The organism is Streptomyces sp. SID5469 (genome assembly GCF_009862865.1).
Taxonomy (GTDB): Bacteria; Actinomycetota; Actinomycetes; order Streptomycetales; family Streptomycetaceae; genus Streptomyces; species Streptomyces avermitilis.
Window position 1 is genome coordinate 2,455,436 of sequence record NZ_WWIN01000001.1, and the last position, 57,671, is coordinate 2,513,106.

At 71.1% G+C, this 57,671-nt stretch carries 46 protein-coding genes, 3 pseudogenes and 2 riboswitches (1 of these 51 cut by a window edge); of the genes and pseudogenes, 26 read left to right on the forward strand and 23 right to left on the reverse strand.

Annotated elements, in window-relative coordinates; all coding sequences use genetic code 11:
- On the forward strand, positions 1–384 hold the 3' portion of the coding sequence (locus GTY58_RS10610; protein WP_010983454.1) for an alpha-N-acetylglucosaminidase. Its footprint begins 1,803 nt before the window's first position; only the last 384 of its 2,187 coding nucleotides appear in the window; the start codon falls outside the window, past its left edge; it ends in the stop codon at positions 382–384.
- A 127-nt stretch (positions 385–511) separates the two neighbouring features.
- Positions 512–1,327 carry a chitosanase gene (locus GTY58_RS10615; RefSeq protein ID WP_010983455.1) on the forward strand — a complete coding sequence of 272 codons (816 nt, stop codon included), beginning with the start codon at positions 512–514 and terminating at the stop codon, positions 1,325–1,327.
- Positions 1,328–1,433: 106 nt separating this feature from the next.
- Here GTY58_RS10615 and GTY58_RS10620 read toward each other — a convergent pair whose 3' ends face one another.
- From GTY58_RS10620 to GTY58_RS10650, 7 genes are all read right to left on the reverse strand, one after another.
- A complete protein-coding gene (locus GTY58_RS10620) occupies positions 1,434–2,807 on the reverse strand; it encodes a nucleobase:cation symporter-2 family protein (RefSeq protein ID WP_042492921.1) in 1,374 nt (457 codons plus the stop codon).
- 284 nt (positions 2,808–3,091) lie between these two features.
- On the reverse strand, positions 3,092–4,471 hold the full coding sequence (locus tag GTY58_RS10625) for an 8-oxoguanine deaminase (RefSeq protein WP_010983457.1): 1,380 nt from the start codon (positions 4,469–4,471) through the stop codon (positions 3,092–3,094).
- A 134-nt stretch (positions 4,472–4,605) separates the two neighbouring features.
- Positions 4,606–5,553 carry a factor-independent urate hydroxylase gene (gene pucL / locus GTY58_RS10630; protein ID WP_010983458.1) on the reverse strand — a complete coding sequence of 316 codons (948 nt, stop codon included), beginning with the start codon at positions 5,551–5,553 and terminating at the stop codon, positions 4,606–4,608.
- A gap of 6 nt (positions 5,554–5,559) precedes the next feature.
- Positions 5,560–5,967 (reverse strand): hydroxyisourate hydrolase, encoded by a 408-nt coding sequence (gene uraH, locus GTY58_RS10635; protein WP_010983459.1) that lies wholly within the window; start codon positions 5,965–5,967, stop codon positions 5,560–5,562.
- A complete protein-coding gene (gene uraD, locus GTY58_RS10640; protein ID WP_010983460.1) occupies positions 5,964–6,482 on the reverse strand; it encodes a 2-oxo-4-hydroxy-4-carboxy-5-ureidoimidazoline decarboxylase in 519 nt (172 codons plus the stop codon). The genes uraH and uraD overlap by 4 nt, the downstream gene beginning before the upstream one ends.
- Positions 6,483–6,678: 196 nt before the next feature.
- On the reverse strand, positions 6,679–7,047 hold the full coding sequence (locus GTY58_RS10645; RefSeq protein WP_010983461.1) for a helix-turn-helix domain-containing protein: 369 nt from the start codon (positions 7,045–7,047) through the stop codon (positions 6,679–6,681).
- The gene (locus GTY58_RS10650; RefSeq protein ID WP_010983462.1) at positions 7,044–7,295 is read right to left on the reverse strand and encodes a hypothetical protein; all 252 of its coding nucleotides are present in this window, start codon (positions 7,293–7,295) and stop codon (positions 7,044–7,046) included. The genes GTY58_RS10645 and GTY58_RS10650 overlap by 4 nt, the downstream gene beginning before the upstream one ends.
- Positions 7,296–7,617: 322 nt before the next feature.
- On the opposite strand from GTY58_RS10650, the gene GTY58_RS10655 reads away from it, so the two are divergent.
- From GTY58_RS10655 to GTY58_RS10675, 5 genes are all read left to right on the forward strand, one after another.
- Positions 7,618–9,129, forward strand: a complete 1,512-nt coding sequence (locus tag GTY58_RS10655) for a subtype B tannase (RefSeq protein ID WP_010983463.1) — start codon at positions 7,618–7,620, stop codon at positions 9,127–9,129.
- Positions 9,130–9,325: 196 nt separating this feature from the next.
- Positions 9,326–10,183 carry a TIM barrel protein gene (locus GTY58_RS10660; protein WP_010983464.1) on the forward strand — a complete coding sequence of 286 codons (858 nt, stop codon included), beginning with the start codon at positions 9,326–9,328 and terminating at the stop codon, positions 10,181–10,183.
- Positions 10,184–10,302: 119 nt separating this feature from the next.
- On the forward strand, positions 10,303–11,220 hold the full coding sequence (locus tag GTY58_RS10665; protein WP_010983465.1) for a 2-hydroxy-3-oxopropionate reductase: 918 nt from the start codon (positions 10,303–10,305) through the stop codon (positions 11,218–11,220).
- A gap of 161 nt (positions 11,221–11,381) precedes the next feature.
- Positions 11,382–12,839: a catalase gene (locus tag GTY58_RS10670; protein ID WP_010983466.1), complete on the forward strand. Its 1,458-nt coding sequence runs from the start codon at positions 11,382–11,384 to the stop codon at positions 12,837–12,839.
- Positions 12,840–13,152: 313 nt separating this feature from the next.
- The gene (locus GTY58_RS10675; protein ID WP_010983467.1) at positions 13,153–13,389 is read left to right on the forward strand and encodes a hypothetical protein; all 237 of its coding nucleotides are present in this window, start codon (positions 13,153–13,155) and stop codon (positions 13,387–13,389) included.
- Between the two features lie 371 nt (positions 13,390–13,760).
- Here GTY58_RS10675 and gcl read toward each other — a convergent pair whose 3' ends face one another.
- The gene (gene gcl, locus GTY58_RS10680) at positions 13,761–15,545 is read right to left on the reverse strand and encodes a glyoxylate carboligase (protein WP_010983468.1); all 1,785 of its coding nucleotides are present in this window, start codon (positions 15,543–15,545) and stop codon (positions 13,761–13,763) included.
- Between the two features lie 296 nt (positions 15,546–15,841).
- On the opposite strand from gcl, the gene GTY58_RS10685 reads away from it, so the two are divergent.
- Positions 15,842–16,828, forward strand: a complete 987-nt coding sequence (locus GTY58_RS10685) for a hypothetical protein (RefSeq protein WP_171033201.1) — start codon at positions 15,842–15,844, stop codon at positions 16,826–16,828.
- A 19-nt stretch (positions 16,829–16,847) separates the two neighbouring features.
- On the opposite strand, the gene GTY58_RS10690 is transcribed toward GTY58_RS10685, so the two are convergent.
- On the reverse strand, positions 16,848–18,470 hold the full coding sequence (locus tag GTY58_RS10690; protein ID WP_010983470.1) for an AMP-binding protein: 1,623 nt from the start codon (positions 18,468–18,470) through the stop codon (positions 16,848–16,850).
- Complete coding sequence (locus tag GTY58_RS10695; protein WP_010983471.1) at positions 18,467–20,146, reverse strand: AMP-binding protein; 1,680 nt, start codon at positions 20,144–20,146, stop codon at positions 18,467–18,469. The genes GTY58_RS10690 and GTY58_RS10695 overlap by 4 nt, the downstream gene beginning before the upstream one ends.
- Before the next feature lie 102 nt (positions 20,147–20,248).
- On the opposite strand from GTY58_RS10695, the gene GTY58_RS10700 reads away from it, so the two are divergent.
- The 3 genes from GTY58_RS10700 (at position 20,249) to GTY58_RS10710 (ending at position 25,856) form a co-directional block, all read left to right on the forward strand.
- Entirely contained in the window at positions 20,249–21,088 is an 840-nt protein-coding gene (locus GTY58_RS10700; RefSeq protein ID WP_010983472.1) for a helix-turn-helix transcriptional regulator, read from the forward strand.
- 239 nt (positions 21,089–21,327) lie between these two features.
- Positions 21,328–24,132 (forward strand): LuxR family transcriptional regulator, encoded by a 2,805-nt coding sequence (locus GTY58_RS10705; RefSeq protein WP_037647478.1) that lies wholly within the window; start codon positions 21,328–21,330, stop codon positions 24,130–24,132.
- A 932-nt stretch (positions 24,133–25,064) separates the two neighbouring features.
- Positions 25,065–25,856, forward strand: a complete 792-nt coding sequence (locus GTY58_RS10710) for a serine protease (RefSeq protein ID WP_010983474.1) — start codon at positions 25,065–25,067, stop codon at positions 25,854–25,856.
- Positions 25,857–26,006: 150 nt separating this feature from the next.
- On the opposite strand, the gene GTY58_RS10715 is transcribed toward GTY58_RS10710, so the two are convergent.
- Positions 26,007–27,245, reverse strand: coding sequence for a winged helix DNA-binding domain-containing protein (locus GTY58_RS10715; protein ID WP_078936633.1), 1,239 nt, complete (start codon positions 27,243–27,245; stop codon positions 26,007–26,009).
- 147 nt (positions 27,246–27,392) lie between these two features.
- On the opposite strand from GTY58_RS10715, the gene GTY58_RS10720 reads away from it, so the two are divergent.
- The gene (locus GTY58_RS10720) at positions 27,393–28,553 is read left to right on the forward strand and encodes a magnesium and cobalt transport protein CorA (RefSeq protein ID WP_010983476.1); all 1,161 of its coding nucleotides are present in this window, start codon (positions 27,393–27,395) and stop codon (positions 28,551–28,553) included.
- Positions 28,554–28,610: 57 nt separating this feature from the next.
- Here GTY58_RS10720 and GTY58_RS39555 read toward each other — a convergent pair.
- Positions 28,611–29,042: pseudogene (locus GTY58_RS39555) on the reverse strand (multicopper oxidase domain-containing protein).
- A 109-nt stretch (positions 29,043–29,151) separates the two neighbouring features.
- Positions 29,152–29,427, reverse strand: a complete 276-nt coding sequence (locus tag GTY58_RS39560) for a hypothetical protein (RefSeq protein ID WP_010983478.1) — start codon at positions 29,425–29,427, stop codon at positions 29,152–29,154.
- Positions 29,428–29,694: 267 nt separating this feature from the next.
- On the opposite strand from GTY58_RS39560, the gene GTY58_RS10730 reads away from it, so the two are divergent.
- Genes GTY58_RS10730 through meaB form a run of 3 tightly spaced genes read left to right on the forward strand, consistent with a single transcriptional unit; the run spans position 29,695 to position 34,681 of the window.
- A complete protein-coding gene (locus GTY58_RS10730) occupies positions 29,695–31,506 on the forward strand; it encodes a methylmalonyl-CoA mutase subunit beta (RefSeq protein WP_010983479.1) in 1,812 nt (603 codons plus the stop codon).
- A complete protein-coding gene (scpA, locus tag GTY58_RS10735) occupies positions 31,506–33,680 on the forward strand; it encodes a methylmalonyl-CoA mutase (RefSeq protein ID WP_010983480.1) in 2,175 nt (724 codons plus the stop codon). The genes GTY58_RS10730 and scpA overlap by 1 nt, the downstream gene beginning before the upstream one ends.
- Before the next feature lie 14 nt (positions 33,681–33,694).
- Positions 33,695–34,681, forward strand: a complete 987-nt coding sequence (meaB, locus tag GTY58_RS10740; RefSeq protein WP_010983481.1) for a methylmalonyl Co-A mutase-associated GTPase MeaB — start codon at positions 33,695–33,697, stop codon at positions 34,679–34,681.
- Between the two features lie 82 nt (positions 34,682–34,763).
- Here the strand turns inward: meaB and GTY58_RS10745 are convergent, their stop codons facing one another.
- Positions 34,764–36,170: a short-chain fatty acyl-CoA regulator family protein gene (locus GTY58_RS10745; RefSeq protein ID WP_010983482.1), complete on the reverse strand. Its 1,407-nt coding sequence runs from the start codon at positions 36,168–36,170 to the stop codon at positions 34,764–34,766.
- 376 nt (positions 36,171–36,546) lie between these two features.
- On the opposite strand from GTY58_RS10745, the gene aceA reads away from it, so the two are divergent.
- The 5 genes from aceA (at position 36,547) to GTY58_RS10770 (ending at position 44,023) form a co-directional block, all read left to right on the forward strand.
- A complete protein-coding gene (aceA, locus tag GTY58_RS10750) occupies positions 36,547–37,830 on the forward strand; it encodes an isocitrate lyase (protein ID WP_010983483.1) in 1,284 nt (427 codons plus the stop codon).
- Between the two features lie 145 nt (positions 37,831–37,975).
- On the forward strand, positions 37,976–39,568 hold the full coding sequence (aceB, locus tag GTY58_RS10755; RefSeq protein ID WP_010983484.1) for a malate synthase A: 1,593 nt from the start codon (positions 37,976–37,978) through the stop codon (positions 39,566–39,568).
- Positions 39,565–40,434, forward strand: a complete 870-nt coding sequence (locus GTY58_RS10760; protein WP_010983485.1) for a 3-hydroxybutyryl-CoA dehydrogenase — start codon at positions 39,565–39,567, stop codon at positions 40,432–40,434. The genes aceB and GTY58_RS10760 overlap by 4 nt, the downstream gene beginning before the upstream one ends.
- A gap of 138 nt (positions 40,435–40,572) precedes the next feature.
- Positions 40,573–40,791: riboswitch (cobalamin riboswitch) on the forward strand.
- A 162-nt stretch (positions 40,792–40,953) separates the two neighbouring features.
- Positions 40,954–43,272, forward strand: coding sequence for a 5-methyltetrahydropteroyltriglutamate--homocysteine S-methyltransferase (gene metE, locus GTY58_RS10765; RefSeq protein ID WP_010983486.1), 2,319 nt, complete (start codon positions 40,954–40,956; stop codon positions 43,270–43,272).
- Positions 43,273–43,390: 118 nt separating this feature from the next.
- Positions 43,391–44,023: a histidine phosphatase family protein gene (locus GTY58_RS10770; protein ID WP_010983487.1), complete on the forward strand. Its 633-nt coding sequence runs from the start codon at positions 43,391–43,393 to the stop codon at positions 44,021–44,023.
- Between the two features lie 104 nt (positions 44,024–44,127).
- Here the strand turns inward: GTY58_RS10770 and GTY58_RS39565 are convergent, their stop codons facing one another.
- The 4 genes from GTY58_RS39565 to GTY58_RS10790 form a co-directional block, all read right to left on the reverse strand.
- Positions 44,128–44,562, reverse strand: coding sequence for a hypothetical protein (locus GTY58_RS39565; RefSeq protein ID WP_010983488.1), 435 nt, complete (start codon positions 44,560–44,562; stop codon positions 44,128–44,130).
- Between the two features lie 179 nt (positions 44,563–44,741).
- Positions 44,742–45,500, reverse strand: a complete 759-nt coding sequence (locus GTY58_RS10780; RefSeq protein WP_010983489.1) for a CbtA family protein — start codon at positions 45,498–45,500, stop codon at positions 44,742–44,744.
- A gap of 19 nt (positions 45,501–45,519) precedes the next feature.
- Positions 45,520–45,741: a CbtB-domain containing protein gene (locus tag GTY58_RS10785; RefSeq protein WP_010983490.1), complete on the reverse strand. Its 222-nt coding sequence runs from the start codon at positions 45,739–45,741 to the stop codon at positions 45,520–45,522.
- A gap of 60 nt (positions 45,742–45,801) precedes the next feature.
- Positions 45,802–45,885, reverse strand: a riboswitch (cobalamin riboswitch).
- Between the two features lies 1 nt (position 45,886).
- The gene (locus GTY58_RS10790) at positions 45,887–46,681 is read right to left on the reverse strand and encodes a serine hydrolase domain-containing protein (protein WP_338059017.1); all 795 of its coding nucleotides are present in this window, start codon (positions 46,679–46,681) and stop codon (positions 45,887–45,889) included.
- 188 nt (positions 46,682–46,869) lie between these two features.
- Here GTY58_RS10790 and GTY58_RS10795 point away from each other — a divergent pair.
- The 3 genes and pseudogenes from GTY58_RS10795 to GTY58_RS10805 form a co-directional block, all read left to right on the forward strand.
- Positions 46,870–47,316 (forward strand): annotated as a pseudogene (locus GTY58_RS10795) (GtrA family protein); the annotation flags it as partial.
- A gap of 636 nt (positions 47,317–47,952) precedes the next feature.
- Positions 47,953–48,459, forward strand: coding sequence for a methylated-DNA--[protein]-cysteine S-methyltransferase (locus GTY58_RS10800; protein ID WP_010983493.1), 507 nt, complete (start codon positions 47,953–47,955; stop codon positions 48,457–48,459).
- Positions 48,460–48,586: 127 nt separating this feature from the next.
- Positions 48,587–49,318 (forward strand): 2OG-Fe(II) oxygenase, encoded by a 732-nt coding sequence (locus GTY58_RS10805; protein ID WP_010983494.1) that lies wholly within the window; start codon positions 48,587–48,589, stop codon positions 49,316–49,318.
- A 230-nt stretch (positions 49,319–49,548) separates the two neighbouring features.
- Here the strand turns inward: GTY58_RS10805 and GTY58_RS10810 are convergent, their stop codons facing one another.
- Positions 49,549–50,553, reverse strand: a complete 1,005-nt coding sequence (locus tag GTY58_RS10810) for an NADP-dependent oxidoreductase (protein WP_010983495.1) — start codon at positions 50,551–50,553, stop codon at positions 49,549–49,551.
- A 229-nt stretch (positions 50,554–50,782) separates the two neighbouring features.
- Between GTY58_RS10810 and GTY58_RS10815 the strand changes: the two are divergent.
- Positions 50,783–51,186: pseudogene (locus GTY58_RS10815) on the forward strand (helix-turn-helix domain-containing protein).
- A 310-nt stretch (positions 51,187–51,496) separates the two neighbouring features.
- On the opposite strand, the gene GTY58_RS10820 reads toward GTY58_RS10815, so the two are convergent.
- The gene (locus tag GTY58_RS10820; RefSeq protein ID WP_010983497.1) at positions 51,497–51,826 is read right to left on the reverse strand and encodes a helix-turn-helix domain-containing protein; all 330 of its coding nucleotides are present in this window, start codon (positions 51,824–51,826) and stop codon (positions 51,497–51,499) included.
- A 130-nt stretch (positions 51,827–51,956) separates the two neighbouring features.
- Between GTY58_RS10820 and GTY58_RS10825 the strand changes: the two genes are divergently transcribed.
- Positions 51,957–52,742, forward strand: coding sequence for an ANTAR domain-containing protein (locus tag GTY58_RS10825; RefSeq protein WP_010983498.1), 786 nt, complete (start codon positions 51,957–51,959; stop codon positions 52,740–52,742).
- A gap of 74 nt (positions 52,743–52,816) precedes the next feature.
- Here GTY58_RS10825 and GTY58_RS10830 read toward each other — a convergent pair whose 3' ends face one another.
- Positions 52,817–54,115, reverse strand: a complete 1,299-nt coding sequence (locus GTY58_RS10830; protein WP_010983499.1) for a histidine kinase — start codon at positions 54,113–54,115, stop codon at positions 52,817–52,819.
- 291 nt (positions 54,116–54,406) lie between these two features.
- Here GTY58_RS10830 and GTY58_RS10835 point away from each other — a divergent pair, with 291 nt between their 5' ends.
- The gene (locus tag GTY58_RS10835; protein WP_062804689.1) at positions 54,407–55,192 is read left to right on the forward strand and encodes a polysaccharide deacetylase family protein; all 786 of its coding nucleotides are present in this window, start codon (positions 54,407–54,409) and stop codon (positions 55,190–55,192) included.
- A gap of 36 nt (positions 55,193–55,228) precedes the next feature.
- On the opposite strand, the gene GTY58_RS10840 is transcribed toward GTY58_RS10835, so the two are convergent.
- Complete coding sequence (locus GTY58_RS10840; RefSeq protein ID WP_010983501.1) at positions 55,229–56,455, reverse strand: cytochrome P450; 1,227 nt, start codon at positions 56,453–56,455, stop codon at positions 55,229–55,231.
- A gap of 109 nt (positions 56,456–56,564) precedes the next feature.
- Positions 56,565–57,572, reverse strand: coding sequence for a DUF2278 family protein (locus GTY58_RS10845; RefSeq protein WP_010983502.1), 1,008 nt, complete (start codon positions 57,570–57,572; stop codon positions 56,565–56,567).
- Positions 57,573–57,671 lie beyond the last annotated feature (99 nt).

Genomic DNA, 57,671 nt, shown 5'->3' on the forward strand with positions numbered 1-57,671 from the left:
ACCGACTCCCGTCATCTGCTGGGCCGTTGGGTGGCCGACGCGCGGGCGTGGGGTGCGAGCGCGGCGGAGCGGGACCGGCTCGCGTACGACGCCCTCTCGCTGCTGACCGTGTGGGGCACCCGCGCGGGTGCGGACGCCGGGCTGCGCGACTACGCCAACCGCGAGTGGGCGGGACTGGTCGGCGGGCTGTACCGGCTGCGCTGGTCGACGTACTTCGCGGAGCTGCGGTCGGCGTCGCGGGAGGGACGCACGCCGAAGAAGACCGACTGGTTCGCCCTGGAAGATCGCTGGACCCGGAATCCCGGGGGCCTGGCGACGCGGCCCACGGGTGACACGTACCAGGCCGCCGTCCGGGTGCACGAACGGCTGACCGCCGAGCGATAGCCGGGGCGGCCGGGGGCGGCACGGGAACCGACTCAGCTTTCTTGACGGGTATACGTCACCCTCGAACTCTGGTAGGAAACTTTCCTAACAGTACGCGGAACGACGAACTCCCCCTCTTGGAGGTACCGTGCACTCCCCCCACATACGCACCTCACGCCGCACCCTGCTCGCCCTGATCGGAGCCTCACTGGTGGCAGGCCCACTCGTCGCGAACCAGTCCGCGACCGCCGCACCCGTCGGCCTGGACGACCCGGCGAAGAAAGAGATCGCCATGAAGCTCGTGTCCAGCGCGGAGAACTCCTCGCTGGACTGGAAGGCCCAGTACAAGTACATCGAGGACATCGGCGACGGCCGCGGCTACACCGCCGGGATCATCGGCTTCTGCTCCGGCACCGGCGACATGCTCGACCTCGTCGAGCTCTACACCCAGCGCAAGCCGGGGAACGTCCTGGCCACGTATCTGCCCGCCCTGCGCAACGTCAACGGCGGCGACTCGCACCAGGGCCTGGACCCGGGCTTCCCCGGCGACTGGCGCCGCGCGGCCCAGGACTCGGCGTTCCAGCAGGCCCAGAACGACGAACGCGACCGCGTCTACTTCGACCCGGCCGTCCGGCAGGGGAAGGCGGACGGTATCGGCGTACTCGGACAGTTCACGTACTACGACGCCATCGTCATGCACGGGGACGGCGGTGACAGCACCAGCTTCAGCAGCATCCGCGGGCGCGCCCTGGCCAAGGCCGAGCCGCCGGCGCAGGGCGGCAACGAGGTGACGTACCTGAACGCCTTCCTCGACGCCCGGGTCTGGGCGATGCGGCAGGAGGAGGCCCACTCGGACACCAGCCGGGTCGACACCGCCCAGCGGGTCTTCCTGACGAAGGGCAACCTGAACCTGGATCCGCCACTGGACTGGAAGGTGTACGGGGACAGCTACCACATCGGCTGACCCCCGCGCGAGGCCGCGGCCGAGGCGCACGGCCGGGACGCCGCGGCTCCGTGCCGGACACGGAGCCGCGCGCGAGCCCGGACACGCAAGGCGCCTGCGAGCCGGGTCAGTGTGCCGTCACCGCGGAAGGCCCCGCGGCCGGGGAGCCGGCCCCGCCCCGCTGCCCGGCGATCTCCTCGCCCGGCTCCATCGGCGCCGTCACCTCGTCGTCCCCCTGGCGCCTGCCCAGATGGTTGAAGAGGAGGTTCAGCACCACGGCCGCCACGCACCCGGTCGAGATCCCCGAGTCCAGGACGATCTTCGCCGTCTGCGGGAACGCGTGGTAGAACTCCGGCGCGGTGATCGGGATGATGCCGACCGCCAGTGACACCGCCACGATCAGGACGTTGTTGTCCTTCTCCAGGCCGGCCCGGACCAGGGTCTGGATGCCGCTGGCCGCGACCGAGCCGAACAGGACGACGCCCGCGCCGCCGAGGACGGGCCGGGGCACGACCGCGATCAGCGAGGCGGCCACGGGACACAGGCCCATCAGGACCAGGAAGCCGCCGCCGGTGGCGACGACGTACCGGCTGCGGATCCTCGTCATCGCGACCAGGCCGATGTTCTGCGCGAAGGCGCTGCACATGAACCCGTTGAAGAGGGGGCTGAGGGCCGAGCCGAGGGTGTCGGCGCGCAGACCGGCGGCGATGGTCCGCTCGTCGGCGGGGCGTCCGACGATCTCCCCCAGCGCCAGCATGTCCGCCGTCGACTCGGTCATCGAGACCACCATGACCACGCTGAGGGAGAGGATCGCGGCGAGCTGGAACCGCGGTGCGCCGAAGTGGAACGGCGTCGGGAAGCCGATCAGGTCCGCTCCGGCCACCGGGCCGAAGTCCGTGACGCCGAGGGGTATCGCGAGCAGCGTGCCGATGACCAGGCCGAGCAGGACGGCGATCTGCTTGACGAAGCCGTGGGTGAAGCGGCGAAGGAGCAGCACGATCACGAGAGTCGCGGCGGCGAGCCCCAGGTAGGTCGTCGAACCGTAGGAGTCCGCCGTGGGGTCGGGGCCCTGGGCCCAGCCGAAGGCGACGGGCAGCAGGGACACGCCGATGAGGGTGATCACGGTGCCGGTGACGACCGGCGGGAAGAAGCGGACGGCCTTGCTGAAGAAGGGGGCCGCGACGAAGCCGAGGGCGCCGGCGACGATCACCGCGCCGAAGATGATCGGGAGGGCGTCGGACCTGTCCTTGGTGGAGGCGACGATCGCGGTCATGGGGGCGACGCCGGCGAAGGTGACGCCGTTGACGAACGGAAGCCGGGCACCGATCTTCCAGAAGCCGAGGGTCTGGAGGAAGGTGGCGAGGCCCGCGGTGAACAGGCAGGCGCCGGTGAGGAAGGTCAGCTCGGTGCCGGAGAGGCCCGCGGCCGCGCCGACGATCAGGGGTGGGGCGACGACGCCGGCGTACATGGCGGCCACGTGCTGGAGGCCGCTGGTCGTCATCTTCAGAAGCGGGAGCTTCTCGTCAACTGGATGCCGGGGCTGGTCGGTTGGGACTGCATCGGTGCTGGGCGATGGCTGGGCGGCCACGGCGGCTCCTCCGGTCGGGTGCACGTCGTCGTCGACGTGGGTTTCAGGGAGGTGATGCGCGGTCGTGCGGGACCGGGACGGACACCGTTCCGGGGCGCGCACAGCCATGCGCGCCCCGGACGCGGCCGCCATGAACCCCGCTCGGGTCCACGGCTACCGGCCGAGGGCCGTCCCCCTCGGCCGGAGATCTCCGGTTGTCAGGCCTGCGCGGCGATCCGCGCCAGCCGCTGCGCCTCTTCCCGCGTGGAGCGGGCGACGGCGTCCTCGTCGACGTGCAGCAGCCGGCTGTTCTCGACGACCGGCTCGCCGCCCACGAGGGAGAGCGTGACCGGAGCCGCGGCGCCGAAGACCAGGGCGGTCACCGGGTCGGCGATCGAGGCGTGGGCGAGCGTGTCGAGCTTCCACAGCACCAGGTCGGCCAGCTTGCCCGTCTCCAGGGAGCCGATCTCGGCTGCCCGGCCCAGGACTTGGGCGCCTCCGTAGGTGCCGAGGCGCAGTGCCTGACGGGCGTTCAGGGCGGCTTCGCGGTGGGCGCCGAGACGGTTGATGAGGAGGGCGTTGCGCAACTCGGTGTGCAGCTCGCCGGATTCGTTGGAGGCCGTGCCGTCGACGCCGAGGCCGACGGGGACGCCCGCCGCCAGCATGTCGGGGACCCGGGCGATCCCGGCCGCGAGGCGGGCGTTGGACGACGGGCAGTGGGCGACACCGGTCTTCGTACGGGCGAAGGCGGCGATGTCGGAGTCGTTCATGTGGACGCAGTGCGCCATCCACACGTCCTCGCCGAGCCAGCCGGTGGACTCGAAGTAGTCGGTCGGGCCCATGCCGAACAGTTCCTTGCAGAACTGCTCCTCCTCGACGGTCTCCGAACCGTGGGTGTGCAGCCTTACTCCCTTGCGGCGCGCCAACTCGGCACCTTGCGTGAGGAGTTCGGTGGATACGGAGAACGGGGAGCAGGGCGCGACGGCGATCTGGGTCATCGCGTCGAAGGACGCGTCGTGGTGCTCGTCGATGGTCGCCTCGGTGGCGGCCAGCGCCCCTTCGAGGGTCTCGACGGCGAAGTCCGGCGGCAGACCGCCGTCCTTCTCACTGCGGTCCATGGAGCCGCGGGCGAGGGTGAAGCGGACACCCGTCTCCCGGGCGGCGCGGATGATCGCGCCGGACAGGTCGCCGGAGCCCTTCGGGTACACGTAGTGGTGGTCCATGGCGGTGGTGACACCGCCGCGGGCCATCATGGCGAGGGAGCCCTGCGCGGCCGAGTGCACCATCCGCTCGTCGATGCGCGCCCAGGTCGGGTAGAGCGCGACGAGCCAGTTGAAGAGGTTGTGGTCCGTGGCCAGGCCCCGGGTGATCCACTGGTAGAAGTGGTGGTGCGTGTTGACCAGGCCGGGGGTCACGAGGTGGCCGGTGGCGTCGATACGGCGTACGACGTTCTCCAGGTCCTCGGGGGCCTTGCCCGCGCCGAGCGACTCGATGCGGCCGCCTGCGACGACGATGTGTCCGGAGGCGTACTCGGTGTCGTCCGCGTCGACGGTCGCGATCGCACAGTTCTCGATGACGATGCGCCGGGCTGCTGCCATGGTTCGTCCTTTTCCCTCTGTGAACAGGGCACGGCAGGACCCTAGGAGTTTTGAGTGCCGCGGCCGGGAGGCCACGGGTGCCGAAGGAAGGTGTTTTCGGGTGCCCCCGGCCGGCCGGGGGCACCCCGGGTACGTCAGAGGTTGGTGAGGTCCACCGGGATCTTCGCCTCGCAGCCGTCCCGCAGGACGGTCGCCTCGATCAGGCCGTAGGGCCGGTCGGCGGCGAAGTACACCTCATTGTCGTTCTTGAGCCCGAACGGCTCCAGGTCCACCAGGAAGTGGTGCTTGTTCGGAAGCGAGAAGCGGACCTCGTCGATCTCGCTGCGGTGGTTGATGATCCGCGAACCCATCTGGTACAGGGTCTGCTGGAGGGAGAGGGAGTACGTCTCGGCGAAGGCCTGGAGCATGTGCTTCCTGGTCTGCTCGTAGGACTTCTCCCAGTGGGGCATCTTCCGCTCGTCGTCAGACCAGTTGAAGCGCCAGCGGGCAGCGACCTGGGTGGCGAGGATACGGTCGTACGCCTCGGGGAGCGTCGTGTACTTGTCCTTGACGTAGCCCCAGAACTCGGAGTTGGTCGAGTTCATCACGACGAGGTCCTTGAGGCCGGAGATGACCTCCCAGGACGAGCCGTCGTAGGTGATCTGGGTGACGCGGGTCTCCTGGCCCTTGCGGACGAAGGAGTGCTTGACCTCGTCGGCGCCGATGAACCTGGAGTTGGCGTCGGAGGCCTCGATCCGCTCCCAGGTGTACTCCTCGATGCGGATACGCGCGGTCTTGATCGGCTCCTGGCTCGTCACGAAGTGCCGGGCGAGGTGGATGCCGAACTGCTCGGCGGACTCGATGCCGTGCTCCTTGGCGAACGCGTACACCGTGTTCTTGGTGGTGTCGGTCGGCAGGACGTTGGCGTTCGAGCCGGAGTAGTGGACCTCGTCCATGTCGCCGGAGAGCGCGACGGAGACGTTCAGGTCCTTGATGTGGTGGGTGGCGCCGTCCCGCGTGATCTTCACGACTCGGTTCTCGGCCTTGCCGTACTGGTTCTGGCCCAGCATCACAGGGCGGCCGGGGCGGGAATCGTCTGTCATCTTCTGCTAGCTCCCTCGGTAAACGGAGTAGCCGAACGGGTTGAGCAGCAGCGGTACGTGGTAGTGCTCGCCGGGCTTCACGGCGAAGGTGATCGCCACCTCGGGGAAGAACGCACCGCTGTCCCGATTCGCGGGGGCGTCCTGCTGCGCATCGGCTTGCTTCTTCTCGAAGTACGGTTCGACGGCGAAGTCGAGCCGTACGTGGGTGGTCCCGGCCGGCAGGGCCGGGAGGTCCTTGCACCGCCCGTCGGCGTCGGTCGCGGAGCCGCCGAGCGCCTGCCAGTCTCCCCCTTGCCCGTAGGAGGCGGAGCGCCCCGAGCGGGCGGCGAGCTGGACGGCGACGCCCGCGGCGGGGCGGCCGATGCTGGTGTCCAGGATGTGCGTGGACACCGAGGCGGTGGTGCTGGTGCTCATGCGTGTGCGTCCTCTTCGACGAGTCGGGCCAGGCGGATGCGGTTGATCTTGCCCAGCTCGGTGCGGACGATCTCCCGCTCCCGCTCCGGCGCGTTGCCGATCCGCTCCCTGACCGCGTCGCGCATCTGCTCGCCGGTGCGGCCGGTCGCGCAGATCAGGAAGACATGACCGAACTTCTCCTGGTACGCCAGGTTCAGTTCGAGCATGTCCGCCTTGAGTTCCTCGGAGGCGCCGGCCATGCCGCGCTGCTCCCGGGCCGAGGTCGGGTCGCCGGGCTTGGGGCGGCCGATCGGCGGGTGCCCGGCCATCGCCTGCGCCAGGTCCGCGGCGGTCAGTTCGGCCATCGCGGCGTCACTCGCGGTGTAGAGGTCGTCGGCGGTGGCGTACGGGCGGGCGGCGATCAGCCGCCTCGCCCACGTCGTGGAGGCGCACGCCTCGTGGAGGGCGGCGAGCGCCGCGTGCTCCCCCAGGTCGTTGAACCGGGCGAGGCCCGGCGGCGTGGAAGTCGAAGTCACGGGAGCCTCCGTGGCCTTGTACTGAACGGGCTGCCGCCAGCTAACGCCCTCCGCGACACGACGTCAACAGTTTGTTGAAAATTCTGGGTAACAGAGGCGCCGTCCGGATGCCGGGCGGCGACTCGCCACCCGGCCGGGCAGCACATCCCCGGTCAGACCCGTTCGCCCGGGCTCGTGCCAGCCAGGGCCCTTCCGGTCAGGCCTCTTTCTCGCGATTGAGGTAGTTGTAGACGGTGAAGCGACTGACGCCCAGGGCGCTCGCCACGGTCTCGACGCCGTGCCGCACCGAGAAGGCGCCGCGCGCTTCGAGAATCCGCACGACCTCCTGCTTGGACTTGCGGTCCAGGTCGGCCAGCGGTTTGCCCTTCTTGCGCTCCATGGCGGCCAGGATGTGGTCGAGGGAGTCGGCCAGCTGCGGCAGACGTACGGCGACCACGTCGACGCCCTCCCAGGAGAGCACGACGTCGTCGACGCCGGCCTCGTCGGGCGGAAGCATCTCGCCACCCATGGCGTCGACCAGCGGCTTCACGGCCGCGATGAACGGCTCGTCCCCGTTGCCGGTCACCTATCACCCTCCCCGATCACGTTGACCTGGAGCGACACACGGGTGGCACCCGCCTCCAGGGCCTTGCGCAGCAGGGCGTCCACGGCGGTGAGCACCGCGTCGGCGCCACCCTCCGCCGTGTTGCCGAACGGGCCGACGTCCACCGCGTCCAGCTCGGCCGCCTCGACCACCTCACGGGCCACCAGCGCGTGCGCGGGCGCCTCGTCGAGATCGAAGGGCTCGGTCGTGAACTCCACTCGCAATCGCACACTGCCCCCAGGACAACGTTCTGACCTGCGACTTCCACCGCAAGCCCAGCTATTTCACGGCAACGGACCGGGTGCGTCCGCCACGAGGCGACCCTAGCCGACACGGGGTTCCATCCGGCTCCGACTCCGCAAGGGCGACGAACTCGCCCTCCATGAGCGGCACTTCCCGGCCCCCGGACGCCCGGACGGAACGCTGACGCAAACCCTTCCCTAACGTTGACAACATTGTTGACGATCTGTCGCGCCGACGCATAGGTTCGCATCCGCCGGAAGCGGCCCCTCGCCTTCCGGCACGCCCCCACCCCGGAAGAGAGAAGACGCGATGAAGCGCAGGCAGATGGTGAAGGCGCTGGCCGGAACAGCCGCCCTACCGGCGGTTGTGGGCGCGGCCGGCGGTGCCCGGGCCGCCGGCTCCGGGGCGGCCTCCACCTCGACCGGGGCGGTCTCCGCCGCCACCAGGACGAAGGGCTCGGACCCCCTGGCATTCGACCCGGCGAACTACACCACCCTCACCACGACCGTCGCCACGAGCGACGGCGACAAGGCGGTGACGTACCGGTTCTTCAAGGCGGTCACCTATGTCGCCGACCCGGTCGACGTGACGTACCAGAGCCTCAACGTGAGCGTCCCGGTGGAGATCGACGGCAAGGCGGTCGATGCCTCCCACGCGCCGATCGTCTTCAGCAACGCGGTCGGCGGCTACATGCCGTCCTCCACGGCCGGCAACACCGGCATCGGACAGGGGGTCAACGCGAAGCTGTCACTCGCGTCCGGCTTCGTCGTGGTGGACCCGGGCGCCCGCGGCCGGACCCTGGTCGACACCGCCGGCGTCTACTACGGCGTCGCCCCGGCCGCGATCGTCGACCTCAAGGCGGCGATCCGCTATCTCCGCCACAACAAGGGCCGCGTCCCGGGCGACACCGACCGCATCGTCGCCACCGGCGTCAGCGCGGGCGGCGCCCTCACCTCACTGCTCGGCGCGTCCGGCGACAGCGACCGCTACGCCCCCTACCTTCAGGAGCTGGGCGCGGCCGACGCGAGCGACGCCGTCTTCGCCGCCGCCCCGTACTGCCCGATCACGGACCTCGAGCACGCCGACATGGCGTACGAGTGGAACTGGGGCACCAACCCGCTCCCCACCGGCGCACAGGTCGATCAGACCCTCTCCAAGGAGCTCCGGAGCGGGTTCGCCGAGTACCAGGCGTCGCTGAACCTCCGGGGCAAGAACGGCTTCGGCCGCATCACCGCGCGCAACTACGACGCGTACATGGTCAAGACACACCTGGAGCCGTCGGCCACCAGGTACCTCGGCGCCCTGCCGGACGCGGACCGCGCCGCGTACCTGACCGCCAACCCGTGGATCACGTGGTCCGGCGGCAGGGCGTCCTTCGGCTGGGGCGACTTCCTCACCCACGTCGGCGCCCGCAAGAAGAACGTCCCGTCCTTCGACACCTTCACCCTGGCCGCCCCCGAGAACAACCTGTTCGGCGTGGCCACCACCAAGGCACGCCACTTCACACAGTGGAGCCTGCGCAAGGCCACCGGCGACGACGGCGCCCGCCTCGACGCGGACCTGCCCGAGAAGATCGACCTGATGAACCCGATGTACTTCATCGAGCATCAGAACCCGGGCCGGTCCCGGCACTGGTTCATCCGCGTGGGCACCAAGGACAGCGACACCTCGCTGACCGTCGTCGGCAACCTCACCGCCGGCCTGGAGAACCTCGGCGACGACGTCGACACGTACATGTACTGGGACGGCGGGCACGGCGCGAACCAGGACGCCCCCGACTTCATCACCTGGATCCGCTCGGTCAGCGGGTACGCGAAGTAGCCACCGGCCTTGCCACTCCTGAAGCCCGGCACGCGGGAAGCGTGCCGGGCTTCGGCCGTGTGCGCCGCCGTTTTCCACCGGCCCCCTCTTGACAAGCGTGAACCCCCGACGGCAATCTTCCATTAAGCAGAAATGAACTTCCGTAATGCGGAATTCAAAAAGGGAACTACGACCACGGAAGGGAGCGCCGGACCATATGCCGGGTCTTGAACGGGGCACCGCCGCGGAGCAGCGCTTCAACGTCAATCTGTCGATCCTCTTCACGGAACTCCCGCTCCTGGAGCGCCCCGCGGCCGCCGCCGCGGCGGGCTTCACCGCGGTCGAGCTGTGGTGGCCCTGGGTCGACTCCCCCACCCCCGACCAGTCCGAGCTCGACGCCCTGAAGAAGGCGATCGAGGAGGCGGGCGTCCAGCTGACGGGCCTGAACTTCTACGCGGGCCGGCTGCCGGGCCCGGACCGCGGCGCCCTGTCGATCCCCGGCGAGGAGTCGGAGCGGTTCCGCGCCAACATCGACGTGGCCGCCGACTTCGCCCGCTCGCTCGGCTGCACGGCGCTCAACGCCCTGTACGGCAACCGGGTGGAGGGCGTGGACCCGGCCGAGCAGGACGCGCTCGCCCTGGAGAACCTGGTCCTCGCGGCCCGGGCCGCCGACCGGATCGGCGCGATCCTGCTGATCGAGACCCTCAACCAGCCGGAGTCGCCGCGCTATCCGTTGGTGAGCGCCCCGGCCGGCATCGGGATCGTCGACCAGGTCAACGAGGCGACCGGTCTCGGCAACGCCAGGTTCCTGATGGACCTGTACCACCTGTCCATGAACGGCGAGGACCTGCCGCGGGTGATCGCCGCGTACGCGGCGAAGACCGGCCATGTGCAGATCGCCGACAACCCCGGCCGCGGCGCCCCGGGCACGGGCACGCTGCCGCTGAAGGAGCTGCTCGGGCAACTCCGCAAGGCCGGGTACGAGGGCTGGGTCGGCCTGGAGTACAAGCCGGGCGACCGTCCGAGCGCCGAGGCCTTCGACTGGCTGCCGGCCGAGGCCCGCGCCGCCCGCTGAGCGGCCACCCCGTCACCGCGCGCCCGTGCAGCGCGCGGCAACGCACTGTCGTATCGCCGTAGTTAGCGCGCGGCAACGCACTGCCGTATCGCCGTAGTCGTAGTCAGAGAGGCACCCTCATGAGCAGCAACCCCGCACCTTCCCCCCGCCCGGCCCGCCCGCTGGTCGCGTGGATCGGTCTCGGCATCATGGGCTCCCCGATGTCCGAGAACCTGATCAAGGCCGGGTACGACGTCACCGGCTTCACCCTGGAGCAGGACAAGCTGGACCGGCTGACCGCCGCCGGCGGCACCGCGGCCGGATCGATCGCCGAGGCCGTGCGCGACGCCGACGTCGTCATCACGATGGTGCCCGCCTCCCCGCAGGTCGAGGCCATCTCGTACGGCCCCGACGGCATCCTCGAGAACGCGAGGTCCGGCGCCCTGCTGATCGACATGTCGTCGATCACCCCGCGGACCTCCGTGGACCTGGCCGAGGCCGCGGCCGCGAAGGGCATCCGCGTCCTGGACGCCCCGGTGTCCGGCGGCGAGGCCGGTGCGGTCGAGGCCGTGCTGTCCATCATGGTCGGCGGCGAGCAGGCCGACTTCGACGAGGCGAAGCCGGTCTTCGAGGCGCTCGGCAGGACCATCGTGCTGTGCGGTCCGCACGGTGCGGGCCAGACCGTGAAGGCCGCGAACCAGCTGATCGTCGCCGTGAACATCCAGGCGTGCGCCGAGGCCGTGGTCTTCCTGGAGAAGTCGGGCGTGGACCTGAAGGCGGCGCTCGACGTCCTGGGCGGCGGCCTCGCCGGCTCCACCGTGCTGACGCGGAAGAAGGACAACTTCCTCCACCGTGACTTCAAGCCGGGCTTCCGCATCGATCTGCACCACAAGGACATGGGCATCGTCACGGACGCCGCCCGCGCCGTGGGCGCGGCCCTGCCGGTCGGCGCGGTGGTGGCCCAGCTGGTGGCCGCGCTGCGCGCACAGGGGGACGGCGGGCTGGACCACTCGGCCCTGCTGAGGTCCGTGGAGCGCCTCTCGGGCGCGCGGCTCTGAGACCTCCGGGCGGCGCCGCCGCTGACATCTGTCCCGTCGCGCCCAAGCGGTGGCGCCGCCCGGAACCAACTTCAACAAAGTGTTGACGCCTAGAAGGTCCCATACCTAGGCTCCACGAAGCGGAAGAAGGTTTCCGCTGCCCCTCGCATGGAAGGTGCACGATGTCGAAGCGCGTGCTTACGACCGAGTCCGGCGCCCCGGTCGCCGACAACCAGAACTCAGCCACCGCCGGCGTCGGTGGTCCGCTCCTGCTCCAGGACCAGCACCTCCTGGAGAAGCTCGCCCGGTTCAACCGCGAGCGCATTCCGGAGCGCGTGGTGCACGCCCGCGGCTCCGGCGCGTACGGCCACTTCGAGGTGACCGACGACGTCACCGGCTTCACGTACGCCGACTTCCTGAACACGGTCGGCAAGCGCACCGAGGTCTTCCTGCGATTCTCGACGGTGGCCGACAGCCTGGGCGGCGCGGACGCGGTCCGTGATCCGCGCGGCTTCGCGGTCAAGTTCTACACGGAGGAGGGGAATTACGACCTCGTAGGCAACAACACTCCCGTCTTCTTCATCAAGGACCCGCTCAAGTTCCCCGACTTCATCCACTCCCAGAAGCGCGACCCGTTCACGGGCAAGCAGGAGCCGGACAACGTCTGGGACTTCTGGGCGCACAGCCCCGAAGCGACGCACCAGGTGACCTGGCTGATGGGCGACCGCGGCATCCCGGCCTCGTACCGTCATATGAACGGCTACGGCTCGCACACCTACCAGTGGACGAACGCCGAGGGGGAGGCCTTCTTCGTCAAGTACCACTTCAAGACGAACCAGGGCATCCGCAGCCTCTCCGCCGAACAGGCTCAGGAGATCGCGGGCACGGATCCGAACTCCCACCAGACGGACCTGCTCCAGGCCATCGAACGGGGTGTGCGCCCGTCCTGGACGCTGTACGTGCAGATCATGCCGGCGGCGGAGGCGGCGGAGTACCGCTTCAACCCGTTCGACCTCACGAAGGTGTGGCCGCACACGGACTACCCGCTCCAGCGGGTGGGCCGCCTGGTCCTGGACCGCAACCCGGACAACGTGTTCGCGGAGGTGGAGCAGGCGGCCTTCTCCCCGAACAACTTCGTGCCGGGCATCGGCCCCTCCCCGGACAAGATGCTCCAGGGCCGCCTGTTCGCGTACGCGGACGCCCACCGTTACCGCCTCGGCGTCAATCACACGCAGCTCGCGGTCAACGCCCCGAGGGCGACGGTCGTGAGCAACTACGGCCGTGACGGCCTCATGGCCTCCCCCGCACAGGGCCGCGCCGCGAAGAACTACGAGCCCAACTCGTACGACGGCCCGGCCGAGACCGGCCGGCCGCTGTCGGCCCCGCTGGCGGTGACCGGCCACACGGGCACGCACGAGGCCCCGCCGCACACCAAGGACGACCACTTCTTCCAGGCGGGCGAGCTGTACCGCCTGATGTCGGCCGAGGAGCGGTCCCGGCTGGTCGCGAACATCGCCGGTGGCCTCTCGCAGGTCTCCCGCGACGACGTGATCGAGAAGAACCTCACCCATTTCCACGCCGCGGACCCGGAGTACGGGACGCGTGTGGAGGAGGCGGTCCGCGCCCTGCGCGAGGACTGAATCCCCGGACGGCGCCCGGGTCCCGACAGGAGGTCGGACCCCGGGCGCACCGCCCGCGACGGTCGAGCGACCCGGAAGAGGGGTGGTCGCCCCACACCGCGCGGGCACGGCGAGGACCGCGGCGGTATGCGAGCCAGTGCGGTGGTGAAGGTCCCGCGGCCTCCTTCTCGACCTGAGGGAAGAAGGCCACGGCTCCGTCGCAGCCGCCGCGGTCCCAGCCAGGCCTCTGAGCGCCGGATACGGACGGTCCCGTATCCGGCGCTCCCTGGCGTTTCCGGGTGCGGATCCGTCCCGGCGGCGCGAGCCTGAAGGCATGGAACACGCGACGAAGTATCCGCACATAGTGGTGCATCCACCGGCCCTGGACGGATCCCGGCGGGTCACCGCGGGCGACGCGCCCCTCGGGATCGCCTCCCATCTGGACGATGTCATCGAGATCCTGCGCATGGCCGACCTGGACCGGATCGAGGTCGAGGAGAGCGACCTCATCGAATGGCAGGGCGGCGGGCCGGACGACTGGCCGGGACTGTCGGAGCACGAGGACGACTGAGAAGACGACTGAGAACACGTACGCCACTCGGCGTACGTGTCCTACGGAACCCTCAAATCAAGCTCTGAACAACGGTCAAAGGGCTTCAACCAACCCCGGGCGAGGGCACATCCTCGACACATGAGGCCCGCCGGCACGGGGGCGGCGGGCCTCTGGTACGGGGGTACGGGGGTACGGGGGATCAGCCCGGGGACGCGGCCCGTGGGGGCGGGCCGCGTCGCGGGGAACGGCAGGAGCACCGGGATGTCGAGGGCGGCAAGGCCGGTCGGGGCCGGCCGCCCGCGCACGGAGGAGGGGCGGCTCTCCCCCGGATGAGCCGCCCCTGTCGAGAAACCCCCGCCTGACCCCCGTGTCAGGCCTGTGTCCCGCTATCAGACCTTCAGCGTCCTGATCGAGGTCGGGGCGTGCCCGGGCTCGGTCGCCACCTCCTCGAACTCCACGACGTCGCTGATGTCGTTCGTCCTGCTCATCGCGATGTTGGTGACCCGCTCCAGGATCGCCTCGACGACGACCGGCACCCGGTACTCCGCGGCGAGCTTCTTGGCCTGCTCGAAGGCGGCGCCCAGCTCGCCGGGGTCGGTGACCCGGATCGCCTTGCAGCCGAGGCCTTCGACGACCTTGACGTGGTCGACGCCGTAGACGCCCAGCTCCGGGGAGTTGATGTTCTCAAACTCCAGGTTGACCTGGAAGTTGATGTCAAGACCGAGCTGTGCCTGCCGGATCAGGCCCAGGTAGGCGTTGTTCACCAGGACGTGGACGTACGGGATCCGGTGCTGCGCGCCGACCGCCAGCTCCTCGATCATGAACTGGAAGTCGTAGTCCCCGGAGAGCGCCACGACCCGTGCCTCGGGGTCGGCCTTGGCGACGCCGAGCGCGGCCGGGACGGTCCAGCCGAGCGGCCCGGCCTGGCCGCAGTTGATCCAGTGCCGCGGCCGGTGGACGTGCAGCAGCTGGGCGCCGGCGATCTGCGAGAGGCCGATGGTGGAGACGTACCGGGTCTGTGGGCCGAAGGCCTTGTTCATCTCCTCGTAGACGCGCTGCGGCTTGATCGGGATGTCGTCGAAGTGCGTACGGCGCTGGAGGGTGGCCCTCCGCTCCTGGGTGGAGGCCGCCCACCCGGACCGGTCGGGCAGCCCGCCCGCGGACTTCAGCTCCCGTGCCACCTCGACGAACAGTTCGAGGGCGGCCTTCGCGTCGGACGCGATGCCGTAGTCCGGGGCGAAGATCCTGCCGATCTGGGTGGGCTCGACGTCGACGTGCACGAACGTCCGGCCGGCCGTGTAGACGTCCAGTCTGCCGGTGTGGCGGTTGGCCCAGCGGTTGCCGATGCCCAGGACGAAGTCGGACTCCAGGAAGGTGGCGTTGCCGTAGCGGTGCGAGGTCTGGAGGCCGACCAGACCGGCGTTCAACTCGTGGTCGTCGGGCAGGACGCCCCAGCCCATCAGGGTCGGGACGACCGGGACCCCCGTCAACTCGGCGAACTCGACGAGGAGTTCGCAGGCGTCGGCGTTGATGACGCCGCCGCCGGCGACGATCAGCGGGCGCTCGGACTCGTTGAGAAGGGTGATCGCCTTCTCGATCTGGGCGCGGGTGGCGGCGGGCCTGTAGACCGCGAGGGGTTCGTACGTCTCCGGGTCGAACTCGATCTCGGTGAGCTGGACGTCGATCGGCAGGTCGATGAGGACGGGCCCGGGCCGGCCGGAGCGCATGAGATGGAAGGCCTGCTGGAAGACGCCGGGAACCTGCGCGGCCTCGAGGACGGTGACGGCCATTTTCGTGACCGGCCTGGCGATCGAGGCGATGTCGACGGCCTGGAAGTCCTCCTTGTGGATCACGGCGGTCGGCGCCTGGCCGGTGATGCACAGAATCGGGATCGAGTCGCCGATGGCGGAGTAGAGACCGGTGATCATGTCGGTGCCCGCGGGGCCCGACGTACCGATGCAGACGCCGATGTTGCCCGGGTGCGCACGGGTGTAGCCCTCGGCCATGTGCGAGGCGCCCTCGACATGGCGGGCGAGGGTGTGATCGATCCCGCCGGAGGCCCTGAGGGCCGCGTAGAAGGGGTTGATCGCCGCGCCCGGGACACCGAACGCGCTGCGGACGCCCTCGCGCTTGAGGATCTCGACTGCCGCACGGGCAGCGGTCATACGAGCCATTGAGTACTCCTGCTTCGGCTGTCGGATTCGCGCTCCCGTCGCGCCCAGCGGAGAGCCATGTTTCCGTCGACTTCTTCATTGTTCCGCATAGTGGAAAGTAACTTCTACTATCTGGAAGCAATGTAGGGGGCGGGGTGAAGAGCGTCAAGAGTGGGGCGAGGTCGGTGCCCCCTCGGGCCGATGCCGGACGCGGTGCCGGGAATCCGGCCCTGGGCGTCACCGCGTTTCGCTGCCGGGAGTGCCGTGACTGGAGGACGATGGAGGCGCTGTCCCGACGTCATCCGGTGGAGTGGGCCATGGCCGAGAGCGTGCCCGTGCGGTGTCCGGTGTGCCGGCGCGAGCACCTGTACGCGACACCGTCCTATCCGTGCGCCTGCGGTGCCCCCGTCGCTCCCCCGCTCGACCGTGCCGCCGCCCCGAGCGCCGTCACCCACCGCACCTGGGACGAGGATTGGGTCACCGTCCGCTGCGGGGCCTGCGGGCGCGAGGACCAGTGGCCGCACCCCGAGCTGGGCTGCCACTGCGGGGTCGTCCTGCGGATTCCGGTGTCGGGCGGGCCGGGTACGCCGGGCCAGGCGCCGCGGCCGGCAGCGGAGGCCGACGACGCTCGCGGGGCGCCCCCCGTCGGAGAACCGGCGGATCCACAGGAGCCGACGCCGGGCCACCACACACCAACGCCGGACGACCACCCGCCGACGCCGGAAGCGCCCGGACCGGCGCCCGGCGCACCGTCCTCGGCGCCCGGCCCCCGCGGCTCAACGCCGGGCCCCCGCCCGTCCGCCGCGAAGCCGGGCGCAGCGGCGGCACCGGGAGGTGCGGCCGGATCCATCCCGCGCATCCCCGGCACGACGCGCCGCTCGCGCCCCCGCCCCGCCGCGCTCCCCCGCGCCACCCCGTCGGCCCGCCCCGCCTTCCAGCCCGTCACCATCCGTACCGCGCGGGACGCCGTGACCGCCGCCGCGCTGTATCTGCGCTGGCTGGGGTACCAGGACGTCCGGCGCGCGGACCAGCGCCCGCCGAACGGGATCGGGCTCGCGGCGCGCGGAATGCTCGCGCAGGTGGACCCGACGGTGCGGCCGGCTTCGCTGCGGGACGTGGAGTGCCTGTGGCTGACGGCCATGACGGAGTCCGCCGGGTGCGTCTACTTCTCCCTCGCGGGCTACGCGGACGACGCCCGCGCCGTCGCCGACCGCCTCGGCGTCCCCCTCTTCGTCCTCGACCTCACGGGCACCCCGCAGCCCGTCAACAGCCTCGCCGACGACCTGGTGGCCACCGGCGCGTGAGGCCCGGCCGGGCGCCGCGTCAGTCGTCCCGCCCCTCCCGCGCCGCCTGCTCCCGCAGTTCGATCTTGCGCACCTTCCCGGACACCGTCATCGGGAAGGAGTCCAGGATCCGCAGCCGACTGGGGATCTTGTAGTGGGCCAGCTGCCCGTCGCAGAAGGCCCACAGCTCCTCCAGCGTCGGCGGGTCGGCCGGATCGCGCGGGATGACGCAGGCCAGGACCTCCTCGCCGTACCGCTCGTGCGGCACGCCGACCACCTGTACGTCGGCGATCTTCGGATGCCCGTACAGGAACTCCTCGATCTCGCGCGGGTAGATGTTCTCCCCACCCCGGATGATCATGTCCTTGATGCGGCCGACGATCTCGACGTACCCGTTCTCGCGCATCACGGCGAGGTCGCCCGTGTGCATCCAGCGCCCCGCGTCCACGGCCTCCGCGGTCTTCTCGGGTTCGTCCCAGTAGCCGAGCATGACGCTGTAGCCGCGGGTGCACAGCTCGCCCGCGGTGCCGCGCGGCACCGTCACCCCGCCTGCCGGGTCGACGACCTTGACCTCGATGTGCGGGAGCACGCGTCCGACGGTGCCGGTGCGGTGCTCCAGGTCGTCGTCGCGGCGCGTCTGCAACGACACCGGCGAGGTCTCCGTCATGCCGTAGCAGATGGACACCTCCGCCATGTGCATCTCGGCGACCACCCGCTTCATCACCTCCACCGGGCAGGGCGAGCCCGCCATGATGCCGGTGCGCAGCGAGGAGAGGTCGTACGACGCGAAGTCCGGGAGGTTCAACTCCGCGATGAACATGGTCGGCACGCCGTACAAGGACGTGCAGCGCTCCCGCTGGACCGCCGCAAGGGTGGCGGCCGGGTCGAAGGAAGGGGCAGGGAGCACGATGCACGCGCCGTGCGACGTGGCGCCCAAAGCTCCCATGACCATGCCGAAGCAGTGATAGAGCGGCACGGGCAGGCACACCCGGTCCTCTTCGGTGTAGCCGACCGTACGGCCCACCCAGTAGCCGTTGTTGAGGATGTTGTGGTGCGAGAGGGTGGCCCCCTTGGGGAAGCCCGTGGTGCCCGAGGTGTACTGGATGTTGACCGGGTCGTCACAGCTCAAGTCGGCCGCGCCGGCGATCAGCCGCTCGTACGGAACCGAGGCCGCGCCCGCCGTCAACGCCTCCCAGGACGGGTCGCCGATGTAGACCGTCTCCCGCAACTCGGGGCATTTCTCACGCACTTGGTCGACCAGGGCGCGGTAGTCGCTGCTCTTGTGCGCGAGCGAGGCGACGAGCACCGAGATCCCCGCCTGCCGGAGGACGTACGCCAACTCGTGGGCGCGATAGGCGGGATTGATGTTCACCATGATCGCGCCGATGCGGGCGGTCGCGTACTGGACGAGCACCCACTCGGGGCAGTTGACCGCCCAGATGCCGACCCGGTCGCCCTTCAGCACGCCCTTGGCGAGCAGCCCCAGCGCCACCTCGTCGACGGCGGCACCGAACTCGGCGTAGGTCCAGCGCCGCCCGGAGGGCACGTCCACGAGGGCGTCACGGTCGGGATACGCGGCGATCGCCCGGTCGAGGTTCGCCCCGATGGTGTCGCCGAGGAGCGGTGTCGTGCTCGTCCCGTGCGCGTACGACAGTTCGGTCACCGGAAGTCCTCCTCGCGGTACTCCTCGGCCGAGCCCGCCGCCGTGGCCTCGCGCAGCTCGATCCGGCGGATCTTGCCGGACACGGTCTTGGGGAGTTCACCGAACTCCAGCCTGCGGATGCGCTGGTACGGCGCCAGGACCGAGCGCGCGTGCTCGAAGAGCACCTTCGCCGTGTCGGGGCCCGGCTCGAAGCCCGCCGCCAGGACGATGTACGCCTTCGGCACGGCGAGCCGCAGCTCGTCCGGCGCGGGCACCACGGCCGCCTCCGCCACCGCCTCGTGCTCCAGCAGCGCGCTCTCCAGCTCGAACGGGGAGATCTTGTAGTCGGAGGCCTTGAAGATCTCGTCGCGCCGGCCCACGAACGTGATGTAGCCGTCCGCGTCGCGCGAACCGATGTCACCGGTCCGGTAGTAGCCGCCTGCCATCGCCTCGGCGGTGCGGTCGGCGTCACCGTGGTAGCCGGTCATCAGACCGACGGGCCGCGCCGAGAGATCCAGCGCGATCTCGCCCTCGTCCACTCCCGGCGCGCCCGACACGGGGTCGAGCAGTTCGACGTGGAACCCGGGGCTCGGCCGCCCCATGGAGCCCGTCTTCAGCTTCTGCCCGGGGCTGTTGGAGACCTGGACCGCCGTCTCCGTCTGTCCGAAGCCGTCCCGGATGGTGACGCCCCAGGCGCGCCGCACCTGTTCGATGACCTCTGGGTTCAGCGGCTCGCCCGCGGCCACCGCCTCGCGCGGCGGGGTCCGCAGCTGGGTCAGGTCGGCCTGGATGAGCATGCGCCAGACGGTGGGCGGGGCGCAGAAGGTGGTCACCCCGGCGCGGTCCATCTCCGTCAGCAGACGGCCCGCGTCGAAGCGCGTGTAGTTGTGCAGGAAGACCGTCGCCTCCGCGTTCCAGGGGGCGAAGAGGTTCGACCAGGCGTGCTTGGCCCAGCCCGGCGAGGAGATGTTCAGGTGGACGTCGCCCGGTTCGAGTCCGATCCAGTACATCGTCGCCAAGTGGCCGATCGGGTACGACACATGGGTGTGCTCGACCAGCTTGGGGTGGGCGGTCGTGCCCGAGGTGAAGTACAGCATCAGCGGATCGTCCGCATGGGTGATGCCGTCCGGCTCGAAGGCCGCGTCGGCCGCGTACGCCTCCTCGTACGACTGCCAGCCGGGCCGCTCGCCGCCGACGGTGATCCGGGTGTAACGGCCGGGCACCTCGTCGAACTTGCCGGTGTCCTCGGCGCGCACCACGACGTGCCGGACGCGTCCCCGCTCGACGCGGTCGCGCAGGTCGGCGGGGCCCAGCAGCGGGGTGGCGGGGATGACGACGGCGCGCAGCTTCATCGCGGCCAGCGCCGTCTCCCACAGCTCCGCCTGGTTGCCGAGCATGACCAGGACGCGGTCCTCCGCCCGGACTCCCCGCGCGCGCAGCCAGTTGGCGACGCGGTCGGAGCGCTCGGACAGCTCGGCGAAGGACAGCCGGGTGGTGGCGCCGTCCTCCTCGACGAGGTGCAGGGCCGTGCGGTCGTTGCCCCGCGCGAGGACGTCGAACCAGTCGAGCGCCCAGTTGAAGTGCTCCGGGCGGGGCCAGCGGAAGCCCTCGTAGGCCGTGGCGTAGTCCTCGCGGTGCGTCAGCAGGAAGTCCCGCGCGGCCCTGAATGCGTCCGTCGCGCTCGTGTTCGCCGTCATGTGTCCTCCTCATTGCCGGACAGCCACCTAACATCGTGTAATCCGTGATGCAGGTCTCACCACCCCCGAACGGGGGGTGCGCCGCGATGAAGGGGCGAGCAGGTGGCAGCAGACGCAGCCGAGGCGGTGGAGGTGCGCGGCGCGTTGCTACGGCTGCGCCGGGCGACGGGGCTCCCGGTCGCCTTCGGTGGACTGGTCGAGCCCGGGCGGCCGCAGATCCGCATCAGCGAACTGTGCGGCCACACGACGCTCGCCCTCAGCTCGCTCGCGGTGGTCTCCGGCAGCGGGCTCGGCGGCAAGGTCGTCGCCCTCTCGCGGCCGTGCGCGGTGACGGACTACTCGACGTCACGGCAGATCAGCCACGAGTACGACGTGGCGGTCGCCGCCGAGGGACTGCGGTCCGTGGTCGCGGTGCCCGTGGTCGTACGCCGTCGGGTGCGCGGTGTGCTGTACGGCGCTCTGCGGGCGGCTCAGCCGCTGGGCGACCGGACGCTCACGGCGGCCGTGGAGGCGGCCCGGGACGTGGAGCAGGCGCTGGTCGTGCGGGACGAGGCGCACAGCCTGATGACGGCCGCGCGGGAACCCGAGACCGCGTCGGGCGCGGCCTGGGAGCAGGTGCGCGAGGCGCACGGGGCGCTGCGGGCACTGGCGCCGCGCCTCATGGACCCGGCACTGCGGGCCGAACTCCTCGAGGTGTGCGGGCAGTTGGCCGGAGCGGCGTCGGCGGAGCCGGCCGCGGCACACGCGCTCGGGCTGGCACCGCGTGAGGTGGATGTGCTGGTGTGCGTCGCGGCGGGGGCGACGAACGCGGTCGCGGCCGAGCGGCTGGGGCTTCGCCCGGAGACCGTGAAGGGGTATCTGCGGTCGGCGATGCGCAAGCTCGGCGCGCACACCCGGCTGGAAGCGGTGGTCGCGGCGCGCCGGGCGGGGGTGCTGCCGTAGCGACTGCCGACGGTGCCGACGGTCCCGACGGCCTCACGGTGGCGACTGCCCGGCGGCTGATTCCGACCGTCCCGCCCTATTTGCACATCTCCGGGGTTTCGTCGTTCATTCATTCGGCACCTCAGTGAATTCCCTTATGCCGTCCACCTGTTATTTCCCTCACCACGCCGTCCGTCCGAATTTCAAAGATTCGTTGCCTAATATTGGCCCGGACACGACACACGAGGGGAGCGGTGACCGTGCGACGGGACTTCAAGGAGCCTGCGAGACCCCGCCCCGACCTGGTCATCGGCCGGGAAGAACTGTTCGCGGGGGCACGCGAGCAGCTCACCCGAGGGGGCAGTGTGCTGGTGCACGGCCCGGCCGGAATAGGAAAGTCGACCATCCTGCGGGCCCTGGTCACCGAATACGGCGAAACGGCGCACACCGTCCTGCGGTGTTCGTCCACCGAGTCCGAATCGCATCTTCCGTTTCTGGCCCTGGCCGACCTCCTCGGTCTGGTCGAGGACGAGGTCCTCGACCGGCTGCCCGCCCCGCAGCGCACCGCTCTGGAGTCCGCGCTGACCGGGCGCGGCGAGTCCACCCTCCAGCGCGACGGACTCGCGCTGCGCCTCGCGGTGCTCTCCACGCTCCGTGTCCTGGCCGCCCGTGGCCCGGTGCTGATCGTCGCCGACGACCTCCAGTGGCTGGATCCGGCCAGCGCCGAACTCCTCGGCTTCGCCGCGCGGCGTCTGGGCGGCATGCCCGTCCAGATGCTCTGCGCGGTCCGTACCGACACCGAACCACAGGGCCAGCAGCACGACCGCTATCTACGCGCGTCCCCGCCGGAGACGCTCGCGGTGCGCGTGAACCCCCTCTCCCGCGCCCAGACCGCCGAGCTCCTCGGCCGTCGCGGCCACACCGACCTGCCCCGTTCGACGGTGCGCGACATCCACCGCACCAGCGGCGGCAACCCGCTGTTCGCGCTGGAGCTGGGCCGCGCGCTGGCCGAGAGCCCCACCCCGCCGAGCCCGGGCGAGCCGCTGCCCGTGCCGACCTCGCTGCGCGCGCTCGTCCTGAACCGGCTGGACATGCTGTCGCCCCAGGCCCGCCGCACCCTGCTCGTCGCGAGCGCCGGAGCACGCCCGACGCTCGCCCTGCTGCACGCCGCGGGCCGCGAGAACGCGGAGGCGGAGACGGCGCAGGCCGCCGCGCTCGGGCTGCTGGTGACGGAACGGGACGCACCCGGCGTACGGTTCGCGCATCCGCTCGTCTCCGCCGCGCTGTACGCGGAGGCGACCGCGCAGGAGCGACGGGCCGCCCATGCCGCGCTGTCCACGGCGGCCTCCGATCCCATCGAGCGGGCCCGGCATCTCGCGCTGGCCACCACCGGGACCGATCCCCGGGTCGCCACCCGGCTCGGGGAGGCGGCGGCGGTCGCCCGGGACCGTGGTGCGCCGTCGGTGGCGGCGGGGCTCGGACTGCTCGCCGCCCGGCACACTCCGGCGGACACCGTGCCGGGCCCGGACGAGCGACGCCTCCAGGCGGCCGAGGACGCGCTGACCGCCGGGGAGACGGATCTCGCCCGGGACATCGCCCGCGAGGTGCTCGGGCGGGCCGGGGGGCCCGCGGACCGGGTACGGGCCTGGATGGTCGTGATCGACGCGGCGGGGCAGGCCATGGCCGAGGTCGACGCCGTCTTCCCGCAGGCGCTGGCCGACGCGGGCGACGATCCCCGGCTTCTCGCCCTGGTGCACTACCAGCTCGCGTGGCGGGCGCTGCTGGTGGAGGGCGAGTTCGACAAGGCCCGCGAGGAGGCCGCCCGGTCCGCGGAGCTGGCCGCGCGCGCCGCCGACCGGCGCGCCGAGCTCCTCGCGCTGGCCTTCCAGGCACAGATGGAGACCCTGATGGGGCACCCGGACGCCCCGGGCACCATCAAGCGGGCGCTCAAGGAGCCGCAGGACCCGCGGGTGGCGTGCGACCACAACGGCGCCGGTGCGGCCCGGTTCCGCTGGCTGATCATGGGCGACCAGCTCGCCGAGGCGCGTACGACGATCAGCGCGCTGCTGCGCGAGGTGCGGCGGCGCGGGATGGTCGAGAGCGAGGTGCACTTCCTGCGGGCGCTCGCCGAGGTCGAACTGCGGGCCGGGCACTGCGGGCGGGCGCTCGACCTCGCCCGGGAGAGCCTCCGGCTGGCGCGGGACACCGGGATCGGCGAGGGCGCCACCGCGATGTTCACCTCGCTCGCGGAGGCCGCGGGCGGCGAGGTGAACCGGGCGCTGACGCTGGCCCGGGAGGCGGTGGGGCGCGCGGAGGAGGACGGTGACCTGGTCTATCTCTCGCGCGCGCTGGGCGCCCTCGGGCACGCCCAGCTCGTGGCCGGGGACGCGGCGGGAGCGGTGCGGTCGCTGCGGCGGGTACGGGAGCTGGAGGAGGGACTCGGGGTCACCGACCCCGCACGGGGGCGCTGGCACGGCGACCTCGCCGAGGCGCTCGTCCGCATCGGGGAACCGGCGGAGGCGCAGGGCTTCATCGACACGACGCGTACCCAGGCGTTGCGGCTGGGGCGCGAGAGCGTGCTCGCGGTGCTGGACCGGGCGGAGGCGCTGGCGCGGGCGGCACGCGGCGAAATCGACGCGGCCACACGGCAGTTGACGTCCGCGCAGGACCGGCTGGCCAAGCTGGGCTACGGCCTGGAGGAGGCGCGGGCCGCCTTCGCCCTGGCCGGCCTGCGCACGCATCGGCCCGGACCGACCTCGTACGACGAGGCGGCCCGGCTGTTCCGCCGCTGCCGCGCCCTGCCGTGGCTGCGCCAGGTGGAGACCGCGACGGTCACCGGGCCCGCCCAGCCGGCCCTCTCCACGGCGGCCCTCGACGCCCTGGCCGCGACGGAACGCCAGGTGGCCGCGCTGGTCATGGAGGGCGCGACCAATCGCGAGATCGCCGCGCGCCTGTTCATCAGCGTGAAGACGGTGGAGGCAACGCTGACGAGGGTCTACCGGAAGCTGGGCATCCGGTCCCGGGTGGACATCGTGCGCCTGGCGGCGGGCGGCCGCCAGGGCTGACTCCGGGGGGTGCCGGGGTTGATTCCCGGGGACGGTCGGGGCTGAACTCCGGCGGCAGCCGGGGCTGACTTCCGGGGACGGTCGGGGCTGAACCCCGGCGGCAGCCGGGGCTGACTTCCGGGGGCAGTCGGGGCCGACTCCCGGAGACGGTCGGTGCTGATTCCCGAGGGCGGCCGCGCCGACTCCAGCGGCAGCCTCGCCGGCTCTCGACGGCAGCCATGGCTGATTCCCGAGGGCGGCCGGGGCCGACTCCGGCGGCAGCCAGGGCCGACTCCCGGGGGCAGCCGGGCCGACTCCAGCGGCAACCTCGCCGGCTCTCGGCGACAGCCATGGCCGACTCCCGGAGACGGCCGGGGCTGACTCCCGGGGGCAGCCGGGCCGACTCCAGCGGCAACCTCGCCGGCTCTCGACGGCAGCCAGGGCCGACTCCCGGAGACGGCCGGGGCCGACTCCGGCGGCAGCCGCCCGCCGCTGGGGCGGACCCGGTCGGCCAGGGGTCACGCACGGGCGGGCCTGCCCGGCGCGGTCCGGCGCAGTCCGCCGCGGTCCGGCGTAGGGACCGTCTCGGCCCTGCCCGCGTCGGAGGCGCTGCGCGGCTCCTCGTCCGGCGCGCGTCGCGGACCCGGCCGGTGGAGCCCGCCCCGCGGAAACGGCGCCTGCGGTGTCGACTCGTGGATTCCGGCCAACAAACCGCCGCTCGCCACCCCGCACCGCGCAGTCCCGGCCCATTGCGATCCGGGCGGGTTTACGCGCGGAGACCGAGGGTTTTCCCTGCCCAACTCCCTTAGGGGCTTCCCTCATTGGAGGGGCGACCGCCGGCTTCTAGCGTAAGGGCCGTGCCGCTCGCTCGGGCACACGGAGCCGGTCCCGCGGCCCCGTGAACCACCCCCCACCCGCGCGTCCCCCCACCGGCAACACTCCTGAGGAGACTCATGTTCGGGCTCAATCGCGCAAAGAAGACCGCCGCCGTAGTCGCCGCCACCGCTGCCGCCGCGGCGACGGCTCTGCTGGCCGCCCCGGGCGCCGTCGCCGCCCCCCAGCCCATCGTCGGCGGCTCGACGACCACGACGACCGCGTACCCGTTCATGATGCAGATCACGGACGCCTCGCAGAACCAGTTCTGCGGCGGCACCCTGGTCTCGGCCACCAAGGTCGTCACCGCCGCCCACTGTATGGTCGGCGAGACCACCAGCAGCGTCCGCGTCGTCGGCGGCAGAACGTACCTCAACGGCACGAACGGCACCGTCAGCAAGGTCAGCAAGATCTGGATCAACCCCGACTACACGGACGCCACCAACGGCGACGACGTGGCCGTGCTGACCCTGTCGACGTCGATGTCGTACACCCCGGCGTCGTACGTCTCGTCGTCCCAGACGAGCATCTACGCGACCGGCGCCACCGCCCGCATCATAGGCTGGGGCACCACCTCCGAGAACGGCAGCTCCTCCAACCAGCTGCGCACCGCGACCGTCCCGATCGTGTCCAACACCAGCTGCGCCAGCTCCTACGGTTCCGACTTCGTCGCCAGTGACATGGTCTGCGCCGGATACACCTCCGGCGGCGTCGACACCTGCCAGGGCGACAGCGGCGGCCCGCTGCTCATCGGCGGCGTCCTGGCGGGCATCACGTCCTGGGGCGAGGGCTGCGCGGAGGCCGGCTACCCGGGCGTCTACACCCGCCTGACGACCTTCTCGAGCCTGGTGACCGCGCAGGTCAACTCGTAGTCACCGATGAACTCCTGAGCACCCCTCAGGTAAATACCAGGGGGCGTTGCGGGCCACCACGAGCGGCCCGCAACGCCCCCTATCCATCTGTCCATCGGCCTCCATCGTGCCGATGGCCCTCTTCGCGTCGGTGATCCGCGGTCCTTGACCTCATGCCCGTACGACGGTCCCGAACCGGATGTCGTACGAGTTCGTGCCGCCGGCCATCACCGCGAGCGTCCGCTCGCCCTCCTGAACCACCTCCTGCCGCTGCGCCCTGGTGAGCGTGCCGAAGGGCTCGATGGTGAGGGCGTCCTCGTCCAGCCGCCAGACGCCCGCCAGGAAGCCGTCGACGAGGAGCGTGCAGTACGCCTGGTTCCCCGCCCAGGTACGGCCCTTGAGGTCGGCGGGCACCACGCGGGTGCGGTCGGCGTGGGAGAGGAGCAGGTTGTCGAACTCGGGCAGGAAGCGGGGCGGCGCGGGGGTGTCGGCGGCCGGGCGGGGCGCGTCCGGGAGGTCGAAGAGCTCGACGCCGGTCTCGTCGCGGAAGGTGACGAGCTGCGGGCGAAGGCGCTCGAAGGCGTCCCGCAGCCGGGTCAGACCCGCCCAGGTCTGCATGTCCTTGACCGACGCGGGACCGAAGGCGGCCAGATAGCGCAGCACGGTGGAGTCGGGCGCGGGGGCAGGCCCGGCGGGACGGCCGAGCCAGTGCTCGGCGGTGGTGAGCGCGACCTGACCGCTCCTGCCCCACAGACCGCGCGGGGTGACCTGGACGAGCGGGAGGCGGCAGCGCGCGGCGACGGCGAGGGACTGCGGGTCCGCGTCCGGCCACTCCACGAGCAGGGCCTCGCGGAGCTGCTTCATCGTGCGCGGCTCGGTCTCGACGAGCTCGCGGCTGACGGCGGTGAGCCGGTCGAGGTCGACGCCGGCGAGTCCCTTGCGGAAGTAGTTCAGTTCCCGGTCGCGGGCGGCCTGCACCAGCGGGCGCAGGGTGAGGCAGTCGTCGGCGGTGTGGGTGTGGATGGTGGAGCGCATGGTGACGATGCGGACGACCTCGCGGTCGGCCATGAGCCGTGACAGCGCCTCGGGGGTGAACCCGTCGAGGCGGGCGGCGAGGGCGTAGTACGGCGGCTTCACGTTCTGCGCCTGGAGCCCGAGCAGGTGCTCGACGGCGTCCTTCGCGGACAGGGGCGCGCGGCGCAGCAGGAGCTGGCGGTCGAGGGTGGCGCGGTTGAGGGCGCGGGGGGTGAGCACGGGAGCGGCCGCGGCGGCACGGGAGGCCTTGGGCGCCTTGGACGCCCTGGCCTTGGACGCCGTGGCCGCCGTGGCCGCCGTGGCCGCCGTGGCCGCCGTGACATGGGATGCCGTGACCTGGGACGCCGTGGCCTTCTGCGAGGTGCTCTTCGTCATGCCGCGCACGCTAGCGGGGCTTGCGGACACCTTCTGTCCGCAACTCCGACCGGATACCGCGCTCACCGGGCACGCCGAGGCCGTTTGCCCCGTATATCCTGCTCCGTGATCACCACAGACGTACGTTCGAGACGGGAGGCAGCCGCGATGTCCGAGCGACGCGCCCGCCCAGCTTCGAAGAACGGCAGGAAGTCCGCCTGGCGCCGGGCCCTGAACCCGCCCGCGACGCCGCCCGCCGAACCTCCGGCGGGCGGCCCCGACGCGCCGGCCCCGGAAACGGCGGATGCGGCCAGCGTCGTACAGGCGACCCTGTACCGCGACGGCGTACGCGTCTCCTCGCCCGCCTCCCTCGCCGACACGTTCCGGGAGCTGCGCGACGAGCCGTCCGGCATGGCCTGGATCGGCCTCGCGCGCCCCACGGAGTCCGAACTCCTTTCCCTGGCCGAGGAGTTCGATCTGCATCCGCTCGCCGTCGAGGACGCGATGGAGGCACACCAGCGGCCGAAACTGGAGCGCTACGGCGAGACGCTCTTCGTCGTCCTGCGGGCCGCCCGCTATCTGGACGCGCCGGAGGAGGTCGACTTCGGCGAACTCCATGTCTTCGTGGGCCCGGACTTCGTGATCACGGTCCGGCACGGCGCGGCCCCCGACCTGTCGGCCGTCCGCCGCCGTATGGAGGAGACGCCGGAGCTGCTGAAACTGGGGCCGGAGGCGGTGCTGTACGCGATCCTGGACGCGGTGGTCGACGGCTATGTGCCGGTGGTGGCCGGTGTCCAGAACGACATCGACGAGATCGAGACGGAGGTCTTCCGCGGCGACCCGGCCGTCTCCCGCCGCATCTACGAACTCTCCCGCGAGATGGTCGAGTTCCAGCGCGCCACCCGCCCCCTGGTCGGCATGCTGCACAGCCTGATGGCGGGCTTCGCCAAGTACGGCACGGACGAGGAACTCCAGCGCTACCTCCGGGACGTGGCCGACCACGTCACCCACACCAGCGAACGCGTCGACGGCTTCCGCCAGGCACTGGCGGACATCCTGACGGTGAACGCGACCCTGGTCACCCAGCAACAGAACGCGGAGATGCGGGCGTTGGCGGAGGCAGGGTTCGAGCAGAACGAGGAAATCAAGAAGATCTCGAGCTGGGCAGCGATCCTCTTCGCCCCCACGCTCGTCGGAACCATCTATGGCATGAACTTCGAGCACATGCCCGAGTTGGGCTGGAGCTTCGGATACCCCTTCGCGATCGGCCTGATGGGGCTGGTCTGCGTCAGTTTGTACGTGATTTTCAAGCGGCGGGGCTGGCTCTGAGCCCCTCGCACCCCGCTCAGTTCTCCCTTCGAGAATCACCACGCCCCTTCGAGACGGTCACTTGTCGGTCTGGAGTACCGCCATCATCCCCGCGTCCTCATGGTTGAGGATGTGGCAGTGCAGGACCGTCCTGCCCGGATAGTCGAGGAACCGGATACGGATGACCGTGTTTCCGCGTGGCGGGACGTCGGCGGTTTCCTACAAGCCGTAGTTGACCTGCGGCTTGCCGTTGATACGCATCACCTGGAAGTCGTTGGTGTGGATGTGGAACGAGTGGGACTCGTCGCTGTCGTTCTTGATCGTCCATTCCTCGACGGTGTTGAGCCTGGCCCGGAAGTCGACGCGGCCGTGGTCGAACTGCTTGTGGTTGATGTAGAAGAGCGTGCCGGCCTTGTTCTCCGTGAAGATGACCGTCTCGCGTCCCGCGACGGCCTCCTTCCCGAGGTCGTCCACCGGGGCGAAGGCTGTGGGCAGGGCCGCGAGCCGCATCGGTTCGCCCTCGGTCCGGACCGTGGCCAGTGTCGCCCGGGGGAACTGGTTTCCGGCCTTGCCGCTGGTGTACGGCGACGATGTGGAACTCGGTGCCCGGCAGCGTCACTTAGTAGAGGATGTTGGCCCCGATGTTCCCGAGTCGCCACAACTGGGTCTCGCCGGGCCTGATCCGGATCCGTGGGTTGAGCTGCCCGTTGACGGTGCGTGTCGTGGGTGCACCGATCTTGAGCTTCGTGGTCTTGATCTGGTCGCCCACGAGTTGGAAGTCCTTGAGCGCGACGACGTGTTCCGTGATCCCGCGGAGCGGCGCGGGCAGATACTCGTCGAGGCCGTCGACCACGATCAGGCCGGCCATGCCACCGGCGGTCCGGGCGGCGGACAACGTGTGCGGGTACGGGTGATACCAGTACGTTCCCGGCTCCAGGCTCTTGGAGAAGGTGTACTCGTAGGTGAACGTCTTCCCCGGCTCGATCTTGAGGAGGACGTTGTCCGAATCCCCGTGCTGCCGCAGTGCCGCGGTCCCGTAGTACGGATTCCGCCCGGGGTCCGTAGTACGGACTCCGCCCGGGGATCAAGGTCAACAGGAAGAGGGCAAGGTCACAGCCATGACCTCTGCTGCTCCTTTGTCCGTCTGCCCTAACATCCGAGCATGACGGTCCTGCCTGACGACGGGCTTTCGCTGGCCGCCGAGTTCCCTGATGCGACCCTTGAGCAGTGGCAGCGCCTCGTGGCGGGCGTACTGCGCAAGTCGGGCAAGGAAGTCTCGGACACGGCAGCCGAGGAAGCTCTGTCCACCGCGCTGGAGGACGGCCTCGCCAGCCGGCCTCTGTACACGGCGCGCGACTCCGCGCCCGATCCCGGCCTTCCCGGTTTCGCCCCCTTCGTCCGCGGTGGCCGCGCCGAGGGGAACACCACCGGCGGCTGGGACGTACGGCAGCGGCACTCGGCCGCCGACGGCGACGCGGTGCTCGCGGACCTGGAGAACGGCGTCACCTCACTCTGGCTGGTCGCCGGCGCGGGCGGAATCCCTGTGCCCTCGCTCGGCCGGGTCCTCGACGGCGTCTACCTCGACCTGGCGCCCGTCGCCCTCGACGCGGGAGGTGACACCGAGCCCGCCGCGCGCGAGTTGCTGCGGCTGTACGCGGAGCGGGGTGTCGCCAAGGAGGCGGCGCGCGGCAATCTGGGTGCGGACCCGCTGGGCCACGAGGCCCGTACGGGAGACGAGCCGTTCGACTTCGCGCCGGTCGCCGGCCTCGCGCGGTTGTGTGCCGAGGAGTACCCGGGGCTGCGCGCACTGACCGTGGACGCGTTGCCCTACCACGAGGCCGGTGGCTCCGCCGCTCAGGAGCTCGGCTGTTCGCTGGCGACCGGCGTCGCCTATCTGCGGGAGCTGACCGCGGCCGGCCTCTCGGTCGAACACGCCTGCGGGCAGCTGGAGTTCCGGTACGCCGCCACCGCCGACCAGTTCCTGACCATCGCCAAACTGCGGGCGGCCCGCAGGCTGTGGGCACGGGTCGCCGAGGTGTGCGGGGCGCCGGGCGCGGGGGCGCAGGTGCAGCATGCCGTGACCTCGCCGGTCATGATGGCGCGCCGCGATCCGTGGGTGAACATGCTGCGTACGACGGTCGCCACCCTGGCGGCCGGGGTCGGTGGCGCCGACGCCGTCACGGTGCTGCCCTTCGACCACGCCCTCGGCCTTCCCGACGCGTTCGCCCGGCGGATCGCCCGCAACACCTCGACGATCCTGGTCGAGGAGTCGCATCTGTCGAGGGTGATCGATCCGGCGGGCGGCTCCTGGTACGTGGAGCGGCTCACCGACGAACTCGCCCACTCGGGCTGGGAGTTCTTCCAATGGATCGAGCGGGAGGGCGGCCAGGCGGGGGCCCTGCGCTCGGGCCGGCTCGGGCAGGACCTGGCGAACACCTGGGCGGCGCGGAGCGCGAAGCTCGCCGAACGACGTGAGCCCGTGACCGGGGTCAGCGAGTTCCCGAGTCTCGCCGAGCGCCCCGTGGAGCGCGCGCCCGCACCCGCCTCTCCGTCCGGCGGCCTCCCCCGGGTGCGGCGCGACGAGGCGTACGAGACGCTGCGCGCCCGCTCCGACGCCCACCTGGCGGCGACCGGGTCCCGGCCGCGGATCTTCCTGGCCGCCCTGGGTCCCGCCGCCGCCCACACCGCCCGTCTCGCCTTCGCCTCGAACCTGTTCCAGGCCGGTGGCATCGAGCCCGTCACGGAGGGCACGTTCGAGGACAGCGGTGCCACCGAGGTCTGTCTCTGCTCCAGCGACGCGCTGTACGAGGAGCGGGCCGCGGAGGTCGCCGGGGCCGTCAAGGCGGCAGGCGCCAGGCATGTGTTCCTCGCCGGCCGTCCCGGGCGGTACCCCGGTGTCGACAGCCATGTCTTCGCGGGCTGTGACACCGTCGCCGTACTCTCCGCCACCCTCGACCGTATGGGAGTGTCCTGATGGGAATCCCCGACTTCGCCGGGATCGAGCTGGGCACGCCCACCGCCTCCGGCGGCCCCGACGAGTGGCGTACGGCCCTGAAGAAGGCGACCGGCGGCGACGACCTCCTCTGGGAGACCCCCGAGGGCATCACGGTCAAGCCTCTCTACACCGGGCAGGACGTCGAGGGCCTGGACTTCCTGGGCACGTACCCGGGCATCGCCCCGTATCTGCGCGGCCCGTACCCGACGATGTACGTCAACCAGCCCTGGACCATCCGCCAGTACGCGGGCTTCTCCACCGCCGAGGAGTCCAACGCCTTCTACCGGCGCAACCTGGCGGCCGGCCAGAAGGGCCTGTCCGTCGCCTTCGACCTGCCCACCCACCGCGGCTACGACAGCGACCACCCCCGCGTGACCGGTGACGTCGGCATGGCGGGCGTGGCCATCGACTCGATCTACGACATGCGGCAGCTCTTCGACGGCATCCCGCTCGACAAGATGACCGTGTCGATGACGATGAACGGCGCCGTGCTGCCCGTCCTCGCGCTCTACATCGTGGCCGCCGAGGAACAGGGCGTGCCGCCCGAGAAACTGGCCGGGACCATCCAGAACGACATCCTCAAGGAGTTCATGGTCCGCAACACCTACATCTATCCGCCGAAGCCGTCGATGCGGATCATCTCCGACATCTTCGCCTTCACGTCGCAGCGGATGCCGCGGTACAACTCCATCTCCATCTCCGGGTACCACATCCAGGAGGCGGGCGCGACGGCCGACCTGGAGCTCGCGTACACGCTCGCCGACGGCGTGGAGTACCTGCGGGCCGGCCAGGAGGCCGGCCTGGACGTCGACGCCTTCGCGCCCCGGCTCTCCTTCTTCTGGGCGATCGGCATGAACTTCTTCATGGAGATCGCCAAGATGCGGGCCGCGCGCCTGCTGTGGGCGAAGCTGGTCAAGCAGTTCGACCCGAAGAACGCCAAGTCCCTCTCTCTGCGCACCCATTCGCAGACCTCCGGCTGGTCGCTGACCGCGCAGGACGTGTTCAACAACGTGACGCGTACGTGTGTGGAGGCGATGGCGGCCACCCAAGGCCACACGCAGTCCCTGCACACCAACGCGCTCGACGAGGCGCTCGCGCTGCCCACCGACTTCTCGGCGCGCATCGCCCGCAACACGCAGCTGCTGATCCAGCAGGAGTCGGGCACGACCCGGGTGATCGACCCGTGGGGCGGCAGCGCGTACGTCGAGAAGCTGACGTACGACCTGGCGCGCCGGGCCTGGCAGCACATCGAGGAGGTCGAGGCGGCGGGCGGCATGGCGCAGGCCATCGACGCCGGTATCCCGAAGCTCCGGGTGGAGGAGGCCGCGGCCCGCACCCAGGCGCGGATCGACTCCGGGCGCCAGCCGGTCATCGGCGTGAACAAGTACCGCGTCGAGACCGACGAGAAGATCGACGTCCTCAAGGTCGACAACTCCTCCGTCCGCGCCCAGCAGATCGAGAAGCTCCGGCGGCTGCGCGCGGAGCGCGACGAACAGGCCTGCCAGGACGCGCTGCACGCCCTGACCCGCGCCGCCGAGGGCACCGGCAACCTGCTGGAGCTGGCCGTGAACGCCGCCCGCGCGAAGGCCACCGTCGGGGAGATCTCCGACGCCCTGGAGAAGGTGTACGGGCGGCACGCGGGGCAGATCCGTACGATCTCCGGTGTGTACCGCACCGAAGCAGGCGAGTCTCCGTCCGTCGAGCGCACCCGTACGCTCGTGGGCTCCTTCGAGGAGGCCGAGGGCCGCCGTCCGCGCATCCTGGTCGCCAAGATGGGCCAGGACGGGCACGACCGCGGCCAGAAGGTGATCGCCACCGCCTTCGCCGACCTCGGCTTCGACGTCGACGTCGGCCCGCTCTTCCAGACCCCCGCCGAGGTGGCCCGCCAGGCCGTGGAGGCGGACGTGCACATCGTCGGCGTCTCCTCGCTGGCCGCGGGGCATCTGACCCTCGTACCGGCGCTGCGCGAGCAGCTCGCCGAAGAGGGGCGCGAGGACATCATGATCGTGGTCGGCGGGGTGATCCCACCGCAGGACGTGCCGACCCTGCTGGAGATGGGCGCGGCAGCCGTCTTCCCGCCCGGCACGGTCATCCCCGACGCGGCGTACGACCTGGTGACGCGGCTGGCCGCCGATCTCGGACACGACCTCTGAGCCGAATGAGCCCCATGGCGATCGACCTCGACAGCTATGTGAAGGGCGTACTCGAAGGGAAGCGGGCGCAGATCGCGCGCGCCATCACCCTCGTCGAGTCCACCCGGCCCGATCACCGTTCCCTGGCACAGGAGTTGCTCACCGAGCTGCTGCCGCACAGCGGCCAGGCGAAACGGATCGGGATCAGCGGTGTGCCCGGGGTGGGCAAGTCGACGTTCATCGACGCGCTCGGCACCATGCTCACCGGCCTCGGCCACCGGGTCGCGGTCCTGGCCGTCGACCCGTCGTCGAGCCGGACCGGCGGTTCGATCCTCGGCGACAAGACCCGGATGGAGCGTCTTGCCGTCGACCCCGCGGCCTTCGTACGCCCCTCCCCCACCGCCGGCACCCTGGGCGGGGTCGCCAAGGCGACCCGCGAGTCGATCGTGGTGATGGAGGCCGCGGGCTACGACGTCGTCCTGGTCGAGACGGTGGGCGTGGGACAGTCGGAGACCGCGGTCGCGAACATGGTCGACTCCTTCCTGCTGCTCACCCTCGCCCGTACCGGTGACCAGCTGCAAGGCATCAAGAAGGGGGTGCTGGAGCTGGCCGACGTGATCGCCGTCAACAAGGCGGACGGGCCGCACGAGCGCGACGCCCGCGCCGCGGCACGGGAGTTGGCGGGCGCACTGCGCCTGATGCACGGCGCCAACGCCGCCTGGACCCCGCCCGTGCTCAGTTGCAGCGCGCGCGACGCGGTGGGCCTGGACACGGTGTGGGAGCGCCTCGAACAGCACCGCACGCTCCTCGACTCGACCGGCCGGCTCGCCGCCAAGCGCCGCGACCAGCAGGTCGACTGGACCTGGACCATGGTCCGCGACGAACTCCTCGGCCGCCTGCACGCCGATCCGGCCGTACGGACCCTCGCGCCTTCCCTCGAACAGCAGGTGCGGGACGGCGCGTTGACGGCCACGCTCGCCGCCGAGCGCATTCTGCGGGTGTTCGGCGACGGGGTGCGGTGAACCGCCGGAGGGCCGACGTCCGCTCCGGGTGACGTCCTGCCGCCTCGCCGCGTCGTGCAGAGGCGGCGCGGGGGTGTGCGGGTCATTCCGGTCGGTGTGCCACCGGATACGGAACGAACGTGGTGCTGTTCTGGTCGATCCGTAGCGGGCGGCCGAGGGGCGGTGCGGCGCGCTGGGGACAGTCGAGGCGTTCGCAGACGCGGCAGCCCATGCCGATGGGGATGGCGGCGGAAGCGTTGCCGAGGTCGAGGCCGTCCGAGTAGACGAGCCGGGAGGCGTGGCGGATCTCGCAGCCCAGGCCGATGGCGAAGGTCTTGCCGGGCTCGCCCCAGCCGCCGCGATGGCGGGTGATCGCCCGCGCCGTCCACAAGTAGCGCTGCCCGTCGGGCATTTCGGCGATCTGGACGTGGATGCGGCCGGGCGCGGCGAACGCTTCGTAGACGTTCCACAGTGGGCAGGTGCCGCCGGCGCGGGAGAAGTGGAAGCCGGTCGCGGACTGCCGTTTGGACAGGTTGCCGGCCCGGTCGACGCGTACGAAGGAGAAGGGCACTCCGCGCAGGCGGGGGCGCTGGAGGGTGCTCAGGCGGTGGCAGACGGTCTCGTAGCCGAGGCCGTAGCGGTCGGTGAGGCGCTCGATGTCGTACCGCGCCTCCTCCGCCGCGGCGTGGAACGTGCGGTAGGGCAGGATCAGCGCGGCGGCGAAGTAGTTGGCGATGCCGATACGGGCCAGGGCATGCGTGGGCGTAGCGGTCGGGAAGTCCTGGGCCGCCTGGTGGTCCAGTTCGTCGCCGTACTCCAGCAGGGCGAGTTGGGTCGCCATGCGAAACGCCCGCTGTCCGGGGCGGAGGCGGCTGGACAGGTGGAGAGTCCGGGACGCGTCGTCGTAGTGATGCAGGTGGTCACCGGTCTCGGCGGTCAGCCGCACGCCGTGCCGGTCGGCGAGTCGCGCCGTCAGCGCCCGTACGACCTCGCCGGGCCGGATGCCGATCTCCTCGGCCAGCCGCTCGGCCGCGAGGTCGGTGTCGTGCAGGTAGTTCTGCCGGCGGTAGAAGAAGTCCCGGATCTCCTCGTGCGGCGAGCGGGGTACGTCCGGCTCGCCGTCCCGGCCCTCCGCGGCCTCGGCGAGCCGCTCGGACAGGAGTTGGTTGCGGCGGCCCAGGTCGAGCAGGACCTTCGCGACGGCCGGTATCCGCGAGGCGAGCTCCGTCAGATCGGAGGCGGACACCCGGGTTTCGGCGATCTCGCGCGCCAGCGCCTCCCGCAGATCCGCCATCAGCCGGGTCGTGTCGCGCTCGGAGAAGAAGCCCGCGTCGACACCGAAGGCTTCGGTCAGCCTCAGCAGGACCGGCACGGTGAGCGGCCGGGAGTCGTGCTCCATCTGGTTCAGATAGCTGGGTGAGATGCCCAGGACCCGGGCCAGCTCGGCCTGGCTCATCCGGCGTTCCTCGCGCAGGCGTCGTAGCCGCGCTCCCGCGTAGGTCTTGCCCACCGCACTCCTCCGTTGTCCCGGACGGTCGTCAGCGTACGCGAAGAGCCATCGCCCGCACCCTTTGCAAACTTGGCAGAACGGGCCGTGAAGATTCGCAGAAATTGGCACTCGTCCACGATTGATGGCACCCAGTGCCAGTGTCAGAGTTTCGGTGCGGCTCGCCGGACCTACGGCATCCGGCGCACAGCACGGGACTCAATTCATGCCCTGACGTCGGATATCCCGGCATCCGCGCCGGACCGCACGGCAGCATTGCTCAGCTCCGCCCACTGCCAGGACGGCGGGCCGCACCCCAGAGACAGGCACACAGTGCCACTCCCTTTCGTCAGCGGTGGGGAGCTTGGCAGAACGGACAACCGAGGAGACGGTGAAGGCCATGGCAGAGGCGAGGACGACGGCGGCCGAGGAGCTCACACGACGCTGGGCCTTCGACCCCCGGTGGCAGGGGATCGAGCGCACCTACGGCGCCGCGGACGTCGTACGGCTGTCCGCCAGCGTCCGTGAGGAACACACCCTGGCCCGGCGCGGTGCCGAGCGGCTGTGGCGGCAGCTGCACGAGCTGGACTACGTCCACGCGCTCGGCGCGCTCACCGGCGGGCAGGCCGTGCAACAGGTGAAGGCGGGGCTCCAGGCCATTTACCTGTCCGGCTGGCAGGTCGCCGCCGACGCCAACCAGGCCGGGCACACCTACCCCGACCAGAGTCTGTACCCGGCCAACTCGGTGCCGCAGGTGGTGCGCCGGATCAACAACGCGCTGCTGCGGGCCGACCAGATCGCCACCGCCGAGGGCGGCGAGGACACCACCGACTGGCTCGCGCCGATCGTCGCCGACGCGGAGGCCGGGTTCGGCGGCCCCCTGAACGCCTTCGAGCTGACCAAGGCGATGATCGCCGCGGGTGCGGCCGGTATCCACTACGAGGACCAGCTCGCCTCGGAGAAGAAGTGCGGTCACCTCGGCGGCAAGGTGCTGGTGCCCACCTCCCAGCACATCCGCACCCTCAACGCGGCGCGGCTCGCCGCCGACATCGCCGACGTGCCCACGGTGATCATCGCCCGCACCGACGCCCTGGCCGCGAATCTGCTGACCAGCGATGTCGATGAGCGCGACGCCGAGTTCGTCACCGGCGAGCGCACCGCGGAGGGCTTCTACCGGGTACGGGGCGGCATGGCGCCGGTCATCGCCCGCGGCCTCGCCTACGCCCCGTACGCCGACCTGATCTGGGTCGAGACCGGCACCCCGGACCTCGCGCAGGCCCGCGAGTTCGCCGAGGCGATCCACGCCGAGTACCCCGACCGGATGCTCGCCTACAACTGCTCGCCGTCCTTCAACTGGAAGGCCGCCCTGGACGACGACCAGATCGCCAAGTTCCAGCGGGAGCTGGGCGCGATGGGCTACCGCTTCCAGTTCATCACCCTGGCCGGCTTCCACTCCCTCAACCACGGCATGTTCGACCTCGCCCGCGGCTACGCCGAGCACGGCATGACCGCGTATGTCGACCTCCAGGAGCGGGAGTTCGCCGCGCAGGAGCACGGCTTCACCGCCGTCAGGCACCAGCGCGAGGTCGGCACCGGCTACTTCGACCTGGTCTCCACCGCCGTCAACCCGGCCTCCTCGACCACGGCCCTGGCGGGCTCCACGGAGGAGGAGCAGTTCCACTAGCCGGCCCTCCGGTGCCGCGTCCACCGGCCCATGACCGGGCGGGGGCCGGGCGACCGTCCCCCGCCCGGCCCGCCGCCCGCATCGCCCGGCCCGCCGCCCGCATCGCCCGTCCTCCGCCGCTTCGCTTCCCGATCAGGAGAACCTGATGTCCACCAGCGCACTGACACACCGCGTCCGGGTCCTCGCGGCACCGGGCGACCGCCACGACGAGATCCTGACACCCGCCGCCCTGGACTTCGTCGGCCGCCTCGTCGCGGCCTTCGGCGAGCGGCGCCCGGAGCTGCTGAAGGAGCGCAGGCGGCAGGCGATACGGCTCGCGGCCGGATCCGCGCTCGACTTCCCCCTCGCCACCGCCGGTGTCCGGGCGGACGCCTCGTGGCGCGTGGCCGCACCGGCCCCCGGCCTGACCGACCGGCGGGTGGAGATCACCGGCCCGCCCGACCGCCGTACGGCCGTCAACGCGCTCAACTCCAAAGCGCGGGTGTGGATGGCGGACTTCGAGGACGCCACCTCCCCCACCTGGGACAACATCATCGGCGGCCAGCTCACGCTGCTCGACGCCATCGAGCGGCGGATCGACTTCACCACACCGGAGGGCAAGGAGTACCGGTTGGGTGACCGGCTCGCCACCATCATGGTCCGCCCCCGGGGCTGGCACCTGACGGAGGAACACCTGGAGTTCGACGGCCGGCCCGTACCCGCCTCCCTCGTCGACTTCGGCCTGTACTTCTTCCACTGCGCGCAGCGCCAGATCGACGCCGGACACGGACCGTACTTCTACCTGCCGAAGCTGGAGAACAGATACGAAGCCCGCCTGTGGAACGACGTCTTCGTCCTCGCCCAGGAGCTGCTCGGCATCCCCCCGGGGACCATCCGGGCGACCGTGCTCATCGAGACGATCACCGCCGCCGTGGAGATGGAGGAGATCCTCTACGAGCTGCGCGAACACAGCGCCGGCCTCAACGCGGGACGCTGGGACTATCTCTTCAGCTTGATCAAGACCTTCGGGCACCGCACCGACTTCCTGCTGCCCGACCGGGCCACGGTGACCATGACCGCACCCTTCCTGCGCGCCTACACCGAACTGCTGGTGCGCACTTGCCACCGGCGCGGCGCCCACGCCATCGGCGGCATGTCCGCGCAGGTGCCCGGCAGGGATCCGGCCGCGGGCGAGGCGGCCCTGGCGAAGGTCCGGCTGGACAAGGAGCGCGAGGCGGAGGACGGCTTCGACGGCTCCTGGGTGGCCCACCCCGGCCTGGTGCCCATGTGCCGCGAGGTCTTCGACGGTGTCCTCGGCGAGCGGCCGCACCAGATCGAGCGCACCCGGGACGACGTGGAGGTGACCGCCGCGGACCTGCTGTCGGTGCGGCGCATCAGCGGACCGCCCTCGCCGGAAGGGGTCCGTACCAACATCGCGGTCTCGCTGCGCTACTTCGACGCCTGGCTGCGCGGGCGGGGGGCCGTCGCCCTGTACGGCCTGATGGAGGACGCGGCGACCGCGGAGATCGCCCGCGTGCAGATCTGGCAGTGGCTGCGGCACCGGGTCGTCGACCGGGATACCGTGGTGCGGCTGCTCGACGACGAACTCGCCGCCCTGGGCGCGGAGTACCCCTGGGCGGCCCTCGACGAGGTGCGTGCCCTTTTCGAACGAACGGCGCTGGCCGCCGAGTTGCCGCTGTTCTTCACCCCGGACGCCTACACCCGTCACCTCGTCCGGCACGCGGAGGCGCGGTCATGAGCCGAGGCATCCGACGCGTCGGAGTGGTCGGCGGCGGGCAGATGGGCGCCGGCATCGCCGAGGTGTGCGCCCGAGCCGGACTGGACACGATCGTGTGCGAGGTGGACGCCGAGGCCGCCCGAGCCGCACGGGAACGCGTGGAGGCCTCGCTGGATCGTGCCGTCCGGCACGGAAAGCTGGACCGGGCCGCCGCGCAGGACGCCCTCGCCCGTACGACCTTCACCCGCAGCCTCGAAGACCTCGCCGACCGGCAGCTCGTGGTCGAGGCCGTTGTCGAGAACGCGGACGCCAAGACCGAGGTCTTCGCCGCACTGGACAAGATCGTCGAGGATCCCGAGGCGGTCCTGGCCACGAACACCTCCTCCCTCCCGGTCACGCGCCTGGGCATGACGACACGACGCGCCGACCGGGTCATCGGCCTGCACTTCTTCAACCCGGTACCGGTCCTGCCCCTGGTGGAGGTCGTCGCCTCCCTCCACACCTCCGCGCGGACCGTCGACGCCGTCACGGACTTCGCCACCCGGTCGCTGGGCAAGACCGTCATCCGCTCGCAGGACCGGGCCGGCTTCGTCGTCAACGCCCTGCTCATCCCCTACCTCCTGTCGGCGATCCGCATGACGGAGTCCGGCTTCGCCTCCGTCGCCGACGTCGACGCCGGCATGGAACGCGGCTGCGCCCATCCCATGGGACCGCTGAAGCTGGCCGACCTGATCGGGCTGGACACCGTCGCCTCGATCGCGGAGTCGCTGTACGACGAGTTCAAGGAACCGCTCTACGCATCGCCGCCGCTGCTCCAGCGGATGGTGGAGGCGGGGCTGCTCGGCCGCAAGACGGGCCGTGGGTTCCACGTGTACGACCAGGGCTGAGGGGCCCGGTCCGCCGCCGGTTGAGGGACCGGCGGCAGCTGAGGAGCCAGGGCGGGCGACGCCACGGGAGGACGGCGCCGCCCGCCCTGTTCGCCTGTCCGGCGTCTCGTCGCACCGTCCGGGATGTGGGCATCGTCTAGGCTGGGTGGTGCAGCTGGTTCGCCCCGTCCGCCAGGCGGGAGGCGTCGTAAGAGGGAACCCGGCGGGAATCCGGGACTGCCCCGCAGCGGTGAGTGGGAACGAACGCTGTCATACGCACTGGGCCCAAAAGGCCCGGGAAGCGACGGCCAGTAGGTGTCCTCCGTACGGAGGGCGTGCTCGCGAGTCCGAAGACCTGCCCGCTGCCCGTGCGCGACCGTTCGCGCGCGGACATCCCGGTGACCTCGTGGGCGGGTCGGCGTGCATACCTGACGGACGACCGCGCCTTGCCGCGCGGGTCGGCTCCGTCCGGTCCGTCACCCCTTCGCGCTCGCGTCCCGTCCCGGGATCTCAGGGACACATCTCGCGAAGGAGAGATCCGTGACAGCGAAGTCCGCAGCCGCGGCGGCACGGGCCACCGTGTACGGCTACCCCCGCCAGGGCCGGGGCCGGGAACTGAAGAAGGCGATCGAGGGGTACTGGAAGGGCCGCCTCGACGCCGACGCCCTCCGGACCACCGCCACCGGCCTGCGCCGGGACACCTGGCAGCAGCTGGCCGAGGCCGGCATCCACGAAGTACCGACCGGCGACTTCTCGTACTACGACCACGTCCTGGACACCAGCGTCATGGTCGGCGCGATCCCCGCACGCCACCGCGCCGCGGTCGAGGCCGACGCGCTCGACGGCTACTTCGCGATGGCGCGCGGTACGCAGGACGTGGCGCCGCTGGAGATGACCAAGTGGTTCGACACCAACTACCACTATCTGGTGCCGGAGTTGGGTCCGGACACCGTCTTCAGCACCGACTCCGCCAAGCAGGTCGCCGAGCTCGGCGAAGCGCTCGCCCTCGGCCTCACCGCCCGCCCGGTCCTCGTCGGCCCGGTCACCTATCTCCTGCTCGCCAAGCCCGCGCCCGGCGTGGCCGCGGACTTCGACCCGCTGACCCTCCTCGACCGGCTGCTGCCCGTGTACGCCGAGGTCCTCGCCGACCTGCGGGCGGCCGGCGCCGAGTGGGTGCAGCTCGACGAGCCGGCCCTCGTCCAGGACCGCACGCCCGCCGAACTGAACGCCGCCGAGCGCGCCTACCGCGTCCTGGGAGGGCTCACCGACCGCCCGAAGCTGCTGGTCGCCTCCTACTTCGACCGGCTCGGCGACGCCCTGCCCGTCCTCGCCGAGGCACCCGTCGAGGGACTCGCGCTCGACTTCGCCGAAGGGGCCGCCGCGAACCTGGACGCGCTCGCCGCCGTGGGCGGTCTGCCCGGCAAGCGCCTGGTCGCCGGTGTCGTCGACGGGCGCAACATCTGGGTCAACGACCTGGAGAAGTCCCTCGCCCTGCTGGGCACCTTGCTGGGGCTCGCCGACCGGGTCGACGTGGCCGCCTCCTGTTCGCTGCTCCACGTCCCGCTCGACGCCGCCGCCGAACGCGACATCGCACCGCAGGTCCTGCGCTGGCTCGCCTTCGCCCGCCAGAAGACCGCCGAGATCGTCACCCTCGCCAAGGGGCTCGGCCACGGCACCGACGCCATCGCCGCGCAGCTCGCCGCCAACAGGGCCGACCTCGTCTCCCGCGCCGACTCGGCGCTGACCCGCGACCCGGCGGTACGGTCCCGCACCGCCGCCACCACCGATGCCGACGCCCGCCGCTCGGGGCCCTACCCCGAGCGGGCCGCCGCCCAGCGCGCCCGCCTCGGTCTGCCCCTGCTGCCGACCACCACCATCGGCTCCTTCCCCCAGACCGCCGAACTGCGCACCGCGCGGGCCGACTTGCGGGCCGGGCGGATCGACAGCGCCGGGTACGAGGAGCGCATCAGGGCCGAGATCGGCGAGGTGATCTCCTTCCAGGAGAAGGCGGGTCTCGATGTCCTCGTGCACGGCGAGGCCGAACGCAACGACATGGTCCAGTACTTCGCCGAACGGCTCACCGGCTACCTCACCACGCAGCACGGCTGGGTGCAGTCGTACGGCACCCGGTATGTGCGCCCGCCGGTCCTCGCCGGCGACATCTCCCGCCCGGAGCCGATGACGGTGCCCTGGACGACGTACGCGCAGTCCCTCACCGACCGCCCGGTCAAGGGCATGCTGACCGGCCCGGTCACCATGCTCGCCTGGTCCTTCGTCCGCGACGACCAGCCGCTCGGCGAGACCGCCCGCCAGGTCGCCCTCGCCCTGCGCGACGAGGTGGGCGACCTTGAGGCGGCGGGCACTTCGGTCATCCAGGTGGACGAGCCCGCCCTGCGCGAAACCCTGCCACTGCGCGCCGCGGACCGTCCCGCCTACCTGGCCTGGGCCACCGAGGCGTTCCGGCTCACCACCGGCGGCGTTCGCCCGGACACCCAGATCCACACGCACATGTGCTACGCCGAGTTCGGCGACATCGTCCAGGCGATCGACGACCTCGACGCCGACGTCATCAGCCTGGAGGCCGCCCGCTCGCACATGCAGGTCGCCCGGGAACTGGCCGAGCACGCCTACCCGAGGGAGGCGGGGCCCGGCGTGTACGACATCCACTCACCGCGTGTGCCGGGCGTGGACGAGACCGCGGCCCTGCTGCGCAAGGGACTTGAGGCCATCCCCGCCGAACGCCTGTGGGTCAACCCCGACTGCGGTCTGAAGACCCGCGGTTGGCCCGAGACCCGCGCGTCGCTGGAGAACCTGGTCGCCGCGGCCCGGACGGTGCGCGCGGAGCACGCCGGCTCCTGACGCCTGCGTACGGCCGAGAGGGCGCCGCCCGGGCACCCTCTCGGCCGTGCCGCCGTGATGTGATGCCGTACGAAGCGCGTGTGCGCGTCGCCGGCACGAGGAAGACAGGAGCGAAGGCGTGACCAGTCGCGTCACCTTGATCTCACCCGCGATGAACCGGTCCCTGCGGGAGGCCCGGTTCGACGACGGCTGTCGGCTCGACGCGAGCGGCGCGGCACACGCCGAGTCCGCCGCCGGCACGCTGCCCGCAGCCGACCGGGTGTGGGTCTCCCCCACGGCGCGCTGTCGGGAAACGGCGTCGGCCCTCGGCCTCACCGCCATGGAGGCCCCCGAGCTGGGAGGTCTGGACGTGGGCCGGTGGCGGGGCCGGACCCTCGACGACGTCAGCGGCGGAGAACCGCAGGCGGTCGCCCTTTGGCTGACGGACCCGGCCGCGGCACCGCACGGCGGGGAATCGGTGCGTGCCCTGTGCGCGCGCGTCGCCGGGTGGCTGCTCACCTGCGAAGAGATCGCGGGCAGGACCCTTGCCGTAGTGGAGCCGGAGATCGTACGGGCCGTGGTGATCACGGTCCTCGAATCGCCGGAGGCGGCCTTCTGGCGGCTCGACGTTCCGCCCCTGACGGCGACGGACATCAGCGGACGCTCCGGGCGCTGGAATCTGCGCATGGGACGGCCGCTTGACGTGCAGGGAAACGGAGTTGGAACTGCAACTGCAACTGCAACTGGAGCTGAAACTGGCGCCGGACACTGACGCGAAGCCGATGCGGCCGGGGCTGGAGCCGGGGCTGGGGCTGGGGCTGGGGGCTGGGGCTGGGGCTGGGGCTGGGGCTGGGGCTGGGGGCTGGGGCCCGGCCGTTACCGGCGCGGCGGCGAAGGCGAAGGCGACCGCTTGTCACCCGGGTCCCGCCCGCCTGTCCCGCTCCGATGGCGCCGGAGCAGTGCCGTGAGCGCGCAGCACAAGCAGTCCGAGGCCGTTCCCGCGGCCCCGGGTCCCCGCGCCCCCACCCGGTCCGTCGCGTCCGCCCCCTGCGGCTCCCGCTGGCATGGCGCGGCGTCGCCCGGCACGCCCTGCGGGCCGGGACAGCCGTCCGTGTGCCGACCGATCAGTGCCTCAAGGTCCGTGAGCAGTTCCTCGCTCTGCTTCACCCGCTGGGACAACGCCCTTACCCGGGCGCTCTGACCGCCGATCTGCCGTCTGCTGACGATCAGCCGCTCGTACTCCTCCAGGGTCAGCGCGACCGCCTCGCGACCGCCGAGCGTGATGTGCCGCGGTTGTAGTTGTCTGGCCACTGGGGTCCTCCGCCCTGTCCCTCGCTGTCGCCGTCACCACGCGCGCGTAGTCGGGGAGTCATGTGAGTCGTCCGGCTGTTCGCGAGCCGTCGGTGTCGGAAGAACGCGAGAGGGCCCCCGGATGGTTCCGGTGGGCCCTCTGGGCGTCGACGCTGTCCGAAATTACCGGGGCGATGTCCTTACTGGGGTACGGGAGTGGCCTGCGCGGGCGCGACCGGTTCCGTGCGCGGAGCGAGCAGCCGTTGCGCCAACTCCCCGAAGATCAGGCCGAATCCGGTCCACAGGGTGAGCTGGATGGCGAGGGCGGAGGTCCGGAACCGCCACAGCAGGGTGGCCGGGAAATCCTTCGGGACCTCGTTGATGACCGGCAGGAACGCGTACGCGAGACCGATCGCGAGGCCGAAGAAGGCGACCGCCGCGACGGTGGCGTACCACGTACCCCACCTGGGTGCGAGCCGCTTGCCGAGGATCACCGCGGCGACCGCGAGGAGCACGCTGAGCACCATCATCAGGAAGTACAGGGTCGTGCGCTTGCCGATCGTGTCGGGGTCGCCGACCGACGGCGGGTTGGCCGGGTACTTCAGGAACGGCACGACGTACACGGCGAGCAGGGCCGTGGCCGAGAGCAGCAGGGCCGTGGCACGCGGCGTGAAGCGGCCGACGCGGCCGAGGGCGAAGCAGTAGGCGAGGGCGGCTATGCCGCCGAAGGCGACGCCGTAGACCAGGACCCCGGTGGCGAGGCCGCCGGTGGACTGGAGGCCGCGGCTGACCAGTTCGACCTCGTGCTCGTGCGCCGGGGCATGGGCCTCTTCGAATCCGATGGCGTCGTCGACGCCGGGTTCGCCCAGGAAGTAGGCGACGAGGAGGGCGAGCACGCCGGCCCCCAGGCCGGCGAGCATGCCCCGCACGAGAAGGTTTCTGACAGTTGTGGAGTTCATGGGTGTGCGGCGTCCCTCGTCAGTGGCAGGGGAAGCCGAGGAGGTGGCGGGCGTCGTGCACCCACTCGTGGACGTCCGCGCCGTTGACCACGGAGGTGGCTCCCTGCTCGGCGCCGACGAAGTACAGCAGGACGAGCATCAGAATGCCGAAGAAGACCGCCCAAGGGACGATCGCGCCGATCGGCAGCTTGGCGGGAAGAGCGGGAGTGGTGGCTGTCGGCTGGGCGACGGTCTGCGCCATGGCAGGACCTCCTCGGGAGTTCGCGTCCCATCTCGGTGGTGCACAGGACGACAGCCGCGGGTCTGACTTGCGAGGCGCTTCGCCCATCGGGGCGGCTCGTCTCGTTCACAGTGGCGCGACCGTGCCGGATTTCCACCGGCTTCCGCTATGCCGTCGTCGTTATCGCACCGACCGTACCGCGTGCCGGGTCCCTGGCCAAGACCGGGCCGCCTGCCGTGATCTTCGTGCGGCACAGGACGGCCGGCCGGAGTGACGCAGGGGTCAGCGGTGCTGGGCGCGCCGGCGGTGACAGCGGCGGGCGGAGTGCGCCGGCCTCGGCTCCCGCGCCGGCCCCGGCGGACCGCCGCCCGCCGATGTCGTAGACGCTGTAGTCGCGCGGCGGGTCGATCATGCCGAACCACGCCTCGTAGATCTGCGAGTGCGGCCCGTCGACGTACGGATCGGCGGGGAGTTCGGTGTCCCGGAGCCCGGCGCGCTCGATGACGTTCCGGGTGATGTACCGCTCGGCTGTAGTGCCGGTCACCTGTTCAAGGAGTTCGCCGAGGAGCAGGTAGTTGGTGTTGGAGTACACCCCCGGAGTGCCGCCCGGGGCGCCGACGGCAGGTGCGGTGACCCCCATCTCGATCAGTTCGGTGGGGTGAAACCGCGTGAGCCGGTTGTCGTCCAGGCTCTGGGGCCCGGTGTCCGCGAGGGCGGGGAACGCCCTGAGGGAGGGGTAGGCATAAGGAAGGTACTCGGCGAGGCCGCTGCTGTGGTTGATCAACATCCGGACCGTGATCGCGTCACCGCGTTCTCCGGGAACCAGCCTCGGAAGGTACCGGCCGATCGGAGTGTCAAGACCGATCAGGTCACCGACGAGGAGTGCAACGCCCCGCGCAGCAGCACCCGCTGACGCCCACCGACAGCACCAACAGGTCCTCAGCCCGTACGGGTAGGGCAGTCCCCGCCCTCAGGGTGTAGCCAGCTCCACCTTCGATTTGGGGGTGCACTGTCTCGTGACGGCGAGCGGGCGACGGCATCGTTGAACCCAGCCGATCCAAGAGGTTCACCGCTCCCGCCGCCCGGAAGGACACCGCCATGAAGTCGCTGCTCTCGTCGAAGCCGGAGACGGCATACGAGACGCGGCACATGGAGCGGACGGCGGGCGGCGTGCACGACACCGCCGCACGCAGGACCCCGGCCGCTCCCGGCCCGCTCGCTTCCTTCGCCCGGTTCGTCCTGTGCGGCGGCGGAGTCGGGGTCGTCTCCAGCACCGCCGTGGCCCTGCTGGCCGCACTGATGCCCTGGGCGGTGGCGAACGCGCTGATCACCATGGCCTCCACCGTCCTCTGCACGGAGCTGCACGCACGCTTCACCTTCGGGGCCGGGCAGCGTGCCGGATGGCGTCAGCACTGGCAGTCCGCCGGGTCGGCCACGGCCGCCTACGCGGTGACCTGCGCCGCCATGCTCGTGCTGCGCATGGTGCAGCCGTCGCCCGGGATGCTCTGCGAGCAGGCCGTCTATCTCAGCGCCGCCGCGCTCGCCGGAATCGGGCGCTTCCTGGTACTGCGCCTGTTCGTCTTCGCCACCGACCGGAACCGGAACCGGACCACGACCACGACCACAGCCACAGCCACAGCCACGGTCCGAGCGACGAGCCCTGCACGGCCGTGGGACCTGTCGGAAGCGGGGCGGGCGCGGGGCACGGAGACCATTGCTGCGCGGGTCAGGTCCTATGCCTCGGCCGACGTCAGCAGGTGCGGGGCGAGGGCGGCGACCGTTCCCGCCCTCCGGGGAAGCTCTCGGTGCCGGGCCATCAGGCGTCCCGCGCAGGGCAGTTCGACGGTGCGCCCACCGATCTCCTCAGGCCGCAACAGGCCGCACCGGTTCGCCGGTAGGAAACGCGCCGTGCGCTGCGACCCGGCTGGGTCAGCTCCGGCGGGCGGGACCGAGGCCGGCGCCTCGGCCTGCGGCGTGTGCTGACGACGGCGTCGGCCGACCGGCGTCCTCGGTGCCGCGTTGCGGTGGGGCGGGCTTGGTCTGCCAGGCTGCTCCTGGTGGGCGCCCTCCCGTCGGGGCAGCGGCCGCCGTGGGTGGGGTGACCTGCGCGCAGTCGGCGCTCGCCCGACCGCAGCACGGCGTCCGAATCCCGCCAGACAGGGCGGCCGGCAGGCCGCAGAGTTGATACGTGGCCATCAGGACATCACCGAGACCTTTGCAAGGAGCAGACCGATGACGGTCTACGCGACGATCGACAGCCCGCTGGGCGCATTGCTGCTGGTGGGCGAGGAGTCCGCCACCGCCAAGGGCGGTACCGCGCTGGCCTCCCTGTCCGTGCCGGGCCAGAAGGGCGGCGCGACCGTCCAGGACGACTGGCTCGAGAAGGCGGAGGCGTTCGACGAGATCGTCACCCAGCTCACCTCCTACTTCGACGGCAGGCTGACCCGGTTCGACATCGAGTACGTCACCGGCGGCTCGGAGTTCCAGCGGCGCGTGTGGCAGGCCCTGGAGGCCATCCCGTACGGCACCACCCTCTCCTACGGCGACATCGCCGCGCGGATCGGCGCCCCGAGGGCCGCGGTCCGGGCCGTCGGCACGGCGATCGGCGCGAACCCGCTGCTGGTCGTCCGCCCCTGCCACCGCGTGATCGGCGCGAGCGGCGCGCTCACCGGGTACGCCGGCGGCCTGGAGCGCAAGCGGCGGCTGCTGGACCTGGAGAACGCCCACCGGGACGCCTGACCGGGTTCCCGGGTCCCGGGCCCGGTCTCCGATCCGCTCTCCCCCGGCTCCCGCGCCCGGCTTCGTGTTCGCGCAGCCGGAGCCAAGATGGCGCCCACGCCCACAGCACCCGAGGAACCCGACCACCATGAACGGCACCGCTCATCTGCCACCCCGCATCGGCGACCGCGTCGCCGAGTGCGACTGGTCCGCCATCACCGACGAACTCGACGAGTACGGCAACGCCCCCACCGGGCAGCTTCTCACTCCCGCCGAGTGCCGCGGGATCGCGAACCTGTACGAGGAGCCCGACCGCTTCCGCTCGACCGTGGACATGGCCCGCCATCGCTTCGGCTCCGGCCAGTACCGCTACTTCACCCACGAACTGCCGGACACGGTCGCCGAGTTGCGGGCGGCGTTCTATCCCCGTCTGCTACCCATCGCCCGCGACTGGGCCGAACGGCTCGGCACATCCGCCCCGTGGCCGGACAGCCTGGCGGAGTGGGTAGCGCTGTGCCACGAGGCCGGACAGGCCAGGTCCGCCCAGATCCTGCTGCGCTACGGTCCCGGCGACTGGAACGCTTTGCACCGCGACGTGTTCGGCGAGATGCTCTTCCCACTCCAGGTCGTCATCGGCCTCGACGCCCCCGAAGTCGGCTTCACCGGCGGCGAGTTCATCATGACCGAGCAGCGCCCCCGCGCACAGTCGAGGGGTTCGTCCAGGACCCTGCCCCAGGGTCACGGGCTGGTCTTCACCACCCGCGACCGGCCGGTGGCGAGCAGGCGGGGCTGGTCCACCGCGCCGATGCGGCACGGGGTGAGCACGGTCCGCTCCGGGCGACGGCACACGCTCGGCCTCGTCTTCCACGACGCCGCATGACCTTCGCCGCACCCGGACGGAACAGCGGCACGGCCGACGTACGTGCACGCTGCTCGGACCGGACGGGCGGCCGTACCGCAGTAGTACACCGGGAACCCTGGGCGGACAGAAGCCGTCGAAGGTGATCACTCGACGCGGCGCTCACGACCTGGCCCTGGCGGTAGGTGGGGCTGCGGGTCTCCTCGTTGCCCGAGGGGGTCTTCGCCGGTCGTCCCGGCGAGGGCCTGTCCTCACGTCATCGCGACGACGACCTTTCCGGCCTTCGCGCGGCCCTTCTCGACGTACTCCATGGCCTGTCGGGTCTCCGCGAAAGGGAAGACACGGTCGACGACGGGACGGATCTTCCCGGTGTCGATGAGCGGCGTGAGTTCGCGCAGCTGGTCGCCGCTGGCCTTCATGAACAGGAACGAGTACGTCACGTTGCGGCGCTTGGCGCGGCGCCGGGTCCTGAAGCTCAGCGCGCTCATCGCCAGTCGCAGGATTGGCTTCGCGCCCAGCTCGCGGGCGAAGGCCGGGTCGGGAGGGCCTGCGATGCTGATGACCTTCCCGCCGGGCTTGAGTACCTGAAGGGACTTCTCGAGCGTCTCGCCGCCGAGGGTGTCCAGGACGACGTCGTAGCCGTGAAGGACCGTCTCGAAAGCCTGCTTCTTGTAGTCGACGACGACGTCCGCGCCGAGCTCCTTCATCAGGTCGGCCTTGGCCGTGCTCGCGGTGGTGGCCACGTGCGCGCCCAGCTGCTTCGCCAGCTGGACGGCGATGGTGCCGACGCCGCCGGAGCCCGCGTGGATGAGGACCTTCTGACCTGGCATCACGCGTGCCCGCTCGACCAGCGCCTGCCACGAGGTCAGGGCCACCAGGGGTAGGGACGCGGCCTCCTCCATGGTGAGCGTGGCCGGTTTGGCCGCCACGTCGTCCTGGTGGACGGCGATGAGTTCGGCGAACGTACCGATGCGATCCTTGTCGGGCCGCGCGTAGACCTCGTCGCCCACCGCGAACCGCGTGACGGCCGATCCCACTTGGACCACCACCCCGGCGAGGTCGTTGCCCAGGATGAGCGGGAGACGGTACGGCAGGAACGCCTTGAAGTCCCCGTCGCGGAGCCTGAGGTCCAGCGGGTTGACGCTCGCCGCGTGGATCTGGACCAGGATGTCGTCGGCGCCCACCTGCGGGTCCGGCATCTCACCGGCGCGGACGCCGGCTTTGTCGCCGTACCGCTCGATCATGAAGGTCTTCATCGTCGTCTCCGTTCCTCGTCCGCGAAGGGACGGGATCGCTGTTCATCCTGGGCTTCTCCCAGGGCGGGACACTTTGTGGTGTTTGCTCCGGCCCCTTGGAGCCCCTCGCCGATGCGGCGGACATCCGCCGACGCGGCTTCTGCCTGCCGCGGGCCTCAAGAGCGGCTCGGCCACCGGGAGCCAGCCGCCATGCCTTCGGCGTCAGGCCACTGGTGCGGGCCGGCGGGTCGTGGAAACCGCGTCCCGACTGTTCCGGGAGCAAGGCACCCGCGTCAGCGTCGCCGACCTCATGAAGGCGTCCGGCCCGACCCACGGCGGCTTCTACAAGCAGTTCACTTCCAAGGAGGCCCTCATCGGCGAAGCCACCGCCCACGCGTTCGACGAACTCGCCCGGCTCCGCAATGACGGACTCGAGCAGCATGCCGGGCAGCGCGACGCCGCCCAGCAGGCACTGATCGACACCACCGAGGGAGTGAGCGACTTCGCCGAATGGCTCACCGTCGAGGACCGGGACGGCATCACCCGTCTGTGCACCATGCTCGGCGCACTCATCCCGGCCCGAGCCACCAAAGACCCCCACTCTCCGAGGAAATCCTCACCACCGCGCGCGCAGCATTGACGGCAACCAGCTGATCGACGACAGTCAGCCGATCAGGGGCACGGCGCCGGGCAGCAGATCCAAGTCGCCCGCGCCAGCGCGAGCGCCCGCCCTTGCCTGCTGCGGCCCACACCCGGCGGCCCACACCCGGCGGCCCACACCCGGTCCAGGCCTGAACCGGATCGGCGCGCCGATCGGGGTGCGCGGCGGACAGGTACTCCATGACGGTTGTTTCGCAGACACGAACGAGCCGCGTCAGGCGAACCGGGTCGACGGTGTGGCGGGCTCGCCACAGGTACGGCCAGCAGTCGCGGCATGCCGTTCGAGCCCGCCGGGGCCGGCCGCTTACGCCTGCTGCGGCTGACCGTCCCGCCGGCTGTCATGCTGGGCGAGGAGGGACAGCAGGTCCGCCACGGTCGAGCCGTTGTCCGCCGGGTGCCGCAGGAAAGTGCCCGGCTGAATGCGGTACGTATTGGAACGTCCCTGCCGGGTGTGGGTGAGATAGCCGCCCTGCTCCAGATCGGAAATGATCTTCTGGACCGCCCGCTCGGTGAGTCTGCAGTGCGCGGCGATATCGCGAATACGCACGGTGGGATCCTCGGCGATCGCAGACAGCACGCGAGCGTGATTGGTCAGAAATGTCCAGCCTGTATGTGTCTCAGGTACGTCACCCATGCCGCCAGGATAGGACGCTCCATTCGCGTAAACCAAAGGGTGAAATTCGTTTCATGTATCTCTTGACGGGTGAGACACCAGAGGGTGAGTCTGGACGCGGAGACGACTGGATGCCTCAGGAGCGGCCGCCATGTCAGAGCAAGAGCTTTCCCAGCTGTCGGGGGGCATGGATGACGCTGCCCCCTGCCCTTGGCTGAAGGTCGAGGTACATCCGGCCGGCGACCGGCAGGTTGTCGTGGCGTACGGCGACATCGACGTCGACACCGAAGCGATCCTGCAACGGGCTCTGCGCGAAGCTCTCGACCATTCGGTCAGCGGCGTGAACCTCGATCTCGGCGCCGTCGGCTTCTGCGACTGCGCCGGGCTCAACGTCCTGCTGCGCATGCGTCGGCATGCTCTGGCACATGGCAAGACACTCGCCGTCCAGGCCACCGGCCCGGCGACCGGAAAGCTGCTCACGATCACCGGCACACTGTCACTGTTCGACGTCACGGCCGGCCCCGGCACGCGCGCCAAGGGCCGGAACCCGCTTCCACCGGAACCGCACGACCCGAGCCGAGTCGACCACATCGACGGGACCGGCCGGGGCAGAGACGGAACCGACCTGGAAACCGACGGGACAATCGACGGAACAGTGGTCGACCTGCGCATCGAAGTCGGTCAGCTGCGGCGCGCCATGCAGACCCGGCCCGTGATCGATCTGGCCCGCGGTGTACTGATGGCGTCCTTCGGTCTGAGCGCCGAGGACGCCTGGACCGTGCTGGTCACGGTGTCCCAGCACACCAACACCAAACTGCACCAGATAGCCGAGGACCTGGTGAACACGGTCCAGGGAGCCCCGCTGCCCGAGCCGTTGCAGCGGCAACTCGCCGAGGCGGTCATGCCGTTCAGCCGGGTACGGAATGCGGGGGCGTGACGGCCCTGTCCGCGGCCGCCGCACCGCGACCAGCGGGGCACAAGTGCGAGTGACGGATCCGCAGGTCTCACACTTCACCTCACACCGCACACCGCCGCACACCACCGCCGCCCCCGCCCGCCGCCCGCCACCCTTTCGCGCACGGCGGGGAAACGGGCGTCGACGACGAATCCCCCGACGGCCGTCGAGCCTGTGCGGATCTGTCCGCCGACGGCCGCGGCCCGCTCCCGCATGCCGAGCAGGCCGTGTCCGTCGGCCCGCTCGGTGTGGGGCGGCCCGGGTCCGTTGTCGCGGATACGCATGCGCAGGGCGTCCTCGGTGTAGATGAGCTCGACGTCGACGGCGGCGCCCGGCGCGTGCTTGCGGGCGTTGGTGAGGGACTCCTGGACTATGCGGTACGCGGCGAGTTCGAGGCCGGGTTCCAGTGTGCGCGGGGAGCCGGACAGGATGAGGCGGACCGACGTCGATCCGGACGCCTCGCGGGCCTCGTCGAGCAGTTCGCCCAGCCGGCGCAGGTCCGGCTGCGGTCGACGCTCGCCGCCGGTCACGGGCTCCGTGTCCTCCCGGAGTACGCCGAGCAGCCGGCGCATCTCGGTGAGGGCCGCGCGGGCGGTGTCCCCGATGCCGAGCAGCCTGTCGGCGCCCACGGCGGGCATGCCGGGGGTGGCCACCCGGGCCGTCTCGGCCCGCACGGCGATCATGGAGATGTGGTGGCCGACGACGTCGTGGAGCTCACGGACGGTCCGGGCGCGCTCCCCGCGTGCGGCGTTCTCCCACTGGGTGCCGGCCATGACCTGCTGGACTGCCGTGTGTTCCCGCTGGTGTTCACCGGTCCGCCGGACCAGTCCGACGAGTGCGGCCACCGGCGCGAGCGCCGCGAGCAGGACCACCCGTGTGCGGAAGTCGGTGTCCTGGGACGCGGGCAGTGCCAGGGCGAGGAAGGGGGCGCCGAGCAGCACGGCCGCGACCGGGTGACCGCTGCGGCCGAGCCGGTACTGGGCGACGCACTGGGCGGCGAAGCCCGCGAGTGTCAGCGTCTGGAAGATCACGAGCGATCCGAAACTCGCGGCCGTGACGGTGACGCCGGCCGGCAGGGGGCGCAGCAGAGCCAACGGCAGTGCGGTGAACAGACACAACAGGCCGACCACCATGGCGAGTTGCACACCCGCGACGCCGCCGTCGCGGACGCCCGTCGTGGCGGACTCGGCGAACATCCGCGGGATCGATCCGTGCCCCACGACGAATTCGGCCAGCGATTCCACGACCGCGAGGAGTCCGAGCAGCACCGAGAACACGCCGCGCGCATGCGGAAGTTCGACGCCACGGTGCCGCGTCGTGCTCCAGGTGTCACGCCAGGCAGTCGCACGGTCCACGCCGGCCATTATCGCAATGGGCGCCGGACGTGATCGTCCCTCTGGAGAGCCAGAACGCCGTCCCTCGGACGGGGGACGACATCGGGGCAGTACGCCAACACCGAGGCAGTACGCCGGGGCAGTACGCCAACACCGAGGCAGTACGCCGGGGCAGTACGCCAACACCGGGGCAGTACGCCGGACATCGAGGCAGTACGTCGGACACCGGCCCCGCCTGCTCCCGATCGCACGCCCCTGCCATCCACCCCCCGCTATACACCACATGTATAGCTGTCATGTACATTGCGAGCTATGCCTTCTCTGACCAAGAAGATGAAAAGACCGGGGACCAGGTTCCGTGCGGCCGCAGTTTGTGCGGCTGTCGTCTCCCTCGCCCTCCCCCTGGCGGGCTGCTCCTCGCTCGAGACCACCGCGCCCAGTGCCGCCCGGGCACATGCCGCCGGGGCCGCGGCCCGACTCGGGACCGTGGACTGCCGGCAGACCAAGTGCATCGCGCTGACCTTCGACGCCGGGCCCAGCGAGAACTCCGCGCGGCTGCTCGACATCCTCAAGGAGAAGAAGGTGCCCGCCACCTTCTTCCTGCTCGGCAAGCGGCACATCGAGAAGTATCCCGAGCTGGTCAAGCGCATGGCCGACGAGGACCACGAGGTGGCCAGCCACACCTGGGACCACAAGATCCTCACCCGGCTCAAGCCGGCGGAGATACGCGCGGAACTGGAACGGCCGAACAAGGACATAGAGCGGCTCACCGGGCGGCAACCGACCCTGATGCGGCCGCCGCAGGGTCGTACGAACGCGACGGTGCACAAGATCTGCCGGGAGCTGGGGATCTCCGAGGTGCTGTGGAGCGTGACCGCCAAGGACTACACGACCGACGACCCCAAGCTCATCCAGAAGCGCGTGCTGGCCCAGTCGAGCCGTGACGGGATCATCCTGCTCCACGACATCTACCCGGGTACGGTCCCGGCCGTGCCCGGCATCATCGACGCACTGAAGGAACGCGGGTACGTCTTCGTCACCGTGCCGCAGCTGCTGGCGCCCGGCAAGGCCGAGCCGGGGACCGTCTACCGGCCCTGACGGACGGCCGGGCCACGGGGATACCCCGCGCGGCGCTCACCAGACCAGGTGCAGACTCCGCGGTGAGCGGTGGATCAGGGTGGGGCGCATGGTCACGGGCCGGTCGTCGGCCGGCCGCAAGCCCGGCAGGCGGCGCGTCAACTGCTCCAGTGTGAGCCGCAGTTGCTCGCGGGCGAGCTGCGCGCCGGGGCAGCCGTGCACGCCGAAGCCGAAGGCGAGATGGCGGCGCGGGGTGCGGGTGATGTCGAACTCGTCGGGCCGCGGATGCCGTCCCCCGTCGCGGTTCGCCCCGCCGAAGGCCACGAACACCGATGCTCCCGCCGGGAGTTCGGTTCCGGCGAGCGTGACCGGCCGGGTGGTGACACGACGGAAGCCCTGGAGCGCGCTGTCGTAGCGGGCGGCCTCCTCGATGGCCGCGGGAATGCGCTCGGGCTCCGCGCACAGCAGCTCCCACTGCCGCGGGTGCCGCAGCAGGTTCAGTACCGTCGTGCCGATCAGGGCGGTCGTGGTCAGGTGCCCGGCGAGGAGCAGGTTCTGCAGATGCGCCACGATGTCGTGCCGCTGATCGAGCGTCAGCTCACCGTCTCCCGGCGCCACGGAGGCGATGATCTCGGAGGCCAGGTCCTCGCGCGGATCGGCACGGCGGTCGCGTACGAAGGCATCGAGGAGATGCTGCATGGCGACCACGTCCTGCGCGGCAACCACCTGCTCGTCCTCCGTCAGCGGACGGAAGAGGAGCTCTTCGGCGCGGTGCCCGCCGTACACGACGGCCGGCACGTCGGCGGGGTCGAGGCCGACGATTCTGCCGATGACGTCACCGGGCAGCCGGCGGGCATAGGCGGCCATCAGCTCGACGCGGCCGCTCTCCGCGCCGCTCAGGAACCTGTCGACGAGGGCGGTGGCGCGCTCCGCGGCGTACGGCAGCACGGCGGCGACGCGCGCGGGCGAGAGACCGCGCACGATCGGCGCCCGCAGCTCCTGATGGCGGGCGCCGTCCGCGGTCACCACGACCGGACGCCCGCCGAACCCTCCGCCGAGCACGGCGAGGGCGGCGGGCGCGGGCATGACATCGGGCCGCAGTGCGTTGGCCGAGGAGAAGTCGTCGGGCCTGCGCAGCACCTCCCGTACGTCCGCGTCCCGCGCCACCAGCCAGGCGTCCAGCTCGGGGACGTGCTCGAGGGCGGTGAACCGCCGCGCCCGCGCGTAGTGCGGGTAGGGGTCGCGCTGCAACTCGTCGAGCCTGCCGTGCAGTTCGAGGTCCACGGGGGGCGCCCTCCGGCCACGGATGCGGGTCGGCCCCATGGTGCCGTACAGGTGTGCGGGGCGGTAGGCCATTCCCGGACGGGCAGGGCGCGGCCCGTCCGGGCCCGGGTCAGAACACCACCGTCCACCCCTCGTGCGCGGCCTGCTCGGCGGTGTACGAGACGCCGTGCACCTTGAGGCCGTCGGCGTCCAGCAGGGTGATCTCGCCGCCATGGTTGCCCAGTTGGGCTCCGTCGGAGAGGGGTGCGCTCAGGGTGGCGCCCGCCGCGAGCGGGCCGGGCGGCACCGGGCCGCCGTGTCCCAGGCGATCGACGAGGCGCCAGCCGGTGAGGTCGACCGGGGCGGGCGAGGCGTTGATGAGCGTGACGCTCTCCGTCTCGGGGGCCGGGCCGGGCGGATTGACCAGGGCCGCCACGAGACGCACCGGCTGCAACCCGGGCTCGGGGCGGGGCCCGGCGACATCGAGGGCGTGGCCGGTGGCGTCGTCCGTGTGCCACTTCTGGCTCTGGAAGGCGAGGAACACGCCGACCCAGCGCGACTGGGCCGGGAAGTGGATCAGCAGCCCGCCGTCCTGCCAGACTCCGTCGTCGCCCTCGAAGCGACGGCTGTTGCCCTGGTTCATATGGATGTCGTGGACGCCGTTGCCGGGCAGGAAGTCGAAGACCTTGTCCCGGAGCTCGGCCTCGGGTCCCCAGCGCTCCCCGAAGACGTACATCCGCGCGGCCGGATCCTCCACCGCCCGGCGTACGTAGTGGTCGAGGATGTCGGCGAGGTCGTTGTCGGGGCCCTCCACCTCCGGCGGAAGCGTGCGCATCTTCGACGGGTCGAAGAGATTGCCGCGGACGAAGTCGAGATTGGGTCCGCCCGGCCCCGACGGCAGCTTGCTCCACCCGCTCACGAGGCCCTCCAGACGGGCCGTGATGGGGTGACGGAAGTCCTCGTCGACCAGGTAGAGCAGCTCGGAGGGCCGCTCCTGGGACTTGACGTTGACCGAGGCGCGGTAGTGCGTGCCTTGATCGTCCGTCAGATGGACCTGGTAGTGCGGCGTGTCGGTGGAACCCTCGCGACGGACGTCGACCGCGCGTGCGATCAGTACGCCATAGGTCTTCAACGGCATGACGACCAACTTTCCCTGAGAGGGACGGGCGGATTGCTCCCCCGAGGGAATGGTAGTGGGATGTCATCATTTGTCGCTCAGTCGGTTCATACATTCAGG

Excerpts from the sequence above, each read along its gene's own strand:
- GTY58_RS10620 (WP_042492921.1), bottom strand. The coding sequence starts at position 2,807 with ATGACGACCAGCGGCCTCCAGCACGTGGCCGCCATGTACGCCGGCGTC.
- GTY58_RS10625 (WP_010983457.1), bottom strand. The coding sequence starts at position 4,471 with ATGGCAGCAGCCCGGCGCATCGTCATCGAGAACTGTGCGATCGCGACC.
- pucL (WP_010983458.1), bottom strand. The coding sequence starts at position 5,553 with ATGACAGACGATTCCCGCCCCGGCCGCCCTGTGATGCTGGGCCAGAAC.
- uraH (WP_010983459.1), bottom strand. The coding sequence starts at position 5,967 with ATGAGCACCAGCACCACCGCCTCGGTGTCCACGCACATCCTGGACACC.
- GTY58_RS10655 (WP_010983463.1), top strand. The coding sequence starts at position 7,618 with ATGAAGCGCAGGCAGATGGTGAAGGCGCTGGCCGGAACAGCCGCCCTA.
- GTY58_RS10660 (WP_010983464.1), top strand. The coding sequence starts at position 9,326 with ATGCCGGGTCTTGAACGGGGCACCGCCGCGGAGCAGCGCTTCAACGTC.
- GTY58_RS10665 (WP_010983465.1), top strand. The coding sequence starts at position 10,303 with ATGAGCAGCAACCCCGCACCTTCCCCCCGCCCGGCCCGCCCGCTGGTC.
- GTY58_RS10670 (WP_010983466.1), top strand. The coding sequence starts at position 11,382 with ATGTCGAAGCGCGTGCTTACGACCGAGTCCGGCGCCCCGGTCGCCGAC.
- GTY58_RS10675 (WP_010983467.1), top strand. The coding sequence starts at position 13,153 with ATGGAACACGCGACGAAGTATCCGCACATAGTGGTGCATCCACCGGCC.
- gcl (WP_010983468.1), bottom strand. The coding sequence starts at position 15,545 with ATGGCTCGTATGACCGCTGCCCGTGCGGCAGTCGAGATCCTCAAGCGC.
- GTY58_RS10685 (WP_171033201.1), top strand. The coding sequence starts at position 15,842 with ATGGCCGAGAGCGTGCCCGTGCGGTGTCCGGTGTGCCGGCGCGAGCAC.
- GTY58_RS10695 (WP_010983471.1), bottom strand. The coding sequence starts at position 20,146 with ATGACGGCGAACACGAGCGCGACGGACGCATTCAGGGCCGCGCGGGAC.
- GTY58_RS10710 (WP_010983474.1), top strand. The coding sequence starts at position 25,065 with ATGTTCGGGCTCAATCGCGCAAAGAAGACCGCCGCCGTAGTCGCCGCC.
- GTY58_RS10715 (WP_078936633.1), bottom strand. The coding sequence starts at position 27,245 with ATGACGAAGAGCACCTCGCAGAAGGCCACGGCGTCCCAGGTCACGGCA.
- GTY58_RS10720 (WP_010983476.1), top strand. The coding sequence starts at position 27,393 with ATGTCCGAGCGACGCGCCCGCCCAGCTTCGAAGAACGGCAGGAAGTCC.
- GTY58_RS10730 (WP_010983479.1), top strand. The coding sequence starts at position 29,695 with ATGACGGTCCTGCCTGACGACGGGCTTTCGCTGGCCGCCGAGTTCCCT.
- scpA (WP_010983480.1), top strand. The coding sequence starts at position 31,506 with ATGGGAATCCCCGACTTCGCCGGGATCGAGCTGGGCACGCCCACCGCC.
- meaB (WP_010983481.1), top strand. The coding sequence starts at position 33,695 with ATGGCGATCGACCTCGACAGCTATGTGAAGGGCGTACTCGAAGGGAAG.
- aceA (WP_010983483.1), top strand. The coding sequence starts at position 36,547 with ATGGCAGAGGCGAGGACGACGGCGGCCGAGGAGCTCACACGACGCTGG.
- aceB (WP_010983484.1), top strand. The coding sequence starts at position 37,976 with ATGTCCACCAGCGCACTGACACACCGCGTCCGGGTCCTCGCGGCACCG.
- GTY58_RS10760 (WP_010983485.1), top strand. The coding sequence starts at position 39,565 with ATGAGCCGAGGCATCCGACGCGTCGGAGTGGTCGGCGGCGGGCAGATG.
- GTY58_RS10780 (WP_010983489.1), bottom strand. The coding sequence starts at position 45,500 with ATGAACTCCACAACTGTCAGAAACCTTCTCGTGCGGGGCATGCTCGCC.
- GTY58_RS10785 (WP_010983490.1), bottom strand. The coding sequence starts at position 45,741 with ATGGCGCAGACCGTCGCCCAGCCGACAGCCACCACTCCCGCTCTTCCC.
- GTY58_RS10800 (WP_010983493.1), top strand. The coding sequence starts at position 47,953 with ATGACGGTCTACGCGACGATCGACAGCCCGCTGGGCGCATTGCTGCTG.
- GTY58_RS10805 (WP_010983494.1), top strand. The coding sequence starts at position 48,587 with ATGAACGGCACCGCTCATCTGCCACCCCGCATCGGCGACCGCGTCGCC.
- GTY58_RS10810 (WP_010983495.1), bottom strand. The coding sequence starts at position 50,553 with ATGAAGACCTTCATGATCGAGCGGTACGGCGACAAAGCCGGCGTCCGC.
- GTY58_RS10820 (WP_010983497.1), bottom strand. The coding sequence starts at position 51,826 with ATGGGTGACGTACCTGAGACACATACAGGCTGGACATTTCTGACCAAT.
- GTY58_RS10825 (WP_010983498.1), top strand. The coding sequence starts at position 51,957 with ATGTCAGAGCAAGAGCTTTCCCAGCTGTCGGGGGGCATGGATGACGCT.
- GTY58_RS10835 (WP_062804689.1), top strand. The coding sequence starts at position 54,407 with ATGCCTTCTCTGACCAAGAAGATGAAAAGACCGGGGACCAGGTTCCGT.
- GTY58_RS10845 (WP_010983502.1), bottom strand. The coding sequence starts at position 57,572 with ATGCCGTTGAAGACCTATGGCGTACTGATCGCACGCGCGGTCGACGTC.